We start from the raw sequence: 57,671 nt of genomic DNA, 5'->3' as shown, positions 1-57,671 counted from the left end.
GACGCTTACCTGGTGCGCTCGATGCTGCAGTTCGACAACCGCCAGCGTCTCGATGCCTTCACTGCCGCCTTGCAGCAGGTGATCGATCGCCACGACATCCTGCGCACCTGCGTACATTGGGACGGTTTGCCTCAACCGGTGCAGGTCGTACAGCGCCAGGCGCGCTTGCCGGTGCACAGTGTTTCCCTCGACGGTAACAAGGACCCGCTCAGCCAGCTCGAAGCCCTGAGCGATCCACGGCAACTGCGACTGGACCTGCGCCAGGCGCCGCTGATGCGTGCCTGCATCGCCCAGGATCCGCATTCCGAGCGCTGGATGCTGGCGCTGCTCAACCACCACATGGCCAGCGACCACGTGACCTTGGAAATCGTTCTGGAAGAAATCCACGCGATCCTCCATGACCAAGGCGAACGCCTGGCGGCACCGCAACCCTATCGTGACTTCATTGCCCAGGCCCAGGCCGTCCCCGCCGACGTCCACGAAGCCTATTTCAGCCGCCGCCTGGCCGATGTGGATGCACCCACCGCGCCCTTCGATCTGCTGGAGGTACAAGGCGACGGCCGTCACATCGAGGAAGCCAGTGTGACGTTGAGCGTCGAGCTCAACCTGCGTCTGCGGGCCCAGGCCCGGGAGCGGGGCATCACCCCGGCGACGCTGTTCCATGTCGCCTGGGCACAGGTGCTGGCCCGCTGCACTGGCCGCGACGATGTGGTGTTCGGGACCGTGGTCGCCGGTCGCCTGCAAGGCTCGGCCGGGGCCGAACGGGCCTTGGGCGTGTTCATCAACACGCTGCCAGTGCGCGTGCCACTGACCGCCGGTGCCCACGAACAGGTACTGGCCACTCACCGCGACCTGGTCGAACTGCTGACTCACGAACAGGCCTCCCTGGCCCTGGCGCAACGTTGCAGTGGCGTGCCCAGTGCCTTGCCGCTGTTCACCACCTTGCTCAACTATCGGCACCAACGCGACGACAGCCAGCTGCAATGGCCCGGCATGCGCATCCTGGACAGCGCCGAGCGAACCAATTACCCGCTGACCCTGTCGGTCAACGACTACGGCGACTCCCTGGGCCTGACCGTGCAAAGCGTGCAAGCAGTGGACCCGCAGCGCATCTGTGCCCTGATGCAACGGGCGCTGGAGCAACTGGCCCAGGCCTTGATGTACACGCCTCGGATCCCACTCTCGCAGCTGGACGTGCTGCCTGCCCAGGAGCGCACCCTGCTGCTGGAAACCTTTAACCAGACCGAGGTGGACTACCCGACTGGCCTGTGCATTCAACAGTTGTTCGAAGAACAGGTTCGCCGCACGCCAAACGCTTGTGCATCGCTCGACGGCCGCCAATCCCTCAGTTATGCCGAGCTCAATGCCCAGGCCAACGGCCTCGCCCGACAGTTGATCGCGGCTGGAGTCTTGCCGGGGGATCTGGTGGCCATCTGCGTCGAACGCGGCGTAGCGATGATCAGTGGCCTGTTGGGCATTCTGAAGGCCGGGGGCGCCTACGTACCGCTGGACCCGACCTACCCCGCCGAGCGCCTGGCCTCGATTATCGAAGACGCCAGGCCGCGCCTGTTGCTGGCCGACCCGGTCGGTCGGGCGGCCGTAGGTACATTGCAGGAAGGCACTCGCTACCTGGCCATCGAGCGGGCGCTGGCGACCCCGTCGAACAGCCGCGATCCTCAACCCGATAACGTCGGCCTGACACCCGAGCACCTGGCCTATGTGATCTACACCTCCGGCTCCACCGGCAAGCCCAAGGGCGTGATGATCGAGCACCGCAACCTGGTGACCTCGACGCTGGCCCGGGGCACGGTGTATGGACCGGCGACCGGCAAGCGCTTCCTGCTCTTGTCGTCGATTGCCTTCGACAGTTCCGTGGCCGGGATCTTCGGCACGCTGGTCAGTGGCGGCACCTTGTGCATCCCGGATGCCGAAACCGCCCGCGACCCCGAGGCCATCGCCCGCTTCATTGGCGAACAGGCCGTCACCTCGCTGCTGTGTGTGCCGTCCCTGGGCCGCCTGGTGCTGGCAAGCCTTGCCAGCGGCAACGGGCATGGCAGCTTGCAAGAGATGATCGTCGCCGGCGAAGCCTGTCCCGCGCAGTTGGTGCAGGCATGTACCGGGCTGGAACCGGCGATCGCTTTGTACAACGAGTACGGCCCCACCGAGGCCACCGTCTGGACCACCGTGCATCGCTGCACCGACGCGGACCTGGGCACGGTGCCCATCGGGCGGGCGATTCCCAACAGCCGCCTGTACGTGCTCGATGAACAGCGCCAGCCGGTACCGCTCGGCGTGCCGGGCGAACTCTACGTGGGCGGCGCGGGGGTTGCCCGCGGCTACCTGGACCGGGCGGCACTGAACGCCGAACACTTCCTCAGCGACCCGTTCGCCCCGGGCGACGAGCCACGGATGTACCGCACCGGCGACCTGGTGCGCCTGCGCGCCGATGGGGTGGTCGAATTCCTCGGGCGTAACGACCAGCAGGTCAAGATCCGCGGTTTCCGTATCGAGCCCGGTGAAATCGAGGCGCTGATGCTGACCCTGCCGGGGGTCCGCGAGGCCGCGGTCATCGCTCGCGAAGACATCCCGGGGGCGACGCGCCTGGTGGCTTACCTGAGCGTCGAGCCGCACCTGGCTGGCCGTAATGCCAGCAGCACGCTACGGCCTTACCTGACTTCGCAGTTGCCGGACTACATGGTCCCGGCGGCGTTCGTGGTGGTCGAGCGGTTGCCGTTGAGCCCCAATGGCAAGCTGGACCGGCGTGCCCTGCCCGCGCCCGGCAATGAAGACTTTGCCCGCCGCCAATACGAAGCGCCCAACGGTGAAACCGAGACGCTGCTGGCACAGCTCTGGGCCGACTTGCTGGGTCTGGAACGCATCGGTCGGCACGACGACTTCTTCGAACTCGGCGGTCACTCGCTGCTGGCGGTGCAAGTCACGCTCCGGGCGCGGGAAATCTTCGGCGTCGAGGTGCCGCTCAGGGGGGTGTTCGAACACCCCTCGCTGCTGGCCCTGGCCGACCTGATCAACACCCTGCAACTGGCGCAGTACGAGTCGGATGAATTGCTCGACCTGCAACAACAAATGGCTTCGCTGTCTGAAAGCGAACTGCTCGCTATCGTCTCCAAGGATGCTTAATAAATTGAACGAACATAACGATAGTCTCGACCAGTTGAAACGTGCCGCACTGCTGCGACTGCTCAAGCAACGTGGGGCGACGCGCGTCATCGAAACCGTTGCCGACGACATGGCCTGCGTCGACCGCGCCGCGCCGCTGGCGCTGTCGTTCGCCCAGCAGCGGCTGTGGTTTCTCGACCAGTTGGACCCGACCGCCAGCGCCGCCTACCACATACCCGCCTCGTTGTTGCTGCAAGGTGCCCTCGACCAGGCCGCCCTCACGGCCGCCCTCGATCGCCTGGTAGCGCGGCATGAAAGCCTGCGCACCACTTTCCGCCGCGAGGGCGAACAGCCGGTGCAAGTCATCGCCCCGGCCGATTGCGGCTTCAGCCTCGTGACCCATGACTTGCGGCACCTGCCCCGGGACCAGGCCGCAACCGAGGCCGCGCACCTGAGCGAAAACGCCGCCGCGGCGCCGTTCGACCTGCTGCACGGGCCGCTGATCCGCGGCACCCTGCTCCGCCTGGCCGACGATGAGCACCGGCTGCTGATCACCCAGCACCACATCATCTCCGACGGCTGGTCCATTGGCATCCTGGTCAAGGAATTCGCGAGTTTGTATCAGGCATTCAGCGCCGGGCAGCCCGACCCGCTGCCGCCGCTGACCCGGCAGTACGCCGACTACGCGGCCTGGCAGCGCCAGCACCTGGAAGGCGAGCGCCTGGAGCGCCAAGTGGAATTCTGGCGCGCCCACCTGGCCGGTGCCCCGGCGTTGCTTTCATTGCCGACCGACCGGCCACGCCCGGCCGTCCAGAGCTACCGCGGCGAAACCCTGGGCTTCGACCTGCCAGCCTCGTTGTCCGCCGCCATCGTGCAGTTCGCCCAGTCCCGCGCCGCGACGCCGTTCATGACCCTGATGGCTGCCTGGGCGGTCTTGCTGGCCCGCATCAGCGGTCAACAGGACCTGGTGATCGGCACCGTCGCCGCCAACCGCGACCGCCACGACGTACAGGCGCTGATCGGGTTCTTCGTCAACACCCTGGCCCTGCGTGTGCGCCTGGAAGCCAACCCGACCCTTGACCAGGTACTGCAGCAGGTCAAGCAATTGATGCTGGAATCCTCCACCCAGCAGGACACCCCATTCGAACTGGTGGTCGAGGCCCTCAAGCCTGCGCGCAGCGCCAGCTACAGCCCCGTGTTCCAGACCATGCTCTACACCAATGCCGCAGGTGCCGGGGGCCAGTTGCAGTTGCCGGGGCTGAACCTGGAGTTTCTGCCCTCACGCAAGGACAACACCCAGCACGACCTGTCCCTGCACATCGACGAAGGTGGCCCGAGCCTGTCCTGCAGCCTGTCGTATTCCACCGCGCTGTTCGACGCCGCCACCATCGAACGTCTCGCCGCGCGCTTCGAGCGCCTGTTGCACTGCTTTACCGACGCCCCCGACACCCGTATCGGTGCTCTGGAACTGGACCCGACCCAAGCCTTGCCCGAGGTCACCGCCCAAGTCCCCGGGCCAGGACAGACACCGCTGTCCTATCACCAGGAACGGCTGTGGTTCGTCGATACCTTTGAAACCGGCTACCTGTACGACGCCAATCCGGTCTATCACAACATTGCGTTACTGCTGGAGTTAACCGGTGAGATCAATCAACCGGCCCTGCAAACCGCCCTCGACGGCTTGCTGGCCCGCCACGACATCCTGCGCTGCCGGGTATTGAGCGACGGTAGCCGCGCCTGGCAACACTTCGACGGTCCGGCCAGCCTGACGCTCGAATTGATCCAGGGCAACCCCGACGACTTGCCGGGCCAGGCCCTGGCCGCGACCCGTCGCCCGTTGAACATGGACGGCGGCAGCCTGGTACGGGCAAGCCTGGTACGGGCAAGCGATCAGCATGGGATCCTGGCCATCGCCGTGCACCATCTGCTGGCCGACCGCAGCGCCATGCAGTTGCTCAAGCGCGACCTGCTGGCCCTCTACGAAGCCGCCTGCGCCGAGCGCAGCGCCGACCTGCCGGCCTTGCCGCTGGGCTATGGCGACTTTGCCGCCTGGCAACGCAACCTGCCGGCCAACGTGCTGGAAAACCTGCGGGCCTATTGGGCCTATCAACTGCGCGGCAAACTGCAAGCCTTGGAGCTGCCCCTGAATCGACCTCGGGCGGCGGTGCATGTATTTGCCGAAGCCACCCACGGTTTCACCCTCGAACCGGCCCTGACACGACGCCTGGAAGCGCTGGCCCGGGAAGTCGGCGTGAGCAGCGACAGCCTGGCCCTGAGCGCATTCACCGCGCTGTTGCGCCGCTACGCCGGCCACGATGAACTGGTGATCGGCACCACGGCCGCCTGCCGTGAACCGGCCCTGCGGGACGTCGTCGGGCCGCTGGACAATCTGCTGGTCATGCGTGGCCTGTGCGACAGCGACACCACTTTGCAACAGCTTTGGGAACAGACCGCCAACAACCTGACCCAGGGCCTGCGCCACCGGCACATGCAGTTCGACCAATTGGTGCTGGCCCTCAACCCGGCCAAGGACATGAGCCGCACCGCGCTGTTCGACGTGCTCTTCAATTTCCAGCGCACCACCGACCACGACACGCTGGTGGCGGGCCTGGCGGTCAATACGCTGGAAACCAACCTGGGTTATGGCAAGAACGACCTGCACCTGCTGATCACGGCCGATGAGTCACACTGGGCCGGACACCTGGCGTACAACGCGGAATTCTTCGACGCCGAATTCATCCAGCAGCTGATGCGCCATTACGTGCGCCTGCTGGAAGCTTTTGTCGAGGATTCGCAGCAGCGGGTCGACGACGTCTCACTGCTGGATGCCGCCGAACGCCAACGACAGATCCTCGACTTCAACGACAGCGAAGCGGCCTGGCCCGAAACCCTGACCCTGCATCAGATCTTCGAAGAACAGGTGCGTCAGTACCCGGACCGCATCGCGGTCAATCTGGGCCTGGAGCGCCTGAGCTATCGACAGCTCAACGAACAGGCCAACCGCCTTGCCCATCGCCTGCGCGCGGCCGGCGTGCAGCCCCAGGAGCTGGTGGCCATCGCCCTGGATCGCTCGGTACAGATGATCGTCGCCACCCTGGCGGTACTCAAGGCCGGCGGTGCCTACGTGCCCATCGATCCAAGTTCGCCCCAGGAGCGCATCGCCTATGTGCTGCGCGACAGCGGCGCCCGCAAGGCCATCGCCCGCCAGGACATGAGTCCGGCGTTGCAAGCCCTCGGCATCGAAGTCTTCGATGCCGCCACGGACAGCGGCGTCAGCGCCGCCAACCTGCCCAACTTGAGTGCGGCGGACCACCTCTGCTACGTGATCTACACCTCGGGCTCCACCGGGGAACCCAAGGGTGCGTTGCTCGAACACCGCAACGTCGTGCGCCTGCTGCACAACAATCGACTGGACTTCCAGTTCAGTGCCGACGATGTCTGGTCGCTGTTCCACTCCAATGCCTTCGATTTCTCGGTCTGGGAAATTTTCGGCGCCTTGCTCTACGGCGCGCGCCTGAGCCTGGTGCCCGAAGCCCTGCGCCGCGATCCGGTGGAATTGCTGGGTTTCCTTGAGAGCGAACAGGTGACGGTGCTGAACCAGACGCCGTCGGCGTTCCTGCAACTGAGCCCCGCAGCCCTGGCGACGCCGCAGGTGGGCCTGGAACACTTGCGCTATGTGATTTTCGGCGGGGAAAGCCTGGAACTGGGCAAGCTCGACGCCTTCCACCAAGCCTTCGGGCATGTGGCGCTGGTGAACATGTACGGCATCACCGAAACCTGCGTGCACGTGACCTACAAGGCCATTGGCGCGGCGGACATCGCCGCCGGCGTCTCCAATGTCGGGCGGCCGATTCCGACCACCGTGGCCTACGTGCTCGACGCCCGTCAACGGCTGCTACCGGTGGGTGTGGCCGGTGAAATCTGCGTCGGCGGGCTGGGTGTGGGCCGTGGCTACCTGAACCGTCCGGCCTTGAGCGCCGAACGTTTCATTACCGACCCGTTCCGGCCCGGCGAGCGTCTGTATCGCTCCGGAGACCTGGGCAAGCTGCTGGACAATGGTGAAATCGTTCACCTGGGCCGGATCGACGCCCAAGTGAAGATTCGCGGTTTCCGCATCGAACTGGGGGAGATCGAAGCCAAGCTGCTGGCCTGTGACGGCGTGCGTGAAGCGCGGGTATTGGCCCGCGAGGACGCGAGCCAGGGCAAGCGCCTGATCGCCTACCTGATCCCTGAGACGGGCGCGGTGCTGCAAGTGGCGGCATTGCGCAAGCAGTTGGGGGCGACCCTGCCCGACTACATGATTCCGAGTGCCTTTGTCAGTCTGCTGGCCTACCCGCTTACCGCCAACGGCAAGCTGGACCAGGACGCACTGCCGGCACCGGACCTGGACGCCATGTCCGAGCGCGGTTATGCGGCGCCCGAAGGTGCCGTCGAAGTGGCCCTGGCGCAGATTTTCCAGGCGTTGCTGGGGCTCGAACGCGTGGGACGCAGTGACAGCTTCTTTGAATTGGGCGGGCACTCGCTGCTGGCCGCGCAACTGGTTTCCCGGGTGCGGCAACAGTTGGGCGGCGAACTCATGCTGCGCGAACTGTTCAGTCATCCCACCGTGGAGGAACTGGCGCGGGTCGTCGGCGACCTGCAAACCGTCAGCACCGAGACCATCGGCATCGCCGACCGCAATGCACCGTTGGCGCTGTCCTTTTCCCAGCAACGCCTGTGGTTTCTCGACCAACTCGATGCAAACGCCAGCACCGCTTACCACATGCCCGCATCGTTGCTGCTGCGCGGCGATCTCGACCACGCCGTGCTCAAGGCTGTCCTCGACCGCTTGGTGGCGCGTCACGAAAGCCTGCGGACCACCTTCGATCGTCATGGCGAACAACCGGTGCAGATCATTGCCCCGGCAGACTGCGGCTTTGCCTTGGCCGAGCAGGATTTGCGCAGCCTGCCTTATGAGCAAGCCAGCATCAGTGCCTCTCGCATCGCCGACAGCGAGGCCGCGGCGCCGTTCGATCTGCGCCAGGGACCGCTGATTCGTGGGCGGCTGTTGCGCCTGGCCGACGACGAACACATTCTGCTCATCACCCAGCATCACATCATCTCCGACGGTTGGTCGGTGGGTGTCCTGGTCAAGGAGTTCGCCACTCTTTATCGGGCCTTCAGTCAACACCAGGCCGATCCCCTGCCCGCGCTGTCGGTTCAATATGCCGATTACGCCGCCTGGCAGCGCCAGGTCCTCGACAGCGAGCGCTTGAGCGACCAGGCCGACTTCTGGCGTGAACAGCTTGGCGGCGCGCCGGCGCTGTTGTCCTTGCCCACCGATCGCCCGCGCCCGGCGGTACAAAGCTACCGGGGTGGCGACGTCAGGGTGAACATCGCTGCGCAGTTGCGCGAACGCCTGGAACGTTTTTGCCAGGCACACAACGTCACCCTGTTCATGGCGTTGCTCAGTGCCTGGTCGGTCCTCATGGCACGCCTGGGCAACGAACCGGACGTCGTGATCGGCGTACCGACGGCCAACCGTGGCCGTACCGAAACCGAAAACCTGATCGGCTTCTTCGTCAACACCTTGGCCCTGCGGGTAGACCTTGGGCAAAACCCGAGCGTGGCGCAGTTGCTGGAGCAGATCAAACAAACCACCCTGGCGGCCCACGAACATCAGGATATTCCTTTCGAGCAAGTCATCGAGGCCTTGCAGCCACCGCGTTCCCTGAGCCACAACCCGCTGTGCCAGGTCGCGCTGTCGCTCAATAATACCCCTGGCGGCGTTGAACTGAACCTGCCCGGCCTGACCCTGGTCCCCGTGGCCCAGGCCCATGAAACCTCGCAGTTCGACCTGATGCTGACACTGGACGATGACGGCGGCACGCTGGGCGGCGTGATCGAATACGCCAGCGACCTGTTCGACCATCGCACCGTGGAACGCTTCGCCCAGCACTTCCAGACCCTGCTTGAAGCCATGATCGAGGACCCCGCGCAGCCGGTGCTCGCCCTGCCGTTGCTCACCCCGGCACAGCGTCAGGCCTCGCCGGCGACGCTGCCGCCCAAAGCCGTGTTCGCAGCGCAATTGATGATTCATCAGCGCTTCGAACAGGTCGCCGCCGCCCAGCCCCACGCCACCGCCCTGGTCCTGGGCGAACGCGAACTGAGCTATCAGGCACTCAACCGCCGCGCCAACCGCATCGCCCGTGAACTGCTCGCCCAAGGCGTACGCCCCGATGACCGGGTAGCGATCCTGGCCCGCCGCGGGGTGGAAATGGTCTGCGCGGTGCTGGCCGTGCTCAAGGCCGGTGCCGCCTACGTACCGCTGGATCCGGCCTACCCCAGCGAACGCCTCGGCTACCTGCTCGACGACAGTACCCCGGTGGCCTTGCTGGCCCAGCCTGACTGCCTCGCCGTGCTGCCCGAACATACCGTGCCGGTGGTGAGCCTCAAGGATTACGTCGCCGCAGACGACCTGACGGACGTGTCCCTGGACCACAACCTTGAAGCCAAGGCGCTGGGCCTGACGCCGCGGCACCTGGCCTACGTCATCTACACCTCGGGGTCCACCGGGCTGCCCAAGGGTGTGTTGGTGGAACACGGCAATGTCGCACGACTGTTCGACGCCACCGCCGGGTTGTTCGACTTCGACCAAAACGACGTGTGGACGCTGTTCCACTCCTTTGCCTTTGACTTCTCGGTCTGGGAAATCTGGGGCGCATTGAGTTACGGTGGCAAGCTGGTGATCGTCCCGAGCGACGTGGCCCGTTCCCCCGATGATTTCTATGCCCTGGTCTGCCAGCAGCACGTCACGATCCTGAACCAGACGCCGAGCGCCTTCCGCCAGTTCATCGAGGCCCGTGAGCGCAGCAACCAGGAGCATACCCTGCGCGAAGTGATCTTCGGCGGCGAAGCGCTGGATTTCCGCAGCCTGCGCCCCTGGACGGCACGCACAGCATTGGCGCGTACCCGTCTGGTGAACATGTACGGGATCACCGAAATCACCGTGCACGCCACTTACTACCCGATCAGCCAGGTGGAAATCGACACCGGCGCGCCAAGCCTGATCGGCCCGCCACTGCCGGACCTGTGCCTGCGTATTCTCGATGAGTACCGGCAACCGGTGCCGGTGGGGGTCAATGGCGAGATCTACATCGGCGGTGCCGGTGTGGCCCGGCATTACCTGAATCGCGAGGTGCTGAATGCCGAACGGTTCATCCCTGATCCGTTCACCATGGAGCCCGGCGCAAGGTTGTATCGCACTGGCGACATCGCTCGCTACCGAGCCGATGGCGGCGTGGTCTACGTGGGCCGCAACGACTCGCAGATCAAGATCCGCGGCTTCCGTATCGAGCTGGGGGAAATCGAAGCGCAACTGCTCGATTGCGCCGAAGTCCGCGAGGCACTGGTGATCGTGCGTGAAGACCGTCCCGGCGACAAACGCCTGGTGGCCTACCTGATCGCCCATGAAGGGGCCGCCCTGGAGTCCTCGGCCTTGCGCAGCCAGCTGGCCAGCGTACTGGCCGAGCATATGGTGCCCAGTGCTTTCGTGACCCTGGAGGCCTGGCCACTGACCACCAACGGTAAGCTCGACCGCGCAGCCCTGCCGGCACCGGACTTGTCTGCCACCGCGAGCCAGCACTACGAAGCACCGCTGGGGGAAATCGAAATGACCCTGGCCAGCGCCTGGCAGACGTTGCTCGGGGTTGAACGAGTGGGCCGTCAGGATCACTTCTTCGAACTCGGCGGCCACTCGTTCCTGGTCATCAGCCTGATCGAGCACCTGCGTCAGGCGGGTCTGCAACTGGATGTGCGCACGGTCTTCTCGGCGCCGACACTCAAGGCCATGGCCGCCGTCCTCGCCGGTGGCGGCACCACCCAACAGGTGGTCCCCGCGAACCTGATCCCCGCCGATTGCACGGCGATCGTCCCACAGATGTTGCCGCTGGTGACCCTGAGCCAACAGGAAATCGAGCAGATCGTCGCCGACGTCCCCGGTGGCGCCGGCAATGTGCAAGACATCTACCCCCTGTCATCGTTGCAGGAGGGCATCCTGTTCCACCACTTGTTGCAGGCCGAAGGCGACGCCTACCTGATGCGTACCGTGGTGACGTTCGATCGTCGCCAGGTGCTCGACGACTTCCTGGCCGCCGTACAGGTGGTGATCGACCGCCACGACATCCTGCGTACCGCGTTGCGCTGGCACGGCTTATCGCAGCCGGTGCAGGTCGTTCATCGCCAGGCGCAACTGCCCGTCATGACCTTGGACTGCTTGCCTGGCGAAGACGCCTTGCAGATGCTCCGGGACCATACGGACACGCATCATCTGCGACTGGACTTGCAACGGGCCCCGTTGATCGCAGCGTACGTCGTCTACGACGAACCCCAGGCACAATGGCTGCTGGCGTTGCTCGACCATCACCTGATCAGCGATAACGTGACCCTGCGCCTGATCATGCTGGAGATCCAGGCCGTGATGGCCGGCCAGGCCGAGAGCCTGCCACCGTCCCAACCGTACCGTAACTTCATCGCCCGGGCCGCCAGCGTGCCCCAGGCCGACCACGAAGCCTACTTCCGTCACTTGCTGGCCGATGTGGATGCCACCACCGCGCCTTATGGTGTGCTTGATGTACGGGGCAACGGCGCGGGGATCAAGCGTGCGGTAAAACACTTGAGCGACGATCTCAGCGCCCAGGTGTATCGAACCGCACGCACTCAAGGAGTCCCGACATCCGTGCTGTTCCATGCGGCCTGGGGCCTGGTGGTCGCGGCCACCAGCGGGCGCGACGACGGGATTTTCGGTACGGTGTTGTCGGGACGTTCCCAAGGCACCGCCGGTGCCGACCATGCACTGGGCATGTTCATCAACACCTTGCCGATGCGCATTCGCTTGCAGCAGAACACCGTCAGCGACATTGTCCGCGACGCCTACCAGCAGCTCAGTGAGCTACTGACCCACGAACAGGCGTCCCTGGCCCTGGCCCAGCGTTGCAGTGCCGTGGATACGTCGCTGCCACTGTTCACCGTGATCCTCAACTGCCGCCATGGCGATCTGGTGAACGCGTCCGGGGAAAACGTCGCAGACATGGGCAGCCACGAAGGCATGCACTTCATCGCCTCCGAAACGCGCACCAACTACCCCATTGAAATTGCCGTGGCGAATGTGGGCAGTGGCTTCTCCCTGACTGCCCAATCCATCACCGGCATCGACCCGCAACGCATCGCCGCCTACCTTGCCCAAGCCGTGGCCGCGCTGGTCGAAGCCCTTGAACAGGCTCCCGAACGCCTCGCCAGCGATCTGGACGTGCTCCCCGACACCGAGCGGCAATTGCTGCTGGCGGACTTCAACCACACCGCCACGGATTTCGGCACGGCGCAACCGATCCAGCACCTGTTCGAGGCCCAGGTCCAGGCCAATCCCGACGCCGTGGCCCTGGTCTGCGAACAGCAACAACTGACCTACCGCCAGCTCAACCGTCGCGCCAACCACCTGGCCGGGCAGTTGCTCGAACTGGGCGTCGAACCCGATCACCGCGTGGCGATCTGTGCCGAACGCAGCCTGGACATGATCGTCGGTCTGCTCGGCGTGCTCAAGGCCGGCGCGGCTTATGTGCCCATCGACCCGGCCCACCCCGCCGAGCGCATGGCGTTCATGCTCCAGGACAGTCAGCCTCGGGCTTTGCTGACCCAAGCGGCCCTTACCCTGCCGTCCGGCGAGCTGCCGCTGTTGTTGCTCGACACGAGCGATTCGCTGCGATCTGCGAATGACGCGACTTTTGATGCCAACCCGCAAGTGCCTGGCCTGACGCCCGAACACCTGGCCTATGTGATCTATACCTCCGGCTCCACCGGCCAGTCCAAGGGCGTGATGGTCGAGCACCGCTCGGTGTTCAACTTCTGGCAGGTGCTGACCCGCACCACCCACCAGCATTGCCCAACCCCAGCCACCGTGGCCCTGAATGCCGGGTTCTTCTTCGACATGTCGATCAAGGGCATCTCCCAGCTGTTCTCCGGCCACCGGCTGGTGATCATCCCGCAACTGATCCGCGCCAGCGGCCATGAACTGCTGGACTTCCTCGAACAGCACCAGGTGCATGCCTTCGACTCGACGCCGTCGCAGCTCGACACCCTGCTCGCCGCCGGCCTGCTGGAACGCCAAAGCTACCAGCCGGTGAGCGTGCTGCTCGGCGGCGAGGCCATCAACGCCGCGACCTGGGAGAAACTGCGCAACTGCCCGAGCATCCGTTTCTACAACATGTACGGCCCGACCGAATGCACGGTGGACGCCACTATCGACCTGATCCGTGACCTGGGCGAACGTCCGAGCATTGGTCGGCCGATTGCCAACGTCCAGGTCCATGTGCTTGATACCCGCGGCCAACCGACGCCGCTGGGCGTGGCCGGTGAGCTGCACATCGGCGGCGCCGGCGTGGCTCGGGGTTACCTGAACCGGCCGGAGCTGAGCGCCGAGCGCTTTATCGCCGACCCGTTCAGCACCGAGCCGAACGCACGCCTGTACAAAACCGGTGACCTCGGTCGCTGGTTGGCCGACGGTACGCTGGAATACCTGGGGCGCAATGACTTCCAGGTGAAGATCCGTGGTTTCCGCATCGAGTTGGGCGAGATAGAGAATCTCCTGGTGGCCTATCCAGGTATCCGCGAGGCCGTGGTCATTGCGCGAGAGGACAGCCAGGGCGATTCGGACAGCAAGCGCCTGGTCGCCTATGTCTGCGGCGAACCGGTCCCGGCCGACCAACTGCGCAGCGCGTTGTTGAGCGGCCTGCCCGAATACATGGTGCCCAGCGCGTTCGTCCACCTCGACGCCCTGCCCCTCACCGCCAACGGCAAGCTCGACCGTCGCGCCCTGCCGGCGCCCGGCCAGGAATCCGTGGCGAGCAAAACCTACGAGGCGCCCCAGGGCGACACTGAAATCGCCATTGCCGAGATCTGGAAAGGATTGCTGCATCTGGATCAGGTCGGCCGCCACGACGGCTTCCTCGAGCTGGGCGGCCATTCGCTGCTCGCCGTACAGTTGCTTTCGCGACTGCGACGCAAGCTGGGTGCACGGGTGACCTTGCGCGAACTGTTCGACGCACCGACCGTGCGTGGCCTCGCCGCCCTGGTGCACGGCGCATCGTCAACTGAATCGGTCTCGATTCCATTGGCCAATCGTTCGGGACGACTGCCGCTGTCCTTCTCCCAGCAACGGCTGTGGTTCCTCGATCATCTGGATCACGCGGCGGGTGCCGCTTATCACCTGCCCCTGGCCCTGCGCTTGACCGGCTCGCTGGACAAAGCGGCGCTGCAGGCAACCCTCGACCGCCTGGTAGCGCGCCACGAAACCTTGCGCACGCGATTCGAATTGGTGGACGACGAGCCATTGCAAAAAATCGCCCCGGCCGACTACGGTTTCCGCCTGGAGCAGCAGGACCTGCGTGCAATGGCCCCCGCTGAACGCCAGGCCACGCTCGAGCATCTCGGTCAGATCAACGCCACGCAGTTGTTCGACTTGCACAGCGGGCCACTGATGCGCGGCCACCTGGTGCAAGTGGCCGATGACGAACATGTGCTCTTCATCACCTTGCATCACATCGTTTCCGATGGCTGGTCCAACAGCGTGCTGGCTCACGAGGTCAGCGTGCTCTACAGCGCCTTCACTCAAGGCCGGAAAGACCCGTTGCCGCCCCTGACGCTGCAGTACGTGGACTATGCCGCCTGGCAACGACAATCCCTTGAAGGCCCGGCGCTGCAAACGCAGATCGACTTCTGGCGACAACACCTGGAAGGTGCGCCCGTGCTGCTGAACCTGCCGCTGGATCGTCCGCGCCCGGCGATTCAGCGGTATACCGGTGGCATCATCGAGTGCAGCTTTTCGCCCGCCCTCAGCGCCGATCTGCGTGCGTTCAGCCAGGCCCGGGGCACCACGTTGTTCATGGTGCTGCTGGCAGGCTGGTCAGTGTTGATGAGCCATCTGAGTGGCCAGACGGATGTAGTGGTCGGCACGCCGGTGGCCAACCGTCAGCGTCCGGAGCTGGAAGCGTTGATCGGTTTCTTCGCCAACACCCTGGCGTTGAGAGTCACCACCGAGCGTGATACCCGCATCGACGAGCTGCTGGGGAAAATCAAGGACCTGACCCTGGCCGCCTACAATCACCAGGACCTGCCCTTCGAACAGGTGGTGAGCGCCCTGCAACCGACTCGCAGCATGAGCCACAGCCCGTTGTTCCAGGTGATGTTGAGCCTGGACAACACGCCACCGGCACCGTTGCAGTTGCCCGGGCTCGAGGTGCAAACCCTGGCAAGCCCCCACAACACCACGCAGTTCGACCTGTCGCTGTCGCTGATCGACAATGGCGAACGCATCGCTGGCAGCCTGCAATACGCCAACGACCTGTTCGACCTGCACACCGTGCAGAACATCGCCGGATTGTTTGCCAAGGTCCTGGAAAACCTGGTGACCGACGCACAGCAATCCATCGGCCAGTTGTTGCAGGGCACGCCGCCGCTGGAGCGCTCGGTCAATGCCGTCGTCCAGCCCGTCAGCGCTGAAGACGGTCCTGTGCCGCTGCCTTTTGAAGCGCCTCAAGGGGATACCGAGATCGCTATCGCGGCCCTCTGGCAGGACCTGTTCAAACAGGATCGGATCAGCCGCCATGACGACTTCTTCAGCCTCGGCGGCATTTCGCTGATGGCCGTGCAAATGGCCTCTCGCCTGCGCAAAGTCCTCGGTAAACCGATCGCCGTGCGTGACCTGTTCGTCGAACCGACCATTGCCGGTTTCGCCAGGACCCTTGATGGCCAGTCCCGGCCCGGCACCCAGCGCAATCTGGTGCCGATCCGCCGCACCGGCTCCCAGCGACCGCTGTATCTGGTCCACCCCCTGGGCGGCGAAGTGCAATATGCGCGGGACCTGGCGCCAACGCTCGATCCCCAGATACCGGTCTATGGCTTGGCCGCCAGTGGGTTAGTGGCAGGCGAGGCCCCGCTCTCCGATGTGCCGGCCATTGCAACGCGTTACCTGACGGCCATCCGCCAGGTCCAACCGCAAGGTCCGTACCGGATCGCCGGTTGGTCGGCCGGTGGCCTGATCGCCTATGAAATGGCGTGTCAACTGCAGGCCGGCGGTGAGGCCATAGAGTTCCTCGGCATCATCGATACGTCCACCCGTCCGGACCCGGTGCCCGAGCCATCGATCAGCGAAGCGCAGTTCCTGATGGCCTGGCTACCCGAGGGGATCGACCCCGATCTGCTCCGGCAACTGACGGCGCTGGCGGAACATTCTGCCATCGAGGCGATGCTGACACTGTGCATGACCCATCGCCTGCTACCGGAGGAGTTGCCCGATGACATCGACGCAGCCCTGTTGCGCGCGCATCTGGGCGTTGCCTATGCCACGCGGCTGGCCATCGGCAGCTACGTCAGCCCGCCCAGCCCGCTCACGGTGTCGTTGTTCACTGCGAATGATCAGCAACGCAGCGACCCGACCCTGGGCTGGCGTGCGTTGCTGCAGGATCAGGTGAACGTGACGGCCCTGCCCGGCACCCACAACACACTGGTCAAGGCCCCCCATGTGGCCCGGCTGGGCGAGGCGATTTCCCAGGCCTTGAAAACCGCCACGGTGTCATGACAGCCCCGGGTTGTCCCGCGAGCAATTCGCTGGACAACCCGAGGTGTGGAGGCTGACCCATCCGTCATCGCGAGCAAGCTCGCTCCCACAGGGATCCGGAGTGTTCATAAAGCTTGCATTCACCACAGGAAACCAAGGTGTTCATGAAGCTGCATTCACCCTAGGCCCCTTGTGGGAGCGAGCTTGCTCGCGATGACGGCGGCACAGCCGACATCGGCACAGGCGGCCCCACCGCTTCGCGAGCACGCCCTCCACAGGTTCAAACCATGATCGGCGGGCCGAATGTCCCCGTTTTCCGCTACAGACGTTTCCTACCTGCAACCGCTTAAATACCCCCTCAAGCTGAATCGTTTTTGTGGATGGAGTCCACAGGCGATGTCCGGTCGCCCGCCGATCAGGACTGTCACCCACCGCACGATCACTCTAAAAGGGAGCCTTATGCATGTGATCATTACGGCCATCGGCTCAGCCGGTGACGTTCACCCATTTATCGGGATCGGCCGCACCCTCGCCGCACGCGGGCATCGGATAACCTTTTGCGCCAGCGCAGCGTTCGCTCCGGTGATCGAGCGCTGTGGCTTCAAGTTCCTGCCCTTGGGTACCCGCGAGGAATATCAAGCGGTCATGGCTGACCCGGCGTTGTGGCATCCGCGCACGTCACTGCCCACCCTATGGAAAACCGTCGGTGGCACGTTGCGCGAACAGTATCGACTACTGGAACAAGCGTGTGATGACGATACCGTCCTGCTGGGCTCGTTGTGGGCGTTTTCCGCACGCCTGCTCCAGGAAAGACACGGCATCCCACTGGTCACTGGCCAGGTCACACCGTTCGCCATCTGGTCGCCCCTCGCGCGCCCCGTCCATCCACCTGGAACGAACCTGCCGGCCTTCGTACCGTATCCCTTGCGACGCCTGCTGCTGGGGGTCATCGAGCACACCTTCCTCGATCGGCTCATGAAGCCTGAGCTCAACGGTTTTCGCCGGGAACTGGGCTTGCCTGCGGTCAAACGCATCATCAGTCAGTGGATCTCCTCGCCCGACCGCGTATTGGGGTTGTTTCCGGACTGGTTCGCCCCGATCCAACAGGACTGGCCTGCCCAGACGGTACTGACCGGGTTCCCGTTATTCGATGAATCCGGCTTCGAGGCGCCAGACGCCGAGCTGGAGGACTTTTTGAATGTAGCCCCACCGGTGGTGTTTACCCCGGGGTCGACGACGGTCAATGCCGAACAGTATTTCGCCGCTGCGGCGAAAGCGCTGAAATTGATCGACCGCCGCGGCGTGTTCCTGACCAGCCAGCCGGTCGACCCGTCCTTGTCCAACGACGGCAGGATCCTGGTAAGACCGTATGTTCCCATGAGCCGCATCCTGCCCCATACCTCGGCCCTGGTGCATCACGGAGGCGTCGGGACCACGGCCCTGGCAATCACCGCCGGGGTGCCACAGATCATCACCCCATTTGCCCACGACCATTTCGACAACGCCGCGCGAATGCAACGCCTGGGGTGCGGCTTGCAGGTGTTCGCGCCGGCCCCCGCCGAATCACTGGCCTCGGCCCTGGACACGGTGCTGAACAGCGCTGACGTGCGCGCCAGTTGTGACCACTACAGCAAGGCGATGGCCAGCGGTGACAGCGCCCGCGAAGCGGCAGCGCTGCAAATCGAGGCTATCGCCCACAGAGCCGCCACGTATCGCGTTGCGTAATCACGGATTGATTGGCGACTGACACAGCGCTGCCATTGGCCCGGCCATAAGGCATCACTCTTTTCATTCGTTTCATCGGGCCAGCGGATCGGCCCACGGAGAACACCATGACCCAGACCCTGCCCGCATCGAGCGCAGAGTGCGTGCTTTATCCCCTCACCACCCCGCAACTGGACATCTGGCTGGACCAGGTGCTGCACGCTGACAGTCCGTTGTACAACATCGGCGGTTATGCCCGCATCAACGGCGCGGTCGACGCCACGCTGCTGCAGGCCGCCTTCAACCAGGTCGTCAACGGCCACGATGCCCTGCGGATCCAGCTGGTGCCCGGTTCCAGCGAGCACCCGCTGCCGCGCCAACGCTTCCTGGGGCCGGTCGACGTCCCGCTGGCGGTGCACGACGTGTCGGACCATGCCGATCCAGAGGCCAGCGCATTGGCCTTGCTGCAGGCCAAGCTGCAAACCCCATTTTCCTTTGACGATGGACTGCTGGTGCGTGCGGATCTGGTCAAGGTCCGGGAAGACCTCCACTACTGCTTCGTCAATTGCCATCACCTGATCATCGATGGCTGGTCCTTCGCCATGATTGGCCGAACACTCAGCCAGGCCTATACCGCCCTGCATGACCAGACGCAAAACGCGGCGACAGCACCGACCTATCAAGCGTATGTCGAGCAGCAAGTCGCCAGCAAAGATTCTGTTTCGTTCCAGCGCCAGCGCCAGTACTGGCTGGAGAAGTACCGCACACTGCCCGAGCCCCTGCTCGCGCCCCGCCACCTGGGTCGACTCGACCAGCGCCTGGCACCCAGCCAGAACCATGCCTGGCGCTTGCCCCGGGCGCTTTACAACCGTCTTGGCGAAAACGCGAAGGCCGCGGGCCAGGCGACGGTCTTCCACGTCATGCTCGGGGTGTTGTACAGCTACTTTGCGCGCACCGAGCAACGGGATGAAATCGTCATCGGCCTGCCCATCCTCAACCGCGCCAATGCCGCACACAAGGCCACGATGGGCTTGTTCGTCGGCATGAGCCCGGTACGCCTGAGCCTGGGCACCGACCTGAGTTTCAGCGACCTGGTCGGCAAAATCGCCCTGACGCTCAAGCAGGATTATCGCTACCAGCGCTTCCCGCTGAGCGAATTGAACCGCGAACTCGGCCTGCAGAACCTGGGTCGGCGGCAGTTGTTCGACGTGGTGGTGTCCTACGAACAGGACCAGGACACCTGGTATGGGCCTGCGCCGGCACAGCCGGTCAAGCTCAGCAATGGCTACGAACAAATGCCACTGGCGATGCACGTTCGCGAATCCGCGCCGCAAGACGATGTGTGGATGCACTTCATCTACAACGAGGCCTATTTCGACGCGCCGCAGATCGAGGCCTTGCAACAGCGCTTCATGAACATCCTGGCGTGCGTGGCCGCTGATTTCGACGTGTCGGTCGCGGCCCTCGACCCGCTGGCGTCCACTGAGCGCCAACTGCTGCAGGACTGGAATCGCACCGACGTCGACTACCCCAGGGACGTGCTGCTCCATCAATTGATCGAAGCCCAGGTCGCCGCTCGCCCCGATGCTATCGCAGTGCGCTTCGCAGACCAGGCGTTGACTTATGACGCGCTGAACCGTCAGGCCAACCGCCTGGCCCATGCCCTGCTGGAAACCGGGCTTGGCCGGGACGATCGCGTTGCCATCTGCCTGGACCGCAGCCTGGAGATGGTGGTCGGCCTGTTGGGCATTCTCAAAGCGGGTGCCGCCTACGTGCCACTGGACCCGGGTTATCCAGCCGACCGCTTGAGCCATATGCTCAGCGACAGCGCACCCAGTGCCCTGATCACCACCCAAGGGTTATTGGCGAACCTGCCCGCCGTGACGATGCCCGTGCTGTGCCTGGATGCCGACTTTGAAGCACTGTCCCGGCAACCGGCGCACAACCCGGACCCCGCCGCGCTCGGGCTGACGCCGCGACACCTGGCCTACGTGATCTACACCTCCGGTTCCACCGGCTTGCCCAAGGGCGTGATGAACCAGCATGACGGGGTCGTCAATCGCTTGCTCTGGGCCCGCGATGCCTATGGGGTCGATGAACACAGCCGGATCCTGCAAAAGACTCCGTTCAGTTTCGACGTGTCGGTCTGGGAGTTTTTCCTGCCGTTACTCAGTGGCGCGCAACTGATCGTCGCCGCCCCCGACGGGCACAAGGACCCGCGCTACCTGATGGACATCATGGCGAGCGCCGGCATTACGCTACTGCATTTCGTCCCATCGATGTTGCAGGTCTTTCTCGACCAGGTAGAGCCACAGCGCCTGCCCGCGCTCCAGCAGGTCTTGTGCAGCGGCGAGGCCTTGCCTCATGCCTTGCAGAAGCGTTTTTTCGAATGCTTGCCGACGGTGCAGTTGCACAACCTCTACGGCCCCACCGAAGCGGCCGTCGACGTGACGGCATGGCATTGCCGGCCCGATGCGCACGACGGCATCGTCCCGATCGGCCGACCGATCGCGAATATCCAAATGCATGTCCTCGACGCGAACCTGCAACTGCTGCCACCAGGCGTGGCCGGCGAGCTGCACATCGGTGGCATCGGGGTCGCGCGGGGTTACCTGAACCGTCCCGAACTGACGGCCGAACGGTTCATCCACGACCCCTGGGGCACCGAACCCCAGGCCCAGCTATACAAGACCGGCGACCTCGGGCGTTGGCTGCCCGATGGCAGCCTCGAATACCTGGGACGCAACGATTTCCAGGTAAAAATCCGCGGCCTGCGCATCGAACTGGGCGAAATCGAAGCCCACCTGCTCGCCTGTGAAGGTGTCAAGGACGTGGTCGTGATCGCCCGCCAGGAAGCCGGCGATGCGTACCTCAACGCCTATTGGGTGAGCGAGCCCGGCTGCTCGCCATCCCCGCAAGCACTGCGGGAAACCTTGCGCCAGCAGGTGCCCGACTACATGGTGCCCAGGCACCTGGTCGAGCTCGATCAGTTCCCGTTGAGTGTCAACGGCAAGCTGGACCGCAAGGCCCTGCCCGAGCCAACAGCCAACCTGGGTAGCGATACGACAGCCCCGCGCACCGCGTTGGAACAGGCCCTCGCCGAGCTGTGGCGGGACAACCTCAAGCGCTCGACGCTGGGCATCCATGACAACTACTTCATGCTGGGTGGCGACTCCCTGAAAGTCATCCACTTGCAGATCCATGCCCGTGAACAGGGGATTGCACTGACCCTGGCGCAGGTCTACCAGTACCCCACCATCGCCCGGTTGGCCGAGGCCCTGGAGTCCGGGCAACCCCCGGCCACCGAGCTCGAACCCTTGGCCCATGTGGAGCCTTTCGCCCAGGTTCCGTCGGCGATCCGCCTGGCCAGCGAAGGCGTGTTCGATGACGTGTTTGCCGCTTCGCAGCTGCAAGTCGGGATGATTTATCACTCAATGATGCACCCGGATTCGGCGATCTATCACGACATCTTCCGCTACCGCTTGCGCCTGCATTGGGATGCGCCGGCGTGGGAGCGGGCCTGTGCCGCATTGGTCCGGCGTCATCCGGCCTTGCGCATGTCGTTCGATATCGGTCACGCCGAGGTGCCCATGGCCCGGGTGCACTCGACCGTCGAGCCGCCAGTGCAAGTCATCGATGTCTGCTCGATGGGCCCCGACGCCCGGGCCCAGGCCATTGCCGCCTACGTGGAGGAACGCAAACGTTACCGCGAAGACTGGCATCGGGCGCCGCTATATCAGTTCTGCGTGTTCGTCGCGCAGACTGAAATCGATCTGGTCTTCAGCTTCCACCATGCGATCCTCGACGGCTGGAGCGTCGCCACCTTGATGCGCGACCTGATTACGCTCTACACCTCGGCACCGGGCACCGACGGCCTGCCGGCCTTGACCACCACGCCAGCCGATTTCGTGGTCCTGGAGCAACAAGCCATCGCGACGCAGACCCACCGCCAGTTCTGGCGCGAATACCTGCACGAGGCGCCTGCCGCGGCCATGACCAGCTGGATCCATGGAGTGGCACCGGACCCGACGCCGCACCGCTCGGCCTACCGTGAACTGCCCGCCGCGAACCTGGCCCGGCTCGAAGCCTTCTGCCAGGCCCGAGACCTGCCCCTGCGCGCGGTCCTGCTGACGGCCCACGGTTTCGCCCAGGCGATCATGTCCAATCAAAAGGACGTGCTGTGCGGGGTGATCAGCCATGGCCGACCGGCGTTCGAAGATGCCGCCTCGGTCCTGGGTCTGTTCCTCAATACCCTGCCGGTACGCTTCAGCAGCCAGGGACAGAGCTGGCTGGAGATGATCCGGGCAACGATTGCCCAGGAACAACAGGTCTTCGCCCATCGGCGCTATCCGTTCGCGTTGATTCATCGCGAGACCGATGTCGCCTTGAACGTGGTGTTCAATTACGTCGATTTTTACGTGCTCAAGGACCTGCTGGCCCAAGGCGAAGAGATCCTCACCGACTGGGAAACGACGGAAGCGAGCAACTACGACCTGCTGACCACCCTCGGCCGCCACCCTGCCAACGGTTCGCTGATGTTGAAGATGGACTACCGCACCGCGCGTGTCGCCACGAGTCAGGTCGAAGCCTATGCCGAGTACCTGCTGCGTACGCTGGAACTGATGATCGCCGCGCCTGAGGCCAAACCGGCCATCCCGGCCTGGCTGCCGCCCGTCGACCGAACTACGCCAGGGGCCGCTACGGCCTTGCCCCACGACAACCTGTCGAGCGTGTTACTGGACAGTTTCGCCCGCCATGGCGAGCAGACCGCCGTGAGCCTTGGCCAGGCCCGTCTTTCCTACCGTCAACTGCAGGATACTTGCGCCCAACTGGTGAGCTGGCTGCACCGGCACGGTATCGGCCAGGGGGATCGGGTCGCGATCATGATGCCCCGCTCGCCCGACCTGATCGTCGCCTTGCTCGGTGTCGTACAGGCCGGCGCCGCCTACGTTCCGATCGACCTGAGCTATCCGCAGGAGCGTATCCAGCTGATTCTCGAAGACTCGCAGCCACGCCTGGTGCTGTTCGCCGATGCGTCTGCGAGCCTGGCGATGGCCCTGGCAGGCCAGGCCGATACGCGCCACTGGGACGCCGTGGTCGCCAGCTTCGACGACAACCTGGCCGGCAGTCACCAACGGGTGGCCGCCATTGCCGCTGGCATTATGGCTGAAGACAACGCCTACTTGCTCTATACCTCGGGCTCGACCGGCCGCCCCAAGGGCGTGGCCATGCCGCACCTGGCCTTGACCAATATGATCCTCTGGCAGAACCGCCAGCAGGTGCAGGACGTCCCTGGGACACAACCGCTGAAGACGCTGCAATACGCGCCCATTTCGTTCGACGTTTCGTTCCAGGAAATTTTCTCGACCCTGTCCAGTGGTCATGAGCTGGTGATGATTGACGAACGGCTGCGCTATGACTTCATCCGCTTGCTGAAGTTTATTGGCACGCAAGAGGTGAATCGCCTGTTCCTGCCCTACGTCGCCTTCCAGGGTTTGGCCGAAGTCGCCACACAACTCGGTATCCACCCCACCTCGCTGCGCCAGATCAACGTCGCCGGCGAGCAGCTGAAAATCACCGCCGAAATCCGCGACCTGATCGATCGCCTCGGCGATTGTCGGGTCGAGAACCACTATGGCCCGACCGAGGCCCATGTGGTCACGAGCCTGCGACTTGAAGGCGCGACGACGACCTGGCCGAGCATGCCGCCCATCGGCACCCCCATCGACGGGGTACGCGTGCATGTCCTGGACGCGGCTGGCAACCCCTGCCCGGTCGGGGTGACGGGCGACCTGTTCATCGAAGGGGCCTGTCTCGCCAATGGCTACTGGAATCGCCCCGACCTGACCGACGAACGCTTCATTTATCGCCAGCTCGAGGGCCAGACCCGGCGCTTGTATGAAACCGGCGACATTGGCTTCTACTTGCCTGGCGGCGATCTCGTGTATCAGGGCCGCAGCGACGCTCAAGTCAAGATTCGCGGTTACCGCGTCGAGCTTGGCGAGATCGAAGTGGCCATGCTCGGCTCCGCCCGGTTCAGGGCCGATATCGAGCAGGTGGCGGTCATCGACAAGACGGCAACCGATGGCAGCCGTTATCTGGTGGGCTTCGTCCAGGCCCTGCCGGGGCGCGAGCCGGACCTGGACCAACTCAAGGCGGAAATGCGCCTGACGCTGCCCGACTACATGGTGCCGAACACACTGGTCAGGATCGCGCAGCTACCGCTCGGGCCCACGGGCAAGATCGACCGGCAGCGCCTGCAAAAGATAGAAGTCCAGACCACCTTGCAGCGGTCCTTCATTGGCCCGCGCAATACCATGGAGGATCTGCTGCAAGCCTACTGGCAGGAAACGTTGGACCTGGACAACATCAGCGTCCACGACAACTTCTTCGAGCTGGGGGGCAATTCGCTCAAGGCGGTGCGACTGGTGGCCATGCTCGCCAGACATCGAGGCCTGGAACCTTCGCTGTCCGATTTTATCCAGGCGCCGACCATCGCCGAATTCGCCCAGGTACTGCAACAGACCGAAACCGGACACCCCGGCGCCGGCGCGCTGGTGGACTTCAAGAATGCCACGCGCAAGCCGACGTTGTTCCTGGTCCACCCCATCGGCGGACACGTGCTGTGCTATGCGGCACTGGCGCGGGTGCTCAAGGATCAGGTCCACCTGTATGCCCTGCAGGCGCCAGGCACATGGGATGCCCGTGAACCGTTGCAATCGGTACAGGCCCAAGCGGTGTACTACGCGGACGCCATCGAGCAGGTCGCCCCTGAAGGTCCCCTGAATATAGGTGGCTGGTCCTATGGCGGCGTCGTGGCGTATGAACTGGCCAGCGAGTTGCAGCGGCGCGGACGGCGCCTGCATAACGTGTTCCTGCTGGACACCATCGTGCGCGTCAGGCAGGGCGAGGTGCAAATAGAACGCAGCGAGTTCATGAACTGGTTCATGTGGGAACTGCTCAGCGGCGACGGCCAGAAGGAATACGCCTACCACGCCCTCGACTTCTCCTCCCTGGACGACCCGCAGGCCTTCGCGGCGATCCGGCAGCACGGCATCGACCAGGGCATTTTCGACGAGAGCATCACCCTGGCGACACTCGATCAGCTGTTCCGGGTGTTCCATGCCAACTGGCAAGGGCTGCTGGACTATCGCTTCCCGCCCCTGGACCTGCCCATCACGCTGTTCGCGGCGGACGTCGAGCTGCCCGATGTGCTGCAAGCCCCCCATGAACTGGTAGGCACCGCCTTCCGCGACCCATACCGCGGCTGGCGCTCGATTGCTCCTCAAGTGCAGCGAGTCGCCGTGGAAGGTGACCATCTGACCATGATGCGCGAGCCGCACATCGAGCGAGTGGGCCAATGCATCCGGTCGCGGATGGACTTGGCCCGGGCCAGGAACGCCGAATCCATGAGCGCACTGGCTTGACCATGACCGACGATCACGGGGTCGGATTGACGGCCCCGCTTGACTCCATCGCCCGGTCGTTCCGGGCCCGATACAGGTGAAACAGCATGACAGCACCCAAAAAAGCCATTATCGCCGGTGCCGGGATCGGCGGGCTGACCGCCGCCATCGCCCTGCAGCGCGCGGGCTGGCAGGTCAAGGTCTTCGAAGCGGCCCAGACACTGAGAACCGGTGGCACCGGCTTGTCCGTCATGGCCAATGCCATGGCGGCGTTGCACTCGATTGATGCCCATGTTCCGGTGGAACAGGCCGGCCAGGTGATCCGCGACTTCTTCTTCAAGAAACACCAGGGCGATGCCATCACCCGCATGCCGATCCACGAGATCGGCGAACAATTGGGTCATCCCAGTGTGAATATCCAGCGCCCGCTGTTGCTACGCGCGTTGGCGCAGCAACTCGCACCCGACACCTTGACGACCGGGTTGCGCTGCACCGGGTATGACTCTCGCCCCGATGGGGTCGTGGTGCGGTTCGAAGACGGCAGACTTCAGGAAGCGGATCTGTTGATTGGCGCCGATGGCCTGAACTCGGTGATTCGCCAGCAGATGCTCGGCGAAACCCCAACCCGCCCATCGGGTTATGTCGCCTGGCTGGCGGTGGCGCCCTTCAGCCATCCGGTCATGACCGAAGGCTACGTGGCGCATTACTGGGGACGCGGCAAGCGCTTCGGGCTCTGCGATGTCGGGGACGGCCAGGCGTATTGGTGGGGCACCTGCAATCACGACAATGCGGCCGATGCCGCCTTGAACATCAGCAAGCAGGAAGTGCTCGCGGCCTACGCCGGCTGGGCGCCGGAAGTCGTGGCTGCCATCGAGGCCACCCCTGAAAGCGCCATACTGAAAATGCATGCCCGGGATCGCCATCCCGTCGAGCAATTCTGCGATGGACACGTGGTGCTCTTGGGCGATGCGGCTCATCCCATGCTACCCAGCCTGGGTCAAGGTGCCGCACAAGCGATCGAGGATGCCGTGGTACTGGCCGATCGACTGACGCAAACGCCAGACCTGCGCACCGCGCTGCTGCGCTACCAGGCCCATCGTCACCCCCGGGCCAACGGGATCGTCAATGCCGCGCGCTTCATGAGCGGCATCGAGCAAACCGAATCGACCCTCGCCTGCTGGCTTCGAGAATGGTATTTGCGCCTGACGCCACAGAGCAGCCTGCGTAAAAAGAACATCGACCTCCTCTCGTTCAAACCCTGCGCATAACCTCGCGAAACAGTCACTGAGGGACCTCGGCGGGACGGCGGGACCTCCACCGCGCTACCACCGACATTAAAGCGTCAATGACAAAAAGCGACTCCTACATAGACAAAAAACGACACGCACCGGGATGAGAATCGATAAATGAGGATTCTTAACCATACTGGGAATCCCGAATCGAGACACTGCTGCCAGACAATTCCTACATTGACGACCATGGGAAAACAGGCGCCCAAGAATTGAGAACCGTACACAACCTATTAATTTATCTGATTTTTTTCCTGAGACCGCGCTGAAAGCTGTCCCCACAGCGATCATCGCGAGGGAAAAACCTGTGACCCAACGTGTTTTTTGCCCGGAGATATTCAAGAACCCACACACCACTGACTGACCCGGAATGTCCCTGTTTTCCCTTACAGACTTTTCCCACATGGAAACGCCTAATAGCCCTACCGGCTAAACCGTTTAAGTCAATAGGTTCACAAGACCGATATTGACTCCAGTATCAACTCCAGAAGAGGCTCAAGCATTTTGGAAGCGGTCGGATTTTCTTCCGTCAACATCACAGATGCGGAGTTTTTTCGAGTAAGCAGGAATAAGGACCATGAATCGACATGCGTGTATTGAGGGTGCAGAAAAATCGCACCTCTACGTAGAGCTAGGAAAGCTGATTTCAAGTGTCGGACACGAGAGTTTCTTGACCAACATGCACCAGATGATCGAAACAACGGTGCCTGTCAGTCGACTCGAATTGAGTGAATGGACAGCCGACGACACCCAGTCGAATGTCCTCGATGTACAGCTATTGGGGTATGCGGGCGCGGAAAAAAACGTGCACATGCAATCCCCCTGCCCCACCACGGCGATACAACGCAACGATCACCCCTTGGTGAAAAGAGTGCTGGAGGTGGACGACGCCCTGCTGATCCATCTGAACGCACGAATGAAAGACGAAAGGGGCAATGACTGCCTCGGCACCTCCCACCAGTGCATTCTGATTTCACGCAAGGCCAACCGCCGTTGCGTGATCTCGTTGCAACGCCCTCAGGTACAGCGCGACTTTTCCCTTCAGGAACTGTCCTTTCTGAAATACCTTTCCGAAACGCTGTTGCCCCTGGCCGAGCGTCATGCGCACCTCAATCGCCAATCTTTCAAAGCCTCTGGCAGCGCTACGGGCCATCCACTCGATGCCGCTGAACAGACCCAGCTGCAACGGGATTTCAATGATCGATTGAGCCCCTGCGACGTCACCCTTTCCGTGCGGGAAAAAGAGGTCTGCCTGGGCCTGCTGGCCGGGGGCACCGTGCCGGAGATTGCGGAAAAGCTACAGGTCAAGAACAGCTCCATCGAAACCTACCTCAAGCGTGCCGCCGCCAAGCTGGGCGTGAGTGGCCGCCATGGGCTGGCGAAATGGATGATCGGATCATGACGGCTCGCCGCGCACGGCCCGCCAGAACCCGCCTGCCTGGGCCTGCGGGGTCTGGGCAGGCACCACAATGAGATAACAGGTCGATGTATAAACTCTTGAGTCCCCTGGCGGCCGCGGCATTCATGCTGGGTGGTTGTTCGCTGATTCCGGACTACCAACGCCCCGACGCACCGGTCCCCGGACAGTATCCGCAAACCTCGGCCTATGCCCCGGCCTTGTCGGGGCCCCTGGCGGCCGAACAGGGTTGGCGTGACCTGTTCCAGGATCCGGTTCTGGCGCAATTGATCGAAAGCGCGCTGGCCAACAACCGCGACTTGCGGGTAGCGGCCCTGAACGTCGAGGCGTACCAGGCGCAGTATCGGATCCAGCGGGCGGACCTCTTCCCGGCGATCGGTGCCAACGGCACCGGTTCGCGCCAGCGCCTGCCGGCCAGCCTCACCGGAACCGGTGACGCGGCCATCAGCAGTTCGTATTCGGCAACCCTGGGGATCAGCGCCTATGAGCTGGACCTATTCGGGCGCATACGCAGCCTCAGCGACCAGGCGTCGCTGATCTATCTGTCCAGCGAAGAAGCCCGCCGCAGCAGCCAATTGAGCCTGGTGGCCAGCGTGGCCAGTGCCTACCTGACCTGGCGTGCCGACCAGGAACTGCTGGCGCTGACCCAGGACACACTCCAGTCCTATGAGCAAAGCCTGCGCCTGACCGAACGCAGCAATCAGGTCGGTACCGCCTCGGCCTTGAACCTGAGCCAATCGCGAACCTCGGTGGAAAATGCCAGGGTCAGCCTGGCGAAGTTCCAGCGCCAGGTCGCCCAGGACCTCAATAACCTCACATTGCTGGTAGGCACGTCGGTCGCCGATGACCTGCCCGGCCGTCCATTGGCATCGGACCTGCTCAGCGAAGTCCCGGCGGGCCTGCCTTCGGACTTGCTGCAACGTCGGCCGGACATCCTGGAGGCCGAGTACCTGTTGCAATCAGCCAATGCCAACATCGGCGCGGCCCGTGCCGCCTTTTTCCCGAGCATCAGCCTGACCGCCAACGCGGGCAGCTCCAGTACGGAACTGTCCGGGCTGTTCAAGGGTGGGTCGGGCAGCTGGACGTTTCAACCGCAGATCAACCTGCCGATTTTCAACGCTGGCAGCCTTCGGGCAAGCCTGAACTACTCGAAGATCCAGAAAGACATCCGCGTGTCGCAATATGAGAAAGCCATCCAGACCGCCTTCCAGGAAGTGTCCGATGGCCTGGCGGCACGCAAGACCTATAAGGACCAATTGATCGCCCAGCGCGATCTGGTGCAAGCCAACCAGGATTACTACCGTCTGGCGGAACGGCGTTATCGCATCGGCGTGGATAGCAGCCTGACGTTCCTCGATGCCCAACGCTCGCTGTTCAACGCTCAGCAAACCCTGATCGTCGACCGGCTGTCGCAGCTGCTCGCCGAAGTCAATCTGTACAAGGCCCTGGGCGGGGGTTGGATAGAACGCACAAGCAACGTGACTGTGAGGTGACTGCAAATGGGCACATTCGAACCCGGGGCACTGGTGCGCTTACGCTCGGGAGGTAAGACGATGGTGGTCAAACATGCCTCGTCCATCTCCCAGATGCCGGATACCTTGCTGCTCCTGTGTGAGTACCGGGCCAAGAATCGCCTGGTACAGGGTTTCTATGCGATACGCGACCTGATCCCGGCTTCCGGAAACCCGGGCACTGAAAGCTCATAGCAACCCCGATCAGCAAGATGAAAACCGCCCCCTGTGGCGAGGGAGCTTGCTCCCGCTGGGCTGCGCAGCAGCCCCAAAGAGCTGAACGCAATCAACCTGACACTCCTCAGTGGCAGGTTTCGGGGCTGCTTCGCACCCCAGCGGGAGCAAGCTCCCTCGCCACAAAGGCAGTCCAATGCGCCTTGAGCGTCATCAAATCGTACGCGAATACTGGACATTCTGACCTGCCTCCAGGTATGCGTCGAACGCCATGGCCACGTTGCGCATCATCAATTGGCCCTGGGGCAACAGCACCAGCTCATCGTCGCGGATGTCCAGCAACCCGTCGCGCACCAGCTCCTGGAGTCGTTCCAGGGCATCGGCGAAGTATTCGCCAAATCGAATGCCGTGGGCGTTGTCTATCCGGTCGAAGTCGATGCGACCATGGCACATCAGTTCGCTGATGACCTCACGCCGCAGGCGGTCATCGTCGCTCAGCCGATAGCCGCGCTGCACCGGTAGCAGGCCTTGATCCAGCCAGGCGTAATACTGGGAAAGCTCCTTGACGTTCTGGTTGTAGCTGTCACCCACCTTGCCAATCGACGACACCCCCAGGCCGATCAGGTCGCAATCGGCGTGGGTGGAATACCCTTGGAAATTGCGCTGCAAGGTGCCCTGGGCGCGGGCGCGCACCAGTTCGTCATCCGGCAAAGCGAAATGGTCCATACCGATGTAGACGTAGCCGGCTTCGGTCAGGCGATTGATGGTCAGTTCCAGCAATTGCAGCTTGCGCTCGGGCGGCGGCATGTCTTCGGGGCGAATCATCCGTTGCGCCCGAACCCGTTGCGGCAGGTGCGCGTAGCTGTAGGCCGCGATCCGGTCTGGCCGCAGGGCGATGATCTTGCTCAAGGTGGTATCGAAACTGGCGATGGTCTGCAACGGCAGGCCATAGATCAGATCGACGCTGACGGATTTGAAGCGCGCCCGGCGCGCGGCCTCCACCAGCTCGACGACTTGGGCCTCGCTTTGTACCCGGTTGACGGCAATCTGCACCTGGGCATCGAAATCCTGGACGCCAAAGCTCAGGCGATTGAATCCCAGTCGGCGCAGGCCTTGGATCTGTTGTGCATCGATGGTCCGCGGATCGACCTCGATGGAAAACTCATGGGCGTCGCTGTCATCCATGTCGAACGACTGGTGCAGGCAGTCCATCAGGTCGGCCAGTTGCCCATGGGTCAGGTAAGTCGGCGTTCCCCCGCCCAGATGCAGCTGGGTGAGTTTGCGCGAGCGGTCGAACAAGGCCGCTTGCAGGGCTATTTCGCGCTTGAGGTAGGTCAGGTATTCGGTGGCGCGATGGGTCTTGCGGGTGATGATCTTGTGGCACGCGCAGTAATAGCAAAGGCTCTGGCAGAACGGGATATGGATGTACACCGACAACGACTTGGGCTGCGCAGCCTCGTGACTGCGCTGGGCAGCCTGGCGATACTCGTCCATGGCAAAGGCCTGGTGGAACTGCGGGGCCGTCGGATAGGAGGTGTAGCGCGGCCCCGGGCGGTCGTATTTCTCCACCAGGGCACGATTGAAACCGGAGGCAGTCTTCATGAGGGGTTCAACTTTTCAAAAGCGTGTGGGCTTGCCTCATCCGGTGCCGGGTCGAACAGGTTGCAGATCGCATCCACGTTCAAGCGCCCGGCGGGCAAGATGCCGATAAACCGGCTCGTCAGTTCGATCAATCCCTGGTCATGCAACGCTTCCAGCAACGGCCAGACGGACGCGAAGTGCTCGCGAAACACCAGGCCGAAACGCGCTTCGATGGCCGGTATGTCCAGCTCCAGGTCACAGGAAAGCTGCTCGGTCACGCTCGCGCTGACCTGGTCCTGCGCTTCACAACGCCAGCCACGACACACCGGCAATTGCCCGGCATCCAGTTGCTGGCAATAGCGAAGCAGGTCATCGGTGTTCTGTACGTACAGGTGCTCGATCTGAGTAATGGCCGACAAACCGAAGCCCACGTGGTCACAGTAGCCGTGACGGGTAAAACCCTGGCAATTGCGATGCAGACGTCCGTGCTCTTGGGCTACCGCCAGGTCATCGTCGGCCCTGACGAACTGGCCCAGGCCGATGTAGTGATAACCGGCACCGATCAACTGTTCGCAACAGATGCGCCGCATGGCATCCTTGTCGGTCGTGCTGCAAAAGGCGCCAGCCGCCCCGGCGTTCTTCGAGCGATAACGATAAGGCGCGCGGGCATAGTCGAAAACGTGCAGCCGGTCCGGTTCCAGTTCGATCAGCGTCGCCAGTTTCAGGGCGAAACTGTTCGGCGTCTGCCAGGCCTGGCCGTAGCCCAAGTCAATGTTGATGGAGCGAAAACCAAACGTGCGCGCCGCATCGATCAGCGAATGGATCGGCGCCGGGTTCTGGTAGCAATCGACCGACAGCTGGCTGTCGACGCCAATGTCGGGCACGCCGATGCTGACATGGGTGAAGCCCTGGTCACGGATCAGACCCATAGTCGACCAGTCGGTGTGATGCAGGTCCACCTCTATGCTGTGATCGGCACCGTCGTACTCGCTGAAGTCGAAGCGCTTGCGCAGATCGCTCATCAGCTTCTGCAAATGAGCGATCACCGGGGTGCCACCGGTCAGGCAAAACTGCTGGACGCGCCGCCCTGCCCCCAGGTGGCAACCGACCAAACCCATTTCATACGCCAGGCGCTGCAGATAGCCCCCGATCTCGCCGCATCGGCAGTCGCTGGCAAGGGGCGAACACGACGCCAGCCGCAAGCGCGAAGGCAGGTGCACCGCCACGGATAGGGGCCGTCGTTTCTGGCGGCTGGTGCGCAACCCTCGAAGCAGGTCGAGGGACCCGATGCCGGCATGGAATCTACGCGTACCGACCGGGCAATCGAAATCAGCCACCCCTGGGGCACGTCCCGAGGGTCGCTCGCCGAGGGTATGGAACGGGTCGAACATGACAATCTCCCAATGGCAGTGCAAGGGCAGTTTGCGCGCTAACCCGCCGGGCCACCTTGACCTGTATCAAGCGCCTTGCCCCCGCCGCCAGCGCTTACCAGGTGATGTAGAACATGCCCTTGGCCAGCAGCACGATCGCCACCATGTGCAGGAACACGCTGACATGGATGATGTGCACATAGCGGGCGTTCATGCGTGCGCGCCTGAACAGCCACATGGCCCAGAGGAAATGCCCCAGCACACTGCCCGCCAACAGGATCTTCAGCCCCAGCAGTACACCGAAGGACGACTGCAACGGCGAGGACAATACCGGCCAATAGCGCAGCCAGACCATGCCGCCGCCCGCGCCGAACAGCACCAGCAGTACCCACGGCATCAACTGCCGGGCGCGCTGGCTGATGCCCTGCTCCAGCAACACCATGACCTTGGCGGGCAGTTGCTTGCGGATGCTTTCCAGGAACAGGACCTCGAAGAACACCGTGCCGATGAACACCAGCGCGGCAAACAGGTGCAAGGTCAGGAACAGCGGATAACTCATGGGTGTCCTCGGTCGCCCCTTTCAGCTGGGGCGCTGGTTTATTCGAGGTTATCCCGCGGGACTGGAAACGGGGTTGATGCCAATCAAGGAAACCGCATGTCCGCGACACCAACGCCCCTGTGGGACGAACCCTGTGGGAGCGAGCTTGCTCGCGATATCGTCGGATCAGTTGCATTGAGGTGGACTGACAGACCGCTATCGCGAGCAAGCTCGCTCCCACAGTAGGCTTCGGGCGTGAGAAAGCGTCAACGAAACGTTGCTCTTGTGCATATCCCATACAACCGCTGATCAGTTAGTCCGGCTTTTTGACACTTTCCCCGATATTCGGTCACAACTTTTGCGCTCCGTTGGGTCATAACACGAAGGTCGTCGATGGAATGTTGACGTCTACCTAGGTTTAAGCCTGATACGGAGATAAGCTCATGATTTTCAACGTACAAAATTTTGGCGCCAAAGGAGATGGCATCACAGACGACACAGCAGCCATCCAGAGTGCGATTGATGCGGCGGCCGCGGCCGGCGGTGGGCAGGTGTACATGCCCACCGGCACCTACATCGTTTCGGGGGGTGAGGAACCTTCCGACGGCTGCCTGATGCTCAAGAGCAACGTCTACCTGTACGGCGACGGCATGGGCGACACCACAGTCAAGCTGGCCGATGGCTCCGACACCAAGATCACCGGCATCATCCGCTCGGCCTATGGCGAGGAAACCCACGATTTCGGCGTGAGCAACCTCACCATCGACGGCAACCGCGACAGCACCACCGGCAAGGTTGACGGCTGGTTCAACGGCTATATTCCCGGCGAAGAAGGCTACGACTCCAACGTCACCCTCGACAGCGTCGAGATCAAGGATTGCTCCGGGTACGGCTTCGATCCCCACGAGCAAACCGTCAACATGGTCATCAAGAACAGCGTGTCCCACGGCAACGGCCTGGACGGCTTCGTCGCCGACTTCCTCAGCGACAGTACCTTCGAAAACAACATCGCCTACAACAACGACCGCCACGGTTTCAACGTCGTCACCAGCACCCACGATTTCACCCTGACCAATAACGTCGCCTACGACAACGGCGGCAATGGCATCGTGGTCCAGCGCGGCAGCGAGGACATTCCCTCGCCCAGCAACATCACCATCACCGGCGGCGAGGTGTACGGCAACGGTGCCGAAGGGGTGCTGATCAAGCTCTCCAGCGAAGTGACCGTCACGGGCGTCGACATCCATGACAACGCCAGCGCCGGGATCCGCATCTACGGCAGCAACCACGTCGAGGTCATCGACAACACCCTCAACAACAACTCCCTGGGCAGTGCCGTACCGGAAATCATCATCCAGTCCTACGACGACACCCTGGGCGTGTCCGGAAAGTATTTCAACGGCAGCGATAACCTCATTCAGGGCAACATCATCAGCGGCAGCGACCTGTCGACCTACGGTGTTGCAGAGCGCAATGAAGACGGCACCGACCGCAACGCCATCATCGCCAACACCATCAGCCACACCAGCAAGGGCGCCACGCTGGTCTATGGCGACGGCAGCTACGTCAGCGCCACGGTACCGATGACCACCGTGCAAGGCACGGCCGGCAACGACACCCTGCTCGGCAGTGCCGCCAGCGAGATTTTCTATGGCGGCGCGGGCAACGACACGATCAATGGTGCGGCCGGTGGCGACATCCTGGTCGGGGGCGCAGGCGTCGACAAACTCACCGGCGGCACCGGCGCCGATACGTTCCGGTTCGTCGCCCAGTCGGACAGCTACCGCAACGCGACCACCAGCTTCGATGACACCATCACCGACTTCGATGTCACCCAGGACAAGATCGACCTCGCCGGCCTCGGTTTCACCGGGTTGGGCAATGGCCGTGGCGGCACCTTGCAAGTCAGTTACAACGCCAGCAGCGACCGCACCTACATCAAGGACTTCGACGCCGATGCCAGTGGTAATCGCTTCGAGCTGATCCTCTCGGGCAACCTGGCCAGCACCCTGACGGCGAGCAACTTCATTTTCAATCGCGTGATCACCGGCACCAGTGGCAGCGACTCGCTGCTGGGGAGCGATGCGGCCGACACCTTGCTCGGTCTGGCAGGCAATGACAGCCTCGGTGGCGGCGCCGGCGACGACAAGCTCGACGGCGGTGCCGGCATGGACACCCTCACCGGTGGCGCTGGGGCGGATACCTTTGTGTTCGCCAATCGCCTGGACAGCTACCGCAACTACAACACCGGCGGCGCCAACCTGGGGGACCTGATCACCGACTTCAACGTCAGCGCCGACAAGATCGACCTCTCGGCCATGGGTTTCACCGGCCTGGGGGATGGCAAGAACAACACCGTGTACCTGGTGCTCAACAGCGCCGGCACCAAGACCTACATCAAATCCCTGGAGGCCGACGCCAATGGCAACCGCTTCGAAGTGGCGCTGGACGGTAATTACCTCAACACCCTGACCAGTGCCAACTTCGTCTTCGCCACCACGTCGCCGACCAACCAGGCGCCCGTGCTGGCTACGCCGCTGGTGGATCAGAACGCCAGCGAAAACACCCCGTTCAGCTACGTGGTGCCGGCCACCAGCTTCACCGATCCGGATAACGACAGCCTGAGCTACACCGCCAAGCTCGCCAATGGCAACCCCCTGCCCAGCTGGCTGACCTTCGATGCCGCCACTCGTACCTTCAACGGCACGCCTCCCGACACCGCGTCGGGCACCTACTCGATCCAGGTCACGGCCACCGATGGCAGCAACGCCACCGTCAGTGATAGTTTTACCCTTGCCGTGCAGGACGTCCCCACCGCCATTGTGATCAATGGCACGCCGAACAACGACACACTGACCGGCACTGCGGCCAATGAACAACTGTTCGGTGGCGCGGGCAACGACACCCTCAATGGCGGTGCCGGCAACGACATTCTGGTCGGCGGCACCGGGGTCGACAAACTCACCGGAGGCACCGGAGCCGATGTGTTCCGCTACACCTCGAAACTCGATAGCTACCGCACCAGTTCCACCAGCGCCAGTGACCAGATCCTCGACTTCGACGTGACCGCCGACAAGATCGATGTGTCAGCCCTCGGTTATACCGGCCTGGGCAACGGGCTCAACGGCACTTTGCAGCTCACTTACAGTTCGTCGACCAACCGCACCTACCTCAAAGACCTCACGGTCGACGCCAACGGCAACCGCTTCGAGATCTCGATGGCGGGTAACTTCGTCAGCAGCCTGACGGCCAGTCACTTCGTCTTCGCCGACCAGACCAACCCCAGCAACGTGGCCCCAGTCGTGACCACCCCACTCCTGGACCAGAACGCCAGTGAAAGCACGCCCTTCAAGTACACGGTGGCGAGCAACAGCTTCACCGATGCCAACCAGGATGTGCTGACCTATACCGCGACCCTCGCCAACGGCAACGCCCTGCCCGCCTGGCTGAGTTTCAATGCCACCAGCCTGACCTTCAGCGGCACGCCAACCAACACCGCCGCGGGCAACTACGACGTACTGGTCAAGGCCACCGATCCCTCAGGCGCCTCGGTCAGCGACAACTTCACCCTGGTGGTGGCCGATGCGCCCGCCAACACCATTACCGGCACCAACAACGCCGAAACCCTCAACGGCACGACAGGCGCGGACCTGATCCTCGGCCTCGGCGGCAACGATACGATCAAGGCCGGCACCGGCGCGGACATCGTCGACGGCGGCGCCGGACGGGACTCGTTGTACGGTGGCGATGGCGCCGACACGTTTCGCTACAGCAACCTGTCCGACAGCTACCGCGACTACGACACCGGTGGTGTCACGGCCACCGACACGATTTATGACTTCACCGTTGGCGTCGACAAAATCGACGTCTCGGGGCTGGGCTTTCTCGGCCTCGGCGATGGCAGCAACGGCACGTTGTACATGACCCTGAACGCGGCCGGCGACAAGACCTACATCAAGTCCGCCGAAGCCGACGCCGATGGCAATCGCTTCGAGATCGCCCTCAACGGCAATTACCTCAACACCCTCACCGCCAACGACTTCGTCTTCGGCGAACGTGCCCAGCAGGACATTCTCTATCTGCCCACCCTCGGCCAATCCAATGCGCGCCTGCTGCGCATGACCGAGGACGACGACCAATCCGGCACCTCGATGCTGGTCAATGACCTGAACCGCTACACCACCTACGACGTGCGCAGCCAGTTCACCGATGCCGATGGCAACGGTATCGACATCGCGGTCGGCGGCAGCACGGTCAACGGCCTGTCGACACTCAGCCCCGAGGAACTCCAGCTGTGCTGGTGGCTGACAGACACCAACCAACCCGGGCCGGCACTGTTGCGGGCGGTGACGTTGCTGCGCGACCAGCGCACCGAACTGCAGTCGATCGACAACGTCACCATGGGCATCATCTGGGGCCAGGGCGAGGAAGCCGCCCAGGAAATCGCCCGGGCCACGGACAAGGCCGCGGCTGCGGCGGCGTACAAAGCCGCGACCCTGAAAGTCTTCGATTACCTGCACGCCCAGTTTGGCAATTTCAGCGTGTACCTGATGGAGACCGGTCACTACGAGCAGGATGCGGCGCGGGCCCGGGGTTACTCGGAAGAGAAGATTGCCTCCATCGTCGAAGGCGTCGGTTATGTCCGCGCCGCCCAAGAGGCCATGGCCGCCGAACGCGCCGACGTCAAGCTGGCGGTGGACTACACCGACCTGCCCTTGCGCTATGAAGTCGATCCGCTGGTGTATCCCGATGACGTCTGGCATCTGCACGAAGAATCGGCGGAAATCGTCGGCCAGCGCCTGGCGGATTACATTGCCGATGACCTGGGCTTCCAGGGCAACCCCAACGACAACAACAGCGTGCAGGACATTTTCGACAACGCCCAGAACCAAGGCGGAATGATCTCCGGCACCGACCAGGACGATACCCTGGTGGGCAGCTCCGGCAACGACACGATCAATGGCGACCTGGGCGCCGACACCCTGACCGGCGGCGATGGCAACGACATCTACGTGGTCGACAACGCGTTCGACAGTGTGGTGGAAACCAACACCTCGGCCTCGCAGATCGACACCGTGCAGGCTTCGGTCAGTTGGACCCTGGGCGCCAACCTCGAAAACCTGGTACTCACCGGCATATCGGAGATCGACGGCACCGGTAACGAGCGGCGAAACTTCATCACCGGCAACGCCGCCCATAACGTGCTCGATGGCGCCGCCGGGGCCGACAGCATGAGTGGTGGTGACGGCAACGATAGTTACTTTGTCGACAATGCCGACGACAGCGTGATCGAGACCAGCAGCAATGTGGGGACGGGAGGCATCGACAGTGTGCACAGCAGCCTGGCCGCCTATACCTTGGGTAACAATGTCGAAAACCTGTACATCGAAAGCACTGGCGCCGCCAATGGCACGGGCAACGCGCTGGACAACACGCTGTTCGCCGGCGCCGGCAACAACATCCTGGACGGGCGCGATGGCAACGATACGGTGTCCTTCGAACGAGCCCTGTCCGGTGTTACGGTGAACCTCTCGACGTCTGCGCAACAAAACACGGTGGGTTCCGGGCTCGATACCTTGAAATTCATCGAGAACCTGACGGGAAGCGCCTATGCCGACAGTCTGTCCGGTAACAGCGCGGGGAACATCCTGAATGGCGGTGCAGGCAACGATACGCTGGTGGGCGGTTCGGGCGATGACCGGTTGATCGGCGGCGCGGGCACCGACAACCTCACCGGTGGCACGGGCGCGGACACCTACGCGTTTGGTGCGCTGTCGGACATGGGCGTCGGGGCTTTGCGCGATGTGATCAGCGGTTTCAAGAGCGCGGAGTTCGACAAGTTGGACCTCACCGGCCTGGACGCCAACCCGTTGACCGCCACGGTCGATGCCTTCACGTTCATCGGCAGCAATGCCTTCGACGCCACCAACGCCACCGGCCAGTTGCGCTTCGTCGATGGCATCCTCTCCGGCAGTACCAACGCCGATGCCACCCCCGAGTTCGAATTCGAGCTGGTGGGCGTCAAGGAGCTGCACGCCAGCGATTTCACCGCCTGAAGCAAGCCCCAGATCAAACTGTGGGAGCGAGCTTGCTCGCGATAACGGCAGCACATCCAGCATGGATGCTGACTGAGCCACCGCTATCGCGAGCAAGCTCGCTTCCACAGGGGGGCGTGCTGTGCCTGAAAGATTGAAGGCAAGCACAGCGCCTGGACAGTTTTTGTGGCGAACTTGAACCCTGGATTGTCTAGAACAGGCTTTGCACCTGCTCCAGCACCGCGCGGTTCATCTGGCCGGTGTGGGTGTGCAGGCTCACATAGCTTTGCAGCATGTCGAGCTTGGTATTGAGCAGGTCCCGGCGAGCCTGGAACAGCCGCTGTTGCGCATCAAGAATATCCACCGTGGAACGCACGCCACCCTGGAAGCCTTTTTCCGTCGACGCCAGTGCTCGCTGGTTGGACTCTACCGCCCGCTGCATGGCCTTGCTCTTGGTGAACCCGGCGACGACGCCCAGGTAATCCGTCTCGATGTCCTCGGCCAGTTGTTGGCGCTGCACGTCGTAGTCGGACTGGGCGCCGGCCAGCTGTGCTTCGGCCTTGGCCACCGAGGCCCGTACCGCCCCGCCGCGATACAGCGGAATGTCCAGCTGCACGCCCACGTAATAGGTGTCCTGGCGCGGGTCGAGCTCCTGGTATTGACGGGTTTCCCGACGGGTCAATTGAGTGGTCAACGACAGGGTCGGATAATGCCCGGCGCGCTGACTGTCGGCCTGGGCTTCGGCGACTTTCACCGCCGCCAGCCGGGCAGCCAGCTCGGGGCTGGCCTGGCGGGCAATCGCCGTCCAGTACGGCAAATCCTGCTCCGGCGGGATCGGGCTACCGGCGGCCAGTTCTTCGCGCATCGGCAGGATGTCATCGATGGGCACGCTGGCCCGCCCGGACAAAGCTCGCAAGGCGGCCACGCGGCGCGCCTGGGCTTCAGCCTCCTGGGCTTGCACCAGGTCGAGCCGCGCCTGAGCCTCATCGATATCGGTGATCGCGCCCTGGCCGCCCTCGTACAGTTTTTTGCTCTGGACGACCAAGCCATGGATGGCCGCCTTTTGCTGCTGGATCAGCTTGATCTCGTTCTCGGCCCGGGCGACGTCGAAATACCCCTTTGCCACCCGGTCATACAAGGTCTGACCGGCCACGTCGAACACCTGGGTACCCAGTTGCCCCCGCGCCTTGCCTTCCTGGAACGCCGCCCAGCGGGCCTTGTCGTAGAGCGGCTGTTGCGCCGCCAGGGTGACGTTGTTCGCCTGATAATCGTTGCTGTTGACGTAAGTGCTGTCGTCACCGCCGTCGGTACGTCCGCCGTAGCCGTAGCGTGAGGTCAGCGACACTTGCGGGTAGAGGCCACCACGGCCGATGTCCTCTTCATGCCGCGAAGCTTCAAAAGCGTGAGCCGCCGATTGCACGGTCGGATCGTTAAGGCGCGAGGCATCGTAGGCGGCGGTGAGACTCAGGCCACCCTCGGCGGCCCACAGCGGACTGATCACCGCCCAACCGGTATACAGGCCCAGCAACACACGGCAACGGTAGCGGCAACGGTCGACCATGCTCATTCCTCCTTGAAGGCTGCCAGCAAGCGTTCACGCAAAGGCTTCATCAGGTAATTCATCAAGGTGCGTTCGCCCGTCACCACCGTGACATCGGCGAGCATGCCGGGGCGCACCAGCAGGCCGGCACTCTGCAACGCGACCACAGTTTCGGCGGGAATCTCGACCTTGGCGGAGAAGTACGGTTGGTGCGTCTGCTCATTGATCAACTGGTCCGCCGACACCGTCGTCACCGTGCCGGTCACCGTGGGTGTATCCACCCGTTGCAGCGCGGTGAAATGCACATGCACCGGCAGGCCAGGGCGCAGTTTGTTGGCCATCAACGGCTCGAAGCGGGCGGTGATCGCCATCGGCGCATCCAGCGGCACCACCTGCATCAAGGTCTGGCCGGCCTGGGCGACGCCGCCGACCGTATGAATGCTCACGTCCATGACCTGCCCGGCCACTGGCGCGCGGATCGCACCGTTGTCGACTTCAAACTGCAAGGCCCGGATCTGATCGGCATAACCGGCCGCCTCGGCCGAGACTTCGCTGAGCTGGGTTTCGGCATCGCGGCGGAACTCCTGCTGCGCTTGCAAGGCCTTGAGCCGGCTTTCGTTGATCGCCTGCCGGGTCCTGCCGACATCGCCCACCCCAGAAGCGATCTGCCCCGCCAACTGGGCCGCGTTGCGCTCGGCCTCGAACAGTTTGTTGCGCGGAACGTAGCCTTCCCGGGCCAGGTCACGCAGGCCTTCAAGCTCTTGCTGCTGGAAGCGCATCTGCGCGTCGTAGTTGCGCTTGACGCCTTCGTAGCCAAGCAGTTGTTGCAGCAATGCCGCGGCTTCGTGCTCGATGATCTGCAAGCGGCTGCCCAGCTCCGCACGGCGGGTGATGAACAACTGACTCTGCAACGCCATGGCCGCCTTGACCCGTGGCTCGTCGGCACGCGCCAGCAGTTCCGCAGGCCATTGGATCTCGGCGCTGCCCAGGCGCTCGGCAATCAAGCGCGCCTCGATGCTGCGATCATTGAGCAGCTTGCCCAGGGTCACGTCCAGTTGCGACTGCGCCTGCACCGTGTTGAGTTGCACGAGCAATTGCCCCTGGGTGACGCGGTCGCCATCGCTGACCAGCAGCTTTTCCACCACCCCGCCGACCAACGACTGCACCGCCTTGCGCTCCCCCGCCACCACCACGGTGCCGCTGCCCACCACGCCCTGGTCGAGTGGCGCCAGGCAGGCCCAAAGCAGGAAAGCACCCAGCGTCAGGACCAGGAACCCCACGCCATAACGCGCTGCACTCCCGGCATCGGTCCTGGCACTGGGCAGCGCCAGGGTGTTGCGCACGCTCAGCCCCTGCTCGCTGTAAGCGTGTGCCTCTGGGATCAGATCACGCATCTTTGCCAGCCTCCCTGACCGTGGCCGGTCGCGGCCCCGGCATCAATGCCTTGAGCACCCGGTCCCGAGGGCCGAACGCCTGTTGAGTACCGTCCTTGAGCACCAGGATGTGATCGACCACCGCCAGCACACTGGGCCGGTGAGTGATCAACACCACGGTGCTGCCAGCCGCCTTGAGCGCACTGATCGCCTGGACCAGCGCCAGCTCGCCGGCGTCATCGAGATTGGAGTTGGGCTCATCGAGCACGATCAGCGACGGCCGCCCATAGAGCGCGCGTGCCAGGCCCAGGCGTTGTTTTTGCCCACCGGACAAGCCAAGTCCGCCGGGGCCCAGCGGTGTGTCGTAGCCCTTGGGAAACCTCAGGATCATTTCGTGGATGCCGGCATGCCGTCCGGCGGCGATGATTTTGTCGGCGTCCTGCTCGCCGAAACGGGCGATGTTGTCGGCGACCGTGCCGTCGAACAACTCGATCTCCTGGGGCAAGTATCCAAGGTGTGGGCCCAGTGCATCGTGGGACCATTGACTGATCTCGGCATCGTCCAAGCGCACCGACCCGCCCATGGCCGGCCAGACCCCGACCAGGGCCCGGGCCAGCGTCGATTTGCCGCTGGCGCTGGGCCCGACAACGGCCAGCACATCGCCCTTGGCGAGGCTGAAATTGATCCCGCGCAGGATCGGCTGCGAAGCACCCGGCGGGCCGACATACAACTGTTCCAGGCGCACCGCGCCGGTGGGCGGTGGCAACGGCATGCGCAGGCGCTCACGCGGGTGCTGGGCCAGCAACTGGCTCAGGCGCTGGTAGCTCTGGCGCCCGGCGTTGAATTGCTTCCACGAACCGATGGCGATTTCCACGGGCGCCAGGGCTCGCCCGAGCAACAGCGACATCGCAATCATCATGCCCGCCGACAGTTGGCCTTCGAGCACCAGCAAGGCCCCCAGCCCCAAGGCCAGGGACTGCCCGGAGATCCGCACGAAACGCGTCGCCGAAGTGATGCGCGCGCCACGGTCGCTGGCATGGGCCTGGGCGGCAATGATGCGTTGCTGCAACAGGCTCCAGCGCTGGCGCAACGGCCCGAGCATGCCCAGGGCCTGGATGACTTCAGCGTTGTGCAGCGTGCTGTTGACATAGATCGACGACTGCACCCCCAAGCGATTGGCTTCGCCCAGACGCGTGCGCGTGGCCAGTTCACCCCACAGCGCCAAGCCGATCAGCACCAGGGCGAGCACCAGCGTCAGCACGCCGAACCAGGGATGAAAGATGAACGCCACCAGCAGGAAGATCGGCAGCCAGGGGGCGTCGAGCAACGCGATCAAACCTTGCCCGGTGATCAACTGACGCAAAGTCGCCAGGTCGCTGAGCACCTGTGCCGGGTTGGCGTTGTGTTCGCGCAGGCTGCGGGCGAAAGCCGCGTCGAAGACCCGCTCGCCCAAGGCATCGTCCAGACCCGCGCTCATGCGGATCATCACCTCACCGCGCACCCACTCGATCAAGGCACTGAACATGAACAGTCCCAGGGCCATCAAGGTGAGCATGAACAAGGTGGTTTCGTTGCGGCTGGTCAGGACCCGGTCGTAGACCTGCATCATGTACAGCGACGGTACCAGCACCAGCAGATTGATCACGCCACTGAACAACGCCAACGCCCAGAACACCCGGCGGTAGCTCAGTAAGGCAGCATCGATGTCATGACGCGGATCGAGTAGAAAACGCATAGAAGGTCAACCCGCAATAGGAATAGTCGGTCCTGGCGCAATCCATCGCGAGTTACTTGCCCGAAGGCGTCAAAAAAAAGTGCGTCATGTTGCTGACGTGCAGCTATCGGAGCCGATCGTCGCCGCTACGGACGCCAACTACTGACAACGCATCCACCGGTTAGTGCCGGTTCGACACGCTGGTCCTTGAGGTGGGTGACAGACGGAATTACCACGCGTCAAAACTGAAGTGTTTCAATCTTGGACAGGCACTGGGAATGGATATTTCGGCTCATGGAAGCCCAATACGCCCCCGACAGGACCTGGCGGGGGCGTACGTTTGATTTCGGGATCTGAACGACCCAATGCAATCTTTCCTCAGGCCGCCTTGCTCAGCGGCGCCTCGCGAGCCTGGCTTCTATCTCCAACCAGGCACAGCAACAGCGACAAGACGATCGCCCCGATGCTGACATTCATCCACGGCGTAATTTCTTCATCGAGCAGTAACGCCGACCATGCGATGCCTGCCACCAGCGCCGCGAAACTGGCGAATGACACATAAATCCCACCGGCCCGGCGTACCAGTTCGAAAAAGGACCAGACCTCCACCGCCGTGACCAGAACCAGCAGCGTCACCTCCGGTCCGTGCTGGACCAACCCTTGATAGCCCACCTTCGATGTCGACGTCATGAACAACGGCAATGCCAACAACGCCGCAATCACCGACTCATAGGCCGCCATGGTGAACACGCCTAACCCCTTGGGCCAGGCTGCGGCGACGTACAGGTTGTACAGCGCGTAGCTCACCGGAACGCCGATGGCCGCGGCCAGCCAAAGCCTCGACGAGCCCTCGGGAAGCGCCGCGCTGGGCAGCAGTAACATCATCGCAGCGCTGATTCCCAAGGCAGCGCATGACAAATGCCAGACAGTGACCGTTGCCAAGCGCAGGATAAACCCCAGCAAGATGCAAAAAACCGGCGTACTGGTGACGATCAGTGTGAGCAGCGTCGAATCGATGTACGGTGCCACGATCAGCTCAAGCCATATTGGAAAGGCATAACCCAACACGCTGCAAATAATGAGGAACACCCACCAGGACGCATTGATGCGCCACGAACTGCGACTGACCGCCATGAGCGCCATGAATGCAATCGCGACGCCGAACAGCGTCGGAAACAGAATGAGATCGGCTTGAACCCCTGTGCTGGTAATTTTCTTTACCAACACGAAATGCAGCCCCCAGGTACTTCCCATCAGCGCGAGTAAAAGAAAGTTGATGTAACGGGTCATGCGTTAACTCCTTGTCTAGACGCTTCCAGCTCTACGGTATCAGTGCGCGACAGCTTGAGCATGGGAGGATACCCGGGCAGATCCGGCCAACACGGCCTCGATCATTTGCTCAGGGGTAAGGCCGAAAGGTTGACCATGCTCCCAGCATTCACGTGAAGCGATCGCCTCGGTGATTGCCAGGTCATCGATGCACGCGGACAACGATAACGATTTCACTACCGCGAATATCCTCAAGGCTTCAGCATCCTCCGGCGCCCTGACAATGCGAGCATTCAACGCAGCAAGCCACGTTGAGGAATTAACCAGCGAGAGATCTTTGAACTGGTGACGCATGGCAGCGTAGATTTCTTCCATCGTGTAGCTTTTGTTGGAACACAAGTGATGAATCCTTGCACCTGATACGGATTGGCGTAACGCACTCACGACAGACGAAGCGATTTGCTCAGCGATACGGTCCACCGGACAAATTTCCAACTGCATCGGCATGATCGGGAACTGGCCTATCCGCTGGCAAACGCTCAGGAACTGGTAGACATAGTCGTGACGAGCTTCTTCAAGGTTCATGCTGCTTCCCCAAAGTCGCCCACATCGATAGATCGTCGTCCTCAGTCCGGAGGCGGCGCAGTGTTCCAATAACATTTCAGTCATCCACTTACTTTGCAGATAGCCGGAAGCCACGTTATCGACTTCCATGATTTTGGTTTCCGGCGTAGCCAGGAGAGATGGTTTTGTATCGAACAAGGCCAGGGAAGAAATGAAATGAAAGCTGGCGTTACTCTCAAGCGCCAGATTTATGAGATTCAGGCTCCCTTGGACATTGGTCGTCACCAACTTCGAATAGGGCGACAACATGTTGGTATCGGCGGCGCAATGGACAATATCGCTGACGCTGCGTTGCAAGGCATATAAACCTTTCTCGTCAAGGCCGACGTCATCGTGATCCAGATCGCCAACGACAATGTGCAGTCTCTGCAGCGCTTCATTTCTCACGTTGAGCAATTGCGTGAGCTTTTTATGCGGGGATTCTGTGCTGCCCATGGGAGAGCGCACCAGGCAATAAATGGGACGCTGTGTGCTCTTGAGCAATGCGCGGACCACATGGCGCCCAAGCAGTCCCGTAGCCCCCGTTACCAATATCCCGTCCTTGGGGAGACTGACTCGTGGCGCACTGCGGCGAATCAAGCCCCTGAGTCGTTCAAACTCAGCGTAGCGCCAGTCCTTGAAATCTCGTGGGCGTTTTTTTGCGATTTCAGGGCCGCCAACATTGTTCAAAATGGCTCCCAGGCTGGGGGATTCATAGAGCGTGGAAAGCGGCCACTCGTGCCCGCTGTGTTTCTGTAACAGCATGGCCAGGCGTACGATTTCCAACGAGTCCGCCCCATTTTCAACAAGACTGGCATCCCAATTCAGTTCACGACCGCCCAACGTCGACTGTATTTCCCGGGCAATTTCGCTTCCCGCAAAAGGGCTCGACAGGTCTTTGCTCGTTGCGTCTACAACCACCATTGCGAGCTTTCTTACTGTGTTGTAATCGATCTTTCCAGCCAGGTTACGCGGTATTTCGTCGAGCAGAATGAAGCTGTTCGGGACCATGTAGGATGGCAGGTCCAACATCAATTGTTGACGTAACGCCAGTTGCGACACCTTCATGCCGGGCATCAGTTGAACGACACACAAAAGCTTGCTGTCACTGCCGGCGTCCGTCATGAAAACGCAGCAGTCAGACACTTCCGGCAATGTTCGTACAATGGACTCGATTTCACCCAGGCTGATCCTGAAGCCTTGCCGCTTCACCACGTTATCCATGCGTCCGTGATATTCCAGCGCTCCATCGCGGCCAATGCGTCCCAGGTCTCCGCTTTTGTAGTAGCGGCGCAGGCTCCGATCGGTTTCCACCCGCACGAAGAATTTTTCCGCCGTCATGTCCGGATTGTACAAATACCCCTCGGCCACGCCTGGGCTGGATATGCATATCTGCCCCATTGCGCCGAGCGGTGCAGGTTTATCGAAACGGTCCAGCAAGACAATTCGGCTACCGGCAATGGGTCGACCAATAGAGATGTCGTTCCTTGAATCGTCATCCGTGTCAGGACGTCGTACTCGCTGGAGAGCGGTAACGACGGTCGTCTCGGTTGGGCCATAGGAATTGATCAACGTCGGGCGCGGCGCGGGGAGACGATACCAGTTGTGTATGTCCGATCTGTAAAGGGCTTCTCCGCCAATCACCACCAGATTGACACAAGAAGGAAAATGCAGCTGTTGGGAAGTACAAGCCAGGCTGAGTTCTCGCCAGTACCCGGTCGGCAAGTCAAGAAAAGTAATCTGCTGCTCGTCGAGGAACTGCAGGAAGCTTGCAGGCTGCAAATCGACGGATGAATCACGGATGACCAGTGTTCCACCGGCCATCAGGCAGCAATAGATTTCTTCGACAGAGGCGTCGAACGAGACAGTCGCAAACTGCAGGACCTTGTCCTGGCTCGTAAGGCCGAACGAGTGCCTGGCCACGCTGGCGTAATACGAGAGCGATGCGCGAGAGATCAAGACACCCTTTGGCCGCCCCGTGGTCCCGGAGGTAAACAGTACATATCCGCACCGTGGCTCATTGTCGGGTTGAGCTGCACTCAGGGAGAGTCCCACCGCCACTACAGCATTGCCTTCTACAACCCAGCCTACCCGTGCATCTTCAAGCATCAGCTTGCTTCGCTCGGGAGGAAGCTGCGGGTCTATTGGGATGTAGATAGCGTCCAGCGAGAGAACCGCCAAGGCTGCAACGACGAAGTCGCCGGACCGGGACATTCGCAACGCGACTCGACTGCCGGGCTTCACGCCTTGGCCTGCCAGTTGGGCGGCCAGCTTGCGAATGTCAGCCGACAACTGCCCATAACTGATCACCCGGCCTGCGTCGCGAATCGCCACTTTGTCCGGGTCGCGGCAGACGTGCTCCTCGAAAGCCTCCAGTACATCCTGCTCCTCGACTCCATGCAATTTTCCCAGCAGCTCGGAATTCGAATGTTCTGGGCGGGCACGTTCCACGAGGTCCGGTACAACGAAATTATTTTCGTGCTGCAATGCGAAAGCGATGCCATGCAATGTGTCGAAAATCTCATGGGCCAGGCTTCGCTCGAGAAGCTGTCCATCAAATACCAATTCGACGTTGGTTGCACTGACGCACATCTGCAGCCGAGCGGCGCCAAATACGCCTGGGCACTGTTCAGTGTCGGACCAGGCGCAGACCTGCCATGAAGTATTCTGCGCGCCAGAGATAGTCCCCAGCGCAGCCTTGCAGAAATCGAGAAGTTTGCGAGCCGGCGCCTGAAAATCGATGTTCGGACAGTCAAACTGCCCTCGGCGCGATACGACAGTGCAGTTCAAGTTTTCGACCCAATTGGCGTACCAGCTAGCCGTTATGAGCCAGGCCGCAAGTAGCCGGACCTCCAGATCAGAGTCCGGAGTAGCCCGTTCAAGCTTGATCGCCGCCTCGGTCACGCCGTATTCCCCGGCATGGGTTTGTGGACTCCGCGCCGGACCTGTGTGTTCGATTTCATCGAAGGTCATCTCTAATAATCCTTTATCTGTGAGTCGCGACGACAATCAGCCTAATGCGGCGACGATCACTCGGCAGAGATGGTCGATCTGCTCTCGATTGATACAGAGCGGCGGGGCAATTTCTATGGTGGGATCGTTTCGGGTGTAATACAAAGAAGTGATGATTCCGCTGTTCAACAATCGCTCTCGAATCACTTTCACTTCCTCGGCCGTAGCAGGCGCCGAAGAGTCGCTTGAGCGCAAGTGGATCGCCTGGAGCAAGCCAGTACCGGTGAGCCCGGAGACTTTCGGGTGGTTACCAAACAAGTCTTGAAGCACACCTTTCAAGTAAATGCCCATGGACGAGGCGTTTTCAAGCAACCGCTCGCGCTCGAGAATCCCGATATTTTCAAGGGCAGCGGCCGCGGCAGCCGGACGACCGCCAAACGTAGCGCCGTGGGCGAACATGCTGTCTTCGCCCTGGGCAAAGACCGACGCGACCCGCTCGCTGACAATCGTCGCGCCGAGCGAGTCGTATCCGCTTGTAAGCCCTTTCGCGCAAATAACGATATCGGCCTCAAGTCCATACTGCTCGGCGCTGAACCAACTGCCCAGGCGTCCGAACCCGGTGATGACTTCATCGACGATCAACAACGCGCCGGTTTCCTCGCGCAAGCGCTTCAAGCCATCAAGATACTCGGCAGTGGGGGTTACCATGCCATTGCTGGTTTCAACCGTTTCAATCAACACGCCAGCAACATCCTTACCCAGGCCCGGCGTTGCATGGAGCACGTCGCTGAGAGGGTTTGTACTGTCCCGCATCGAAGCGATGGTGGCGGTCATGGGCAAGAGCGGACCAAACTCTTCCTTTAGCGCCGCGAATCCACACACAGACAGCGCGCCCAGCGTGACACCGTGGTAAGCATGATCGCGAGACACAAGCCATTTACGCTGGGGTTCGCCATTCCTGACCGCGAATGCCCGAGCGATTTTCAATGCAGTCTCTACCGCCTCCGAACCGCTATTGGTAAAAAACACCCGGGCATTGGCGCCGACAACAGGTGATGCCAGGCCTGCGAGGGTCTGGGCCAACCGGGAAGAATAAGGGTTTGAAAAACTGAACGGAGAGCAGAATGCCAACTTTCTGGCCGCTTCACTGGCCGCATCAATAATCGAATCACGACCATAACCCACGTTCACGCAGTACGCGCCGCTGATGGCGTCCATGTACCGACGGCCTTCCGAGTCTGTTACATAGATCCCCTGTGCCTCGATTATGGATGAAGGGAACGCATCGGTTTTACCAATCTGGTCAGAGGGAAAAAAATGAAGCCAAGTGTTATTATCGGATAACTCTTTTTCTTTAAACATGCAAGGTCCTTACGCTTCAGAAACTAAGCGCTCTAATCATCTGGCATCGGCGAGTAAGCGACTGATCTGCGACCAGTCGCATTATTGATATTAGTTATAACGCGCGCCGTCGCTCCCGGCTTTTAAATGGGCAGCGGTAAACGGTGGAAGACGGATGAGCCCGGACTCGGCTGAAGCGCTCGCAGCCAGAGGATCGGTGAGAAAAATCTTGCTGTCACCTTGAAGGTCGACAATGATTTCCCGGGCCGAAAAAAGATGCTCCGTCGCGCCAGGAGCCACTCGATTGGAAAGGGACAGGCTTGAATTCGCCGCAGCGGCAGGCTCCGCAACGGTACCATTAAGTATTTGATGATCAAGTTCAAGGCCGAAGATATCTTGATAGATCATCAATTCCACAAAACCGCGCAAAATATGAGGCGCGGCGTCATCACCGAAACGATCCAGCGCATGGCCAATCAGATTATCAAGCACCCAGCGACCATGGGCTTGGTCGACCGAGGTATGAACATCGAAATAATGACAATCCACCTTTCCTCGGTATATCTCGCGAACCGATTCCCCCAGCTGTTTTTGCCACACGATAAAACAGGCTTCATTACGGAAAAAAGCGCCGAGGTAACGCAAGAACTTACTCTTGTCGTGACAGATTTGGTACGTGTAGGCCGAAACCAACATGTTGCTGGTGAGGAAATGATCCTGATACGCATCCGGCGTATCGCTCAGTCCCAGATCAAGCATGGTTTTTTCGTACAAGTGGCTGTGCTTGTCTTCCGGCACACCATTTCCCATTTCATCTTGATACACCCGCAGCAGATGTGACTGCAGGGTGCCGAACGCACCAGTTGCGTACAGGCCCATCGGAGCCCCTTCAATAAGAAACTCAATGGAGAACTGTGTCAGCAAGCTCCTCATCAGCCCCTGGGCATTAGGGTTGTTGAGAATATAGGAGAGCGTCGGATCGAAGTCGCCATTTTTCAGGCGAGCGAACTCTTCATCCAAGTGGGTGCCAAAAAACGCCCTCAATTGTTCGGCCGAGACGGAGAAATCAACTTTATCCAACTGCGCACTGACCGGGGCAAACACAACAGCTTCAAGGGTTCGCAATTCATCCAGCGCTTTTTTACTCTTGTCCCGACCGTATCGCTCATCAAGATGCTGTTGGATATCCCCATCAATTTCTTTATTCAGAAAGAGCATGTCTTGTTCATAACAACCGATCAGACGCTTCACATTTTTATTCATGCGCACACCTAGCAACTCTTCCGTGGCGAGGTCAAGTTTAACCGACCGCCCATTGGGAAGCGGGTAATCAAGGCAAATGGAGCCATCCAAATATTTCATAGAATCCCTTTCACTTAGGTGTTATTGCCCCTGCACCAAGAGGCTGGCACAAGAGTTATTGAATCGACTGTTTATTTCATTAAGGTTAAATATTTTTGTCGAGTCAGGAACCAAGCCTCGATAAAAATGAGGGCATGAAGCAGCCAAAGCCTGCCGCCTCGCGAGAAAACAAGGTACGCAGGTACAAAGCCGGAAGCAGCAGGACGCCGCGTAGATAGTTAAGAACAGGAAAGATCGAGGCGTGCGGAGAGGAACCGAAGTGCATGTAATTCATTCCTTGAATAACTTTTCCTGGATCCAATCTTATAGTCGCAAAAATATCGCTGTCAACGTGAAAAAATACAAAAAGATGTTCAATATTATTCTCACAGTTTTTAAGCCACCACGAAACCTAGGGCGTGACTTTAAAAAAAAACCAGCACTTTCAAGGCTTAGTAAAAAGTTACCGACGCCAGGCACAGTAAAAAATAATTTACACTCGATAAGGGCCATAATTTTTTTTACACGCCGGTCGGATACAGGCTTGTTCAAGCTTGAGCAGACAGTCAGGGCCGGCCCTGCCGGCGCAACCAGAATTGCATGCCTACAGGGCTAAAGGCGACGCAGGCAGGCTGTGTCACCCCAGGGAGGCCACCTGCTCAGGGCGCGGCTGCCGCGACGTCGCCAGGCCGATAAAGGAAATGATCAGCGCCAGGCCCAGGGTGGTACTGACCTCGCTGCGGTGCTCGGGGGTGATCATCATGACCGCCAGCGCCGCCGAGATGAACACGATGACCAACCAGGTCAACCAAGGGAACAGCCACATGCGAAAAGGCAGCTCGATGTTCTGCCGTTGCATCATCCGGCGCATGCGCAGTTGCGAGATGGCGATCACCAGATACACCAGCAAGGCGATGGCGCCGGAGCTGGCGAGCAGGAACTGGAACAGGCCGGCGGGCATAAAGTAGCTGAACAACGTGACACCCGCGCCCAACACGGTACTGGCAATCACCGCCGACCGTGGCACGCCGGCCGAGGACGTGACCTTCAAGGCCTTTGGCGCATCGCCACGGCGCCCCAGGGAGTACAACATCCGCGAGGCGATGTAGATCGAAGAGTTCATGCAACTGGCCACGGCGATCAGCACCACCATATCCACCAGGAATTTGGCGTGGGGAATGTTCATCAGCTCCAGGGCCCGCTGGTAGGAACCGACTGAAGCCAGGAGCGGATCGTTCCAGGGCACCACGGAAATGACCACGAAGATCGACAGCAGGTAGAACACACCGATACGCCAGATCACCGAACGGGTGGCCTTGGCAATGTTCTGCGCAGGGTTATCGGATTCGGCGGCGGCGATCGTCACCGCTTCCGTACCGATGAAGCTGAACATGATGGTGATGAACGCGCCCACCACCGCCGACAGGCCGTTGGGGGCGAACCCGCCATGCTCCTCCATCAACCGACTCAGGCCGCTGGCCTCGCGCTCGGGAATCCAGCCCATCAGCACCGCGAAACCCAGGGAGATGAAGCCGATGATCGCCACGACCTTGGCCATGGCGAACCAGAACTCGAACTCACCGTATTTCGACACGCTGAACAGATTCGTCACGGCCAGCAGAACGATCGACACCGAGGCGAACAGCCAGGCATCGACGGCGGGAAACCATTGGTTGAGTACATGACCGGCGGCCAACGCTTCGATGGGAATCACCAGCACCCAGAACCACCAGTAGAGCCAACCGATGGTGAAACCTGCCCAGCGTCCGATGGCCTGGTCGGCATAGGTGGAGAAGGAGCCGGTGTCCGGATTGGCGACGGCCATCTCGCCCAGCATGCGCATGACCAGGACCACCAACAGCCCGGAAAACAGATAGGCCAGCATGACGGCCGGACCGGCGGCGGCGATGGCATGGCCCGATCCCACGAACAGACCCGCACCGATGATTCCGGCGATGGACAGCATGGTGACGTGACGAGGCTTGAAGCCCTGTGCCAGATGGCCGTTCGAGTCCTTGAAGCTGGGGCTGGTCATTTTTTTTATTCTCTTGTGATCGAACATTGAGACGCGCGCAGTGACAGTCGGTGTTGCTGGCTTTCCCGCCCTCCTGGAAGCGGCACCGTTTGGTTGTGTTGATCCACCCTGGGCGAACGTGCGCACTTGCGGTGAAAAGTCGCGCCACGTTACCTGCCTTCCCTCTCGAGTTAGTTACCTGAACACGCCATCTCTGTGCCTGATTTCGCCACCTGAGGCATGGCGTTTTGCCTCTTTCCAGGCGTCTGGACCGCGGCATGCAGCGACGTCGTCGAGGGACGGCAACGAAATAAACCCTTTAAAAACTTTACTGGGTTAAGTATTTTGCATGCCTATGCCCGGCCTGTTGCTAACCGCAAACCCTGTGGGAGCGAGCTTGCTCGCGATGGCGGTGTTTCAGTCGACTTGAATGCGGCTGATCCACTGCTATCGCGAGCAAGCTCGCTCCCACAGGATTGGTGCGCCGAGGCCTTCAACCTCTTCTTTACGACAAGGACCCTCCCGTGAGCGGACTGCGTGAACGTCAAAAAGCCGAACGCCGGCAAGCCATCAGCAAGGCGGCGGTCGAACTGTTCGAGCGTCAGGGTTTCCAGAACACCACCATTGAACAGATCGCCAGCCAGGCCGGCGTATCGGCTCCCACGGTGTTCAAGTACTTCGGCAACAAGCAGGAGATCATCCTGGAAATCCTGCACGACGCCGACCAGCGCGCGCTCACGGACACCCGCAGCCGGATGCCTGAAATCGAGGACCCGGTCCAAGCGCTGTGTTATCTGGAGCGGCTGTTGACCGGTTACGCACTGGAGGTCATGCACCCGAGCCTGTGGCGCGAGTTGCTGCCACTGATCCTGTTTGGTGGCGATAACGGGTTGCCCGAGGGGTATCGCGCCATGAACGATGCGCTCAGGGCCGAAATCAGTGGGCTGATCAGGGAATTGCAACAGGCCGGCAAATTACGCGCCGACCTGGACGTCGACCTCGCCGCGTTCCTGTTGAACGACTATTCGCACTTACAGCTGTTCAGGCTGGTCAACCAGGAACAACCGGATATCGAGGCACACTCCACACAGGTCCGGCGGATCACCGAGTTGCTCTTCCTGGGTATGCGCGCCTGAGGGCGTCACCCACCGATACGGACCCGGCGCCGCAACACCGGGTCACGCTGGTCAGCGATGGGTCTTGATGCCGGTCCAGGTGCGGGTGCGGATCCGCTCCACGGCGGCCGGCACCGGCTCCAAGGCGAACAGGGTCTTGCGTGCCTCGTCCGACACATACATGGCGGGGTTATTGCGAATTTCGGCATTGACCAACGCCGTGGCATCCTTGTTCGGGTTGGGGTAACCGATCTTGTTGCTGATCCGCGCGATGACATCAGGACGCAAGATGTAATTGATGAACGCGTAGGCTTCCTTGGCATGAGGGGCGTTGGCGGGGACCATCATGACGTCCGACCACATCGGCGCACCTTCCTTGGGCAGCACCATTTCCACCTTGACCCCCTTCCCTGCGTCTTCGGCCAGTCGCTTGGCCAGGGCCACCCCACCAGACCAACCCACCCCTACGCAGATTTCGCCGTTGGCCAGGTCCATGCCATAGCGCGACGAATTGAAGTAGGTGATGTAAGGCCGGACCTTGAGCATGGCCGCCTGCGCCTTTGCGTAGTCCTCACGTTTCTGGCTGTTGGGGTCCAGCCCTTCGTAGTGCAAGGCAATGGGCACGATCTCGTTGGCGGCGTCCAGCAGACCGACGCCACAACTGGCCAGCTTGGCCATGTTCTCTTCCTTGAAAAGGATGTCCCAAGTGTTCATTTGCACATCGGCACCCAGCACCTGGCGCACCTTTTCGACGTTGTAGCCGATCAGGGTCGTACCCCACAGGTACGGTGCGGCATAGCGGTTGCCCGGATCGCCCACCGCCTCCAGCGTCTTCATGAACTCAGGGTCCAGATGCTGCCAGTTCGGCAACTGGCTGCGGTCCAGGGGCTCGACGGCGCCCGCGGCGATCAGGTGACTGACGCTGGAACTGCTCGGGTAGACCACGTCATACCCGGAGTTGCCGGTCAGGAGCTTGGCCTCCAATGTCTCGACACTGTCGAAGACGTCATAGATGGGGCGGATGCCGGTTTCCTCCTCGAAACTCTTGAGGATTTCAGGCGGCAGGTACTCGATCCAGTTGTAGATCCGCACCGTCCGTTCATCGGCCAGGCTCGCGCCGCTGACCAGCATCGAAACGACAGCGCCCAGCAAGGTGTTGCGCAAAAACAGGTTCATGATCAAACACTCCAGCGCGGCCGCGAAGGCTCGCGGCACTAATAGCGGTAGGTGAAGTAGAGTTCCAGCGCGCTGAATTTCCGGTCGTCGCCGAAGACCTGTTTGGCCGCCGCCATGGGTTTGACCCAGTTGTACGACAGCGAGGTGGACAACGACTTCGACGGCGCCCAATCCAGGAAGACTACACTCTCGTCTGCAAAACGCCGGTCGCTGACGGCGGTGCCCATGTAGTTTTTTTCGTCGAGCCAGAACTGGTAGTGGATCGCACCGAGGGTGAGGGTTTCGTTGAGGTGGGTCTTGAGTGAGAACTGCTGGACGTTTTCGTTGCTGTTGAACATCAGGTAGTTGCCGACGACATCGCCGATCAGCCAAGTGCTCCAGTCGACGAAACCCTTGCTCAACGGATCCCAGGCTTTCTGTCGGTTATCCGTGAGGTTGTCATCACCGGAAAAGCTCGCGTAGCGGTAGCCGATCACCGGGGTCAACGGCAGCGTGCTGAAGGTGTAATCCGCCTGGCCGTACCAGGCCTTGGCGTCGTAGTCCACGCCTTCGCCGCTGCCCCGTTCCAAGGCATATTCAGCGTTGAGGGTCAGGTCCGGGATACCCGGGACCTTGGCGTTCAAGGCCCTGACGTTGTACACCAGCATGCCATCGCGACGACGCGGCAAGGTGCTGCCCTTGGGGCCCATGGCCTTGACCTTCAACGCGGTGGCGCCCAGCGTCACCTGGTCGTCCAGGTTATAGTCCAGGTTCACGCCGCTCATGCGGAAGTCCCCCAGGTCGCTGTCGGTCCCCAGGCTGAAGCCCTGGACTTTCAATGCGCCATGATCCCAGGCGACCACCGCCGAATCCTTGAAGGCGGTGCGTGGGGCGAGCCAATAGGCGCCGTCGTTCAACTGGTCGAGGTTGCCATCCATCACGATGAAACCGTTGCCGATCATGTAATTCTGACGACCGCCCGTGACCGTCCACTCCCCAGCCCGGAAACCGCCATAGAACTCTTCGGTCGACACCTTGCCGTCGGAACTGCGGGTGAAGCCACCGGCATCGCCATCCCCGAAGGTGGTCGCCCCCACCAGGGAGCCGCCGGCCAGCAGGCTGAAATCCGGCTGCACGGCATACTCCAACTTGACGCCCGGCTTGACGTAGAACTCCTGCCAGTCGATTTTCGTGCCGCCATTCTTGCCGCTGCGCATGTCCACCACGCCGCCGCCAAAGTTGACGTTGCGGGTGGACAGGACCGCGCCACCGGCCGTTAAGTTGACCTCGCCCTTGAGGTTGCCCTCCTCGAAGGTGTAGCCCGCCCAGGCAGCCTGGGCGGTAAAGGGTAACCCGAGCACGAGGAACGTTCGGGACAAACGCATCATGGAAACCATATGGAGCTCCTGTTGATTATTGTTGTTACAGGGCAGTGAATGGCGGCGCAAACCCGCGCCAACACCTGGCTGGACCGGGTGAGCGGAACGAACTCTTGTGTTTATCGGATGAAGTCAGGGCGTCAGT

23 protein-coding genes and 1 pseudogene (2 of these 24 running past the window's edge) are annotated in these 57,671 nt (G+C 61.8%); 10 read left to right on the top strand and 14 right to left on the bottom strand.

Annotated features, from left to right (window positions below):
- From AB7M32_RS17085 to AB7M32_RS17050, 8 genes and pseudogenes are all read left to right on the top strand, one after another.
- Nucleotides 1-3,138 carry the 3' portion of an amino acid adenylation domain-containing protein gene (locus AB7M32_RS17085; protein ID WP_454250668.1) on the top strand. 12,978 nt of this gene lie to the left of the window's left edge, so only the last 3,138 of its 16,116 coding nucleotides appear in the window; its start codon lies off the left edge, out of view; it ends in the stop codon at nt 3,136-3,138.
- A 4-nt stretch (nt 3,139-3,142) separates the two neighbouring features.
- Nucleotides 3,143-16,726 (top strand): annotated as a pseudogene (locus tag AB7M32_RS17080) (amino acid adenylation domain-containing protein); the annotation flags it as partial.
- Nucleotides 16,727-17,164: 438 nt separating this feature from the next.
- Complete coding sequence (locus AB7M32_RS17075) at nt 17,165-18,430, top strand: glycosyltransferase (protein ID WP_454250667.1); 1,266 nt, start codon at nt 17,165-17,167, stop codon at nt 18,428-18,430.
- 107 nt (nt 18,431-18,537) lie between these two features.
- On the top strand, nt 18,538-25,836 hold the full coding sequence (locus AB7M32_RS17070; RefSeq protein ID WP_454250666.1) for an amino acid adenylation domain-containing protein: 7,299 nt from the start codon (nt 18,538-18,540) through the stop codon (nt 25,834-25,836).
- A gap of 86 nt (nt 25,837-25,922) precedes the next feature.
- A complete protein-coding gene (locus AB7M32_RS17065) occupies nt 25,923-27,083 on the top strand; it encodes an FAD-dependent monooxygenase (protein WP_454250665.1) in 1,161 nt (386 codons plus the stop codon).
- Between the two features lie 598 nt (nt 27,084-27,681).
- Nucleotides 27,682-28,506, top strand: a complete 825-nt coding sequence (locus tag AB7M32_RS17060) for a helix-turn-helix transcriptional regulator (RefSeq protein WP_072410160.1) — start codon at nt 27,682-27,684, stop codon at nt 28,504-28,506.
- Between the two features lie 83 nt (nt 28,507-28,589).
- A complete protein-coding gene (adeC, locus tag AB7M32_RS17055; RefSeq protein ID WP_454250664.1) occupies nt 28,590-30,014 on the top strand; it encodes an AdeC/AdeK/OprM family multidrug efflux complex outer membrane factor in 1,425 nt (474 codons plus the stop codon).
- 6 nt (nt 30,015-30,020) lie between these two features.
- The gene (locus AB7M32_RS17050) at nt 30,021-30,227 is read left to right on the top strand and encodes a hypothetical protein (RefSeq protein ID WP_072410156.1); all 207 of its coding nucleotides are present in this window, start codon (nt 30,021-30,023) and stop codon (nt 30,225-30,227) included.
- Between the two features lie 192 nt (nt 30,228-30,419).
- Here AB7M32_RS17050 and hemN read toward each other — a convergent pair whose 3' ends face one another.
- The 3 genes from hemN to AB7M32_RS17035 all read right to left on the bottom strand — a co-directional run bounded on the left by hemN (nt 30,420) and on the right by AB7M32_RS17035 (nt 33,716).
- A complete protein-coding gene (hemN, locus tag AB7M32_RS17045; protein ID WP_454250663.1) occupies nt 30,420-31,808 on the bottom strand; it encodes an oxygen-independent coproporphyrinogen III oxidase in 1,389 nt (462 codons plus the stop codon).
- Nucleotides 31,805-33,178, bottom strand: a complete 1,374-nt coding sequence (locus tag AB7M32_RS17040; protein ID WP_454250662.1) for a coproporphyrinogen III oxidase — start codon at nt 33,176-33,178, stop codon at nt 31,805-31,807. Before AB7M32_RS17040 ends, hemN begins: the two co-directional genes overlap by 4 nt.
- 94 nt (nt 33,179-33,272) lie before the next feature.
- Nucleotides 33,273-33,716 (bottom strand): CopD family copper resistance protein, encoded by a 444-nt coding sequence (locus AB7M32_RS17035; protein WP_454250661.1) that lies wholly within the window; start codon nt 33,714-33,716, stop codon nt 33,273-33,275.
- 422 nt (nt 33,717-34,138) lie between these two features.
- On the opposite strand from AB7M32_RS17035, the gene AB7M32_RS17030 reads away from it, so the two are divergent.
- Nucleotides 34,139-39,751, top strand: a complete 5,613-nt coding sequence (locus AB7M32_RS17030; protein ID WP_454250660.1) for a putative Ig domain-containing protein — start codon at nt 34,139-34,141, stop codon at nt 39,749-39,751.
- 190 nt (nt 39,752-39,941) lie between these two features.
- Here AB7M32_RS17030 and AB7M32_RS17025 read toward each other — a convergent pair whose 3' ends face one another.
- The 8 genes from AB7M32_RS17025 to gabP all read right to left on the bottom strand — a co-directional run bounded on the left by AB7M32_RS17025 (nt 39,942) and on the right by gabP (nt 53,898).
- Entirely contained in the window at nt 39,942-41,291 is a 1,350-nt protein-coding gene (locus tag AB7M32_RS17025; protein WP_454250659.1) for a TolC family outer membrane protein, read from the bottom strand.
- 2 nt (nt 41,292-41,293) lie between these two features.
- The gene (locus AB7M32_RS17020) at nt 41,294-42,664 is read right to left on the bottom strand and encodes an HlyD family type I secretion periplasmic adaptor subunit (RefSeq protein WP_454250658.1); all 1,371 of its coding nucleotides are present in this window, start codon (nt 42,662-42,664) and stop codon (nt 41,294-41,296) included.
- Complete coding sequence (locus AB7M32_RS17015) at nt 42,657-44,378, bottom strand: type I secretion system permease/ATPase (protein ID WP_454250657.1); 1,722 nt, start codon at nt 44,376-44,378, stop codon at nt 42,657-42,659. The genes AB7M32_RS17020 and AB7M32_RS17015 overlap by 8 nt, the downstream gene beginning before the upstream one ends.
- Before the next feature lie 357 nt (nt 44,379-44,735).
- Nucleotides 44,736-45,647 carry a DMT family transporter gene (locus tag AB7M32_RS17010; RefSeq protein WP_092165601.1) on the bottom strand — a complete coding sequence of 304 codons (912 nt, stop codon included), beginning with the start codon at nt 45,645-45,647 and terminating at the stop codon, nt 44,736-44,738.
- A gap of 39 nt (nt 45,648-45,686) precedes the next feature.
- Entirely contained in the window at nt 45,687-49,202 is a 3,516-nt protein-coding gene (locus AB7M32_RS17005; protein ID WP_454250656.1) for a non-ribosomal peptide synthetase, read from the bottom strand.
- A gap of 36 nt (nt 49,203-49,238) precedes the next feature.
- Complete coding sequence (locus tag AB7M32_RS17000) at nt 49,239-50,543, bottom strand: aminotransferase family protein (protein ID WP_454250655.1); 1,305 nt, start codon at nt 50,541-50,543, stop codon at nt 49,239-49,241.
- Nucleotides 50,544-50,633: 90 nt separating this feature from the next.
- A complete protein-coding gene (locus AB7M32_RS16995) occupies nt 50,634-51,884 on the bottom strand; it encodes an iron-containing redox enzyme family protein (protein WP_454250654.1) in 1,251 nt (416 codons plus the stop codon).
- 616 nt (nt 51,885-52,500) lie between these two features.
- A complete protein-coding gene (gabP, locus tag AB7M32_RS16990) occupies nt 52,501-53,898 on the bottom strand; it encodes a GABA permease (protein WP_454250653.1) in 1,398 nt (465 codons plus the stop codon).
- A 503-nt stretch (nt 53,899-54,401) separates the two neighbouring features.
- On the opposite strand from gabP, the gene AB7M32_RS16985 reads away from it, so the two are divergent.
- Complete coding sequence (locus tag AB7M32_RS16985; RefSeq protein ID WP_072410139.1) at nt 54,402-55,013, top strand: TetR/AcrR family transcriptional regulator; 612 nt, start codon at nt 54,402-54,404, stop codon at nt 55,011-55,013.
- A 51-nt stretch (nt 55,014-55,064) separates the two neighbouring features.
- Here AB7M32_RS16985 and AB7M32_RS16980 read toward each other — a convergent pair whose 3' ends face one another.
- The 3 genes from AB7M32_RS16980 to AB7M32_RS16970 all read right to left on the bottom strand — a co-directional run.
- The gene (locus tag AB7M32_RS16980) at nt 55,065-56,168 is read right to left on the bottom strand and encodes a polyamine ABC transporter substrate-binding protein (RefSeq protein WP_454250652.1); all 1,104 of its coding nucleotides are present in this window, start codon (nt 56,166-56,168) and stop codon (nt 55,065-55,067) included.
- 38 nt (nt 56,169-56,206) lie between these two features.
- The gene (locus tag AB7M32_RS16975; RefSeq protein WP_454250651.1) at nt 56,207-57,544 is read right to left on the bottom strand and encodes an alginate export family protein; all 1,338 of its coding nucleotides are present in this window, start codon (nt 57,542-57,544) and stop codon (nt 56,207-56,209) included.
- A gap of 114 nt (nt 57,545-57,658) precedes the next feature.
- Nucleotides 57,659-57,671, bottom strand: partial view of a serine hydrolase domain-containing protein gene (locus AB7M32_RS16970; RefSeq protein ID WP_454250650.1) — the end only. It continues 1,250 nt past the right edge of the window; 13 of the gene's 1,263 nt are visible here — the last part of the coding sequence; its start codon lies beyond the right edge, outside the window; it ends in the stop codon at nt 57,659-57,661.

The sequence above is a fragment of the Pseudomonas sp. R151218B TE3479 genome, assembly GCF_053629195.1.
This window is presented reverse-complemented; position numbering and strand designations above follow the sequence as displayed.

Bases quoted from the DNA above. Each gene is read 5' to 3' on its own strand.
- AB7M32_RS17020 (WP_454250658.1), bottom strand. From the start codon at position 42,664: ATGCGTGATCTGATCCCAGAGGCACACGCTTACAGCGAGCAGGGGCTG.
- AB7M32_RS16975 (WP_454250651.1), bottom strand. From the start codon at position 57,544: ATGGTTTCCATGATGCGTTTGTCCCGAACGTTCCTCGTGCTCGGGTTA.
- gabP (WP_454250653.1), bottom strand. From the start codon at position 53,898: ATGACCAGCCCCAGCTTCAAGGACTCGAACGGCCATCTGGCACAGGGC.
- AB7M32_RS17035 (WP_454250661.1), bottom strand. From the start codon at position 33,716: ATGAGTTATCCGCTGTTCCTGACCTTGCACCTGTTTGCCGCGCTGGTG.
- AB7M32_RS17070 (WP_454250666.1), top strand. From the start codon at position 18,538: ATGACCCAGACCCTGCCCGCATCGAGCGCAGAGTGCGTGCTTTATCCC.
- AB7M32_RS17005 (WP_454250656.1), bottom strand. From the start codon at position 49,202: ATGACCTTCGATGAAATCGAACACACAGGTCCGGCGCGGAGTCCACAA.
- AB7M32_RS17000 (WP_454250655.1), bottom strand. From the start codon at position 50,543: ATGTTTAAAGAAAAAGAGTTATCCGATAATAACACTTGGCTTCATTTT.
- AB7M32_RS17060 (WP_072410160.1), top strand. From the start codon at position 27,682: ATGAATCGACATGCGTGTATTGAGGGTGCAGAAAAATCGCACCTCTAC.
- hemN (WP_454250663.1), bottom strand. From the start codon at position 31,808: ATGAAGACTGCCTCCGGTTTCAATCGTGCCCTGGTGGAGAAATACGAC.
- AB7M32_RS16995 (WP_454250654.1), bottom strand. From the start codon at position 51,884: ATGAAATATTTGGATGGCTCCATTTGCCTTGATTACCCGCTTCCCAAT.
- adeC (WP_454250664.1), top strand. From the start codon at position 28,590: ATGTATAAACTCTTGAGTCCCCTGGCGGCCGCGGCATTCATGCTGGGT.
- AB7M32_RS17075 (WP_454250667.1), top strand. From the start codon at position 17,165: ATGCATGTGATCATTACGGCCATCGGCTCAGCCGGTGACGTTCACCCA.
- AB7M32_RS17030 (WP_454250660.1), top strand. From the start codon at position 34,139: ATGATTTTCAACGTACAAAATTTTGGCGCCAAAGGAGATGGCATCACA.
- AB7M32_RS17025 (WP_454250659.1), bottom strand. From the start codon at position 41,291: ATGGTCGACCGTTGCCGCTACCGTTGCCGTGTGTTGCTGGGCCTGTAT.
- AB7M32_RS16980 (WP_454250652.1), bottom strand. From the start codon at position 56,168: ATGAACCTGTTTTTGCGCAACACCTTGCTGGGCGCTGTCGTTTCGATG.
- AB7M32_RS17050 (WP_072410156.1), top strand. From the start codon at position 30,021: ATGGGCACATTCGAACCCGGGGCACTGGTGCGCTTACGCTCGGGAGGT.
- AB7M32_RS17015 (WP_454250657.1), bottom strand. From the start codon at position 44,378: ATGCGTTTTCTACTCGATCCGCGTCATGACATCGATGCTGCCTTACTG.
- AB7M32_RS17065 (WP_454250665.1), top strand. From the start codon at position 25,923: ATGACAGCACCCAAAAAAGCCATTATCGCCGGTGCCGGGATCGGCGGG.
- AB7M32_RS17010 (WP_092165601.1), bottom strand. From the start codon at position 45,647: ATGACCCGTTACATCAACTTTCTTTTACTCGCGCTGATGGGAAGTACC.
- AB7M32_RS17040 (WP_454250662.1), bottom strand. From the start codon at position 33,178: ATGTTCGACCCGTTCCATACCCTCGGCGAGCGACCCTCGGGACGTGCC.